The organism is Pseudomonas sp. GGS8 (assembly GCF_024168645.1).
GTDB lineage: Bacteria > Pseudomonadota > Gammaproteobacteria > Pseudomonadales > Pseudomonadaceae > Aquipseudomonas.
In genome coordinates, this window is sequence record NZ_JALJWF010000001.1 from 5,952,778 (window position 1) to 6,009,058 (window position 56,281).

Sequence of the window (56,281 nt, forward strand, 5' to 3'; positions counted from 1 at the left end):
CCGAGGATTTCTACCAACGCGTGGCCTATCCGGAGTCAGGTGATGGCGAGTCGCTGGAACTGCCCTTCGATCATGACTTTGCCGAACGGCTATTCTTCAACGAACCGCGTTCGGATGTGCAGCACGGGGTCTGGTTTTTCGACGATCAGCCCCACCGGGTGATTGTGGTGGACAAGCTGCGCCGGGCTCCCTTGATTGGTCAACTCACCGGAGAAACCCGCAAGGGTGACGCAGTGAATGCCCTGTTCGACCAGTTACCCGAAGGCACGGTGATGAGTCTGACCTTGGTGGTCAAACCGCAGGATGTACTTGAAGATCAGTTGAACCGCCTGGCGCGCAAAGCCATCGGTGAAAACCTGGCCTCGACCCAAACCCGCCAAGATGTTGAAGAGGCTCGTGCAATCATCGGTCGCCAGCACAAGCTGTACCGAGGAACCCTGGCGTTCTACGTGCGCGGTCACGATGAACAGCAATTGCACCAACACTCGGTCAGCCTGGCCAACGCGCTGCTGGGTGCGGGGCTGCAACCGATACGCGAAGGCGATGAGGTCGCCGCCTGCAACAGCTACCTGCGTTGGTTGCCGATGGCTTACAACCCGGCCCGCGACACGCGCAACTGGTACACCCGCCTGATGTTTGCCCAGCACCTGGCGAATCTGGTTCCGGTCTGGGGCCGCAGCACCGGCACCGGCCACCTGGGCATCACCCTGTTCAATCGTGGTGGCTCGCCGTTAAGTTTTGATCCGTTGTCACGCCTAGACCGGGCCATGAACGGCCATCTGCTGTTGTTCGGCCCCACCGGCGCCGGTAAGTCGGCCACCCTGGTCACCCTACTGATGCAGATTATGGCGGTGTACCGTCCGCGGCTGTTTATCGTCGAGGCGGGCAACTCATTCGGTTTGCAAGGCGATTACTTCGCGACACAAGGCCTATCGGTCAACAAGGTCCAATTGAAACCTGGCGCCTCGGTCAGTCTTGCGCCCTTCGCCGATGCCTACCGCCTAGTCGAGCAACCGGATCAGGTGGCGAGTCTGTCGATCGATGAGTGGGACGATGAGACGGTAGCAAGTCGCGAAGACCAACGCGATGTTCTTGGCGAATTGGAAATCACCGCTCGACTGATGATCACCGGTGGCGAGGCCAAGGAAGAAGCACGCCTGAGCCGAGCCGATCGCAGTCTGATTCGCGAGTGCATCCTGGATGCGGCACAGACCTGTGTCGCGTCGGGTCGTCAGGTGCTGACCCGCGACGTGCGCAACGCCTTGCTGCACGTTGCCGCCGACCCGCACTTACCGGAAAAGCGCCGCGAGCGCGCCCAGGAAATGGGCGAGTCCATCGACCTGTTTTGCCAAGGTTTCGAGGGCGAACTGTTCGATCGCGAGGGCACGTCTTGGCCCGAGAGCGATGTGACCATTGTCGACCTGGCCACTTACGCTCGCGAAGGCTACGAGGCACAGATGTCCATCAGCTACATCAGCCTGATGAACACCGTGAACAACCTCGCCGAGCGCGATCAGTATTTGGGTCGGCCGATCATCATGGTCACCGACGAGGGCCATATCATCACCAAGAACCCGCTGCTGGCGCCATTCGTGGTCAAGGGGACCAAGATGTGGCGCAAGCTCGGCGCTTGGTTCTGGCTCGCCACGCAAAACCTTGCCGATTTTCCCACGGCTGCGCAGACCATGCTCAACATGATCGAATGGTGGATTTGTTTGAACATGCCGCCCGCGGAAATCGAAGAGATCGCTCGCTTCAAGAAGCTCACACCGGCGCAAAAAGCCCTGTTGCTCTCAGCCAATAAAGAACCGGGCAAATACACTGAAGGAGTGGTGCTGTCGAAGAAACTCGAAACATTGTTTCGAGCCGTGCCGCCCAGTCTTTACCTCGCCCTGGCCATGACGGAGCCCGAGGAAAAAGCCGAGCGCTGGGCACTGATGCAAGAGGACGGCTGTTCAGAGTTGGAAGCGGCTTACCGGGTAGCTGAACAGATCGATAGAACACGAGGAATAGAACCCGCTTAGGAAAGTCAATTCAGTCCCCCTACCGTCCTCGCATCTTGACTGGACAATGAAACGTAGCGCATCGTGCAACCAGGAGTGGCACTTGGCCACTCACTTAGCGCGACAATGAGCCGCGTTACAACCGTATCCCCCCACAATCCATGATGATATTTTTGGTTTTAGCAATCCTTCTGCGCGCCCCGGTGATCGTTGGCCTGTAGGAGATAGGCACTCTCGTCTAAATAGGCTGTGCGAATTTCAGTAGCCTTGGTCCGGCAGAGAGTCTTAAATTGAAATTCATGCTAGGCGGGATTCCAAGCACTCCGCATCAACTCTACCGTTAGGCACCGCCATCCACTATGTCCTCAACCATCACACCTGACCTAATCAAATCAGTCGCACAAATTGCAGCACCGGCAGGAATAGCTATTGGAGCGTCTCTCTGCATTGGCCGTGACATCATTGCTAAGATCATCTTTCCGAACCTTACAAAGAAACAAAACTTTCGGATCATCATGTTCATGGCGTTCACTTTTTGGACCGTTGCGCTTTCAGGCATGGCAATCTGGGCATACGTCTCAATTGCAAACTCTAGCGCCCAGCCACCAGTCCCAATCGCCTACCCTCCATTATCAATGGAGGTGCTGAAGAATCTCACCTACAGAATCGACGACGATTTCATTACGTTGCAGGATGGAAAGCGTGAGTTTGCTCCTGACACCGGACGTGAACTGCCCGACAAGGACATAGCAGTCTATTTAGTAGACCATGCGTTTGGCGACTTTGATGGCGATGGTAACAGTGACGCAATCGCTGTACTGCAGGCATCAGATGGAGGGAGCGGGATTTACTACTATCTTGCTACTGTTTTTAACGACAGAGGAACCGCAAAATCGTATGGGAAAGCGTATGTCTTGGGAGACCGGCTAGAAATTCGTAGCGTGTCTATTCAGGGTGAGAAGATCATCGTGCAACTCATGATGCACACCGATAATGACGGCTTATGTTGTCCAACGCAGTTCCGAACTCTCGAGTTTGTGCTGAAAGAACGCAAACTCCAATGCACAACAGAGCCGTGTTCCGAAATATGAAAATAGCTCCCATTGATGATGAGCACCTGAGATCAAAAATTGAAGTAAACACCATCACTTTCAGCGACAGCATCAGGAAGGTGTGCTGCCCGGATAGTTACTGAACGGCCGCCATGGATCCATTTTCAATGACAGCATGGCTCGATTGCTGTCTTACAAAGACAGGGCAAATGCTCTGCGCGGTAATCCCCCTGCAACTCAAACTGCTATCAGCGTGTCTGTGCCAATGACACTAATCACATCGATGTACTTGCCAGTGAGCAACGGATTACTTTGATACGCCTCCAAGCCGCTGCTGAATCCTCAACAAGAATCCGGCTTCGAAGGCATCCTGGTAATCACCGACAGGAAAGGTCTTGCGGGTTTGCGCCAGCTCCCACCACAGTGGAATCTCGCCGGGCGTATCAAGCCAAGCCTGGGCACATTGCACGCCACGTTCGATCATCGGGGCAAACTCGCTGCCCCAAGGTGTCAGAAGACTTGAGCAACCATCCGCCGCGGGAATTGAAATGTAGTTTTCGTCCATACACACCCTAGATGTCTGATTTATTGTTAGACGCGGAATCCAGCCTTGAAAATCTTAACGACACCAAATGAACGCTCGATAACAGGCATGAGCATCAAATGGCCTAGATCAATGCCAATGTAGACTATATCCCGTGGATTGAGAGTCCCTCAAGGCGCAATTTGCGCGCATGACTCAAGACTACGAACAGCTTCGTCTGCAGCTGGCGGAAAACATCCGCTTGATGAGACGCGTGAAAAACCTGACCCAAGAGCAGCTCGCGCTCATGGCCGAGGTAGATCGCACCTACGTCAGTCAAATCGAACGATGCACGGGCAATCCGTCGCTGTTGGTCCTGTGCAAGCTGGCCAATATTCTCGAAATCACCACAGATCAGCTACTTGCAGAACCCGATACCCTGCGCAGCGCCCTTCACGTCAAATAATAGTCTCACGGTTCACAAATCCGATAGATCCGCCTTCATAATTTCCACTGACAGTCTTCAGGCTGTAAGCGAACCTGCCCAGGCCATACACCGAGAGCCTGGATCATGCCTGTTGCCTGCTCATCAATCTCGCCCACAAAGCTACGGCCCCTGGCGTTAAGCATCCTGCTGGCGTGCGGCCCAAGCGTGGCGCTGGATACCGGCAGCATCACCGCCTCTGTGCTTTCGCCAAATTGCCTCGCATACAGGGTCGTCGGCATTTGTTTCTGGCTGCTCTGCACGCCCTTCGGCTGCACAGTCAAAACCTCAACCAAGGTTCGTCATTTCCTTCCTGAACTCGTGGTCTCGAGCTACGCCACCACCGGCAACAACCCCTGGACCGAGATGGCTGCCCTCTCCTCTCCCATCAGCGGCGCGGAGGGTGGCGGCAACCTGATCACGCCGAACACCCGTCGCGACAACCTGCCTCGTTTCAAAAACGTTGATGGCATCGGTCATTCAGGTGGCTGGACCGCAACACAACTGGCCTCTCAATCCGGCTATGCCTGCGCCAGCGGTGCAACTGCGTTCATGCCCTACTACCTGAGTACCCTGGACTCACTGGCCTGGCGCCATGGCATTCCGGAAAGTCTTTACCCCGAGTCGCTAATGCCGGGAATCCGTGAAATTGGTCGTCAGGCTTTGGGAAATATGTGGGGCAACGTCTATCCCCGGCAGGGCTTTATCGTACAACCCGACGACTTCAAGGCGGCCGCCGTCATGGCGCAGCGGGCCGGCGATGTGATGACCCGTAACGGGCAGCCGCATGTGTACTTACCACTCACGCCGGCCAAACGCGACGGCTACTGGCCGCCTGGCCCGATCGTTGAAAACGACGCTTCTACCCACAAATGGCAATTGCTTTACCCTAAGGTTCAGCCCACGTGCGCCATCTTCCCCAGCGATCCGGTACAGAGTTCGGATGGCGGCTACGCCTGGTCGTTGTGGCGCCCTTATAGCTGCTGCAAACGTGAGGGGCAGACCTTCCTGTTCAGCATCGACTTCGAAGGCGGTGCGTCATGAGTCGGCTTCGTGCGCAATCATGGTTTGGTCTGGTAAGTCTATTGCTCTACGGGCTGCTCGCCATTGCCACGCATTCCCACGCCGCCGAGGGCGATTACCGCCTGGGCACACAAGGCGAAGTGCTCGACGACCGGGTGATGTACACCATCGGAGGCGGTTCGGCAGTGGGCTCACCGAGTTCACTCTACCGACCCAGTGGTCTCGGTGTCGGCGGGTCATGGCGAGCGAACATGATGTGCGGAAACATGAGCCTCACTAACACTCTGCAAAACCAACTTAACGGCGTCACCGAAGGTTTCCAGCAGATCATGGGCAGCATCGTGCAGAACGCGACCCAAGCGGTGATGTCGCTGCCGGCGTTGATCATCCAGCGCGCCAACCCCGGTCTCTATGAGTTGCTCAGTAACGGGGTGATGCAAGGTCGTATCGACTTCGATCGCTCCAAGCTGACCTGCCAGGCCATGGCCGAAAAGATGGCGGACAAGGTAGGTCAAGCAGGCTGGGGCGCGCTGGCCAAGAACCAGGAGATGCAGGGCAATCTGGAGCAAACCGGCGGCGATGCGGTGGCCGCGGTGAAAAACACCGAGGCCCTTAACGGGAACAATGGGGTGTCCTGGGTCGGCGGTTCGAAGGCTGGTGGTGATGGGCAGACGCCCATTCGGGTGACCTCCGACGTGGTGCGTGCGGGCTACAACTTGCTGCATAACCGGACGGTGGATGACGGTGCCTCGATCAGTAGCAGCGATTGCCTAGGTGGGGCTATTTGCCAGATCTGGGCCTCTCCCCAGGAGGAATCCGAATGGGCTGTTCGGGTGTTGGGCGAGACCGAAGTCTCGACCTGCGACACCTGCGAAACCCTTCGTGCTACCGCTGGCAGTGGATTGACGCCGTTGATTCAGGAGGCCTATAGCGAACGCCTGAAGGCCCTGCAGGGGTTGCTGTCTGGCTCTCTCCCGCCTACCCCTGACAACCTGGCTAAAGCCTCCAGCCCGATGTTACCGGTGACCCGAGGCGTGGTCGAAGCCCTGCGTGACGATCCCGACCAGGATCTGCTGGCACGGCGTTTGGCCAGTGAGACTGCCCTGTCCAGCGTACTCGACAAGGCGTTGCTGCTACTGCGTACGCTACTGGCGGGCAGTCACGAACCGTACATCGCCTCCGCCGAGCCGGCCCAGATCGCCTTGACGAAAAACATCGACGCCTTGGAGCGCGAAATTCGCCTGCTGCAGACCGAGCTGCAGGTCAGGCAGATGCTGACGACCAATACCGCCAGCCTGGTGCTCGACCGGCATGCCGGTGGCGCTGATGCTTCGCGCACCGTCGAGCAAGGCGACCCTGAGCCCGGTCGACTTAATGATGCTGACGCCAGGCGCAAGTGAGCCATGAAACGCTCACCGCTATTCACTCTGCTTTCAGGTCTAGGGATTGCCGCGGTGATGATCCTCACCGCCGCACTGGTCGCCTGGATCGGCCGCACTGCGCTGGGTAGCCTCGAGGCCTGGCAGCAGGCATTCGAATCCGCACGACCTTATCTGCGGTGGTGGCGCGCCCTGCTCTACGCCGCCCTCTTTGCGCTCTGGTGGGATCTGCTTCGGCGTTACCGACAGCGCCCCCAGGATCGACTGCGCGTGAAACGCATCGGAGCATTAGGGCTCGTGCTCTTTACCTGCGTCGAACTCACCCGACTGTGAGGTCACCGTCATGCTCATGAGCACCAACAGCTACCTGGAGTTTTACCTCTCCCTGCTGGCCTGGATCATCAACAACGGCCTCTGGAGCGTCCTGTCCGACACCGGGCTATTCGCCGCACCCTTTGGCGCAATCATTTTGCAAGAATGGTTGTCGGCCCGTCAGCAAGGCGCGGATGAAGGCAACAAGGGACTGCTCTCGGTGCCTCGGATCGAGAACCGGTTGTGGCTGGCCTACATCGTCGTGTTGTTCGGTTGCGCGCCTGTGTTTCCGTTGAGCCTCTCGTCAATGACGTTCGATGATGCGGCGAGTCAGCGCTGCGGCGTGAGCGTGGCCCAACCGACGGAAACCGCCTGGGGGACGACCTTCAATATTATCGGCGAACGCTCCGCCAACGTACCTATCTGGTGGTTTCTGGTGCATGCCTTGAGCAAAGGTGTGACCGCGGCGGCCACGGCTACCATCCCCTGCGCACCGGATATCCGGCAGATGCGCATGGAGATCGACAGCTCGCGCATCGACAGTCAGGTCCTGCTGCAGGAAGTCGCCGACTTCACTCGCGACTGTTATGGTTATTCTCGTTCTCGGCTATTCACCAACCGTCCGCAGTTGGGCAAAGCACAAAGTCACGACGCAGCGTGGATCGGTTCAAGCTATTTTCTCGATACCCCTGGCTACTACGATACGGATCGCTCACGAACGCCGCGAGTCAGTTGGCCGTATGACGACAACCGCGATGTCTCCTTACCGCGGCTAGAGAATGCCGCGGGCTACCCCACCTGCAAGCAGTGGTGGAGTGATAGCGGTGTAGGGTTACGCGAACGTTTGATCGAGCAGGTTGATCCCTCGCTGCTGACTCAGCTGAAAGGTTGGTTGGCTGGCCGTTCGAGCAACGAGATCGAGGATGCCACCCTGCGCGAACTGGTCAGTCCGCGCCAGCAATCGATGTCCATGTCGCCCGGACAGGTGTACCAGGACTATGGCTCCAGCGCTCGTGGCGGCTCGATCAATCAGGGGCTCAATAATCTGGCCACCAATACCGGGTTAGCACTGGGCTCCTTCAGCAACTTCCCGGCAATGAATGCACTACGCGCCGCTCTGCCAATGGTGCAGGCCTTCCTCATCATGGGCGTCATCATCAGCTTGCCGTTGATCCTGCTGGTCAGTACCTATCAGTTGAAGACCGTCATGACGGTGACGTTCGCGCTGTTCACCTTACACATGCTGACCTTCTGGTGGGAACTGGCGCGCTGGGTCGACTCCAGCATGCTCGATACCCTGTACAACCAGGTTTCGGCTTCCAATCAGGTGCTGTTGTCGCTGCCCACATCCGGGTTTATGGATGGGACTGTCACCGCGCAGGTGATCGAGTACGTGATGGGGGCGATGTTCGTCGTGCTTCCAATATTATTTTTGGCTGCGATGAGCTGGGCAGGATATAGCGTAGGTTCAGGCGTAGAAGGAATGCTCAGCAGGGGAACCCACGCAGCACAGACAGCGAGCTCTAATGGAACCTCTCAGTTGATGAGCGGTGCAAGAATTGTTTCGGGTAAATCGAGCTCAAAATAACCAAGAGGCTACTTCAGAGAACCCCATTTATCGTACCGCTCAGGCCAAGACGTTCTATGCATTGGATCATCGAGATCGTCAAGACCTGGAGTGTCTGAATCTTGAATTGGGATAGCTACTAATACGAAGATTGTGCACATCAGTACAAACAACCAGAAGCTAACAAAAAGAAATGCTCCGAGCAGAGCCAACTTGGCAGTCAGAAAACTCCCGAGAACAAGAAATTTATCTGCGGGCATACCCGCCGTCTCCGCCCGCTCAACCACGCGGGATTCAAACGTTTTCAACCCAAGGTAACCACGCTTCACCGACATACCACAGACGTACGCCCAGCGGTGGGTACGTGAACTCTGAACAGGTTGCTGAATCGGCATGGTCTCGCCCTCTTCTGAGCGTTTTCATGGTTGAGACAAGAGTAATAGCGTACTACTGAAGTCGGCCCGTGCCTGACCGTTTATCAGTTTGCCCCAGCCGAAAAATCTTCACTGGAAGACAGAAGACAAGCTCCGTGAAACAGCGTCTCTACAGTCATTGACCCATACAAATCGTCCGGTTAAATACAAGGTACGGATCGCTGTTATCGACAGCACTTTCCCAGGTAGCCAGAACCTTCAAGGCTACGTCACTTCGATGATGGCTCTCCCCAAGTGCGATCAGCGTTCGGTAGCTCGCACGGTCACCGCTTGTACGGTGATGAACGCCTACTGCTCTCCTGAGCGCCTTTCGAGCTCTGCTCGTGAGGAAAACCCTCTTGATTTTCTTCAACCCACTGCGGGGAAATCTTTCCCCGCACGGGACAGGTTTCTTCGCGTTTTCAACGGAGACATACCATGCCCGACTCACTTACACCGGAAACACTGAACCCCCTTCGGTTGCCCATCGTGTTCACATCTGGCGCGTGGCAACGCGCAGTACAGCTCGAGCGTTCCGATCACGCTGGGAAGCTGCAGATCGATCGGTTGAGCCACGTATTGCGCGCAGCTTTCGAAGCCCACCTGGCCTATCCACACAAGCCCTATGTGCTGTTCGAGGTAGTCCACATTGAACCAACCGATCACTTAGACCACGACCCGTTGCTCCAATTGAGTCTGAGCCTACTCCAAGAACCGGGTCAGCCTGGCGCCTTGCTGATAGCGCTTCCAGGAGAGGCCAACGCTAAACGCACATAACCGTACTCGGCGCTCAAATCCACATTCGGACGGCATGCAAGACCTGCATCAATCCAGCCCATCACCCACCGGGGAACCCTCCCCCGACGGGCAAGGCGTTCCTCCGTTTTTCTCTCGAGGAAATTGCCATGCGCGATATCTACCAAGACGTAACGGACAAGATCGTTACCGCGTTAGACCAAGGCGTTACCCCCTGGATCAAACCCTGGTCCTCAAGTGGCTCAGCTGACGTCACTCATCATCAACCCTTCCCCATCAATGCCATCACGCGACGTCCCTATTCGGGGATCAATTTACCGTTGCTCTGGGCCGAGGCCAGGTTGCAGGGGTTCACTCAAGATCGTTGGCTGACCTTCAACCAAGCCAAAAAGGCCGGTGGGCATATCCGTAAGGGTGAGCACAGCACCCTGGCGGTGCTCTACAAGCCGATGGAGCGGAAGGAACAGACTGAGTCAGGCCAACCCGTACTCGATGAAAACGGTCAGCCCAAAGTCGCTCACTTCGGCATTCTCAGGACGCATTTTCTGTTCAATATCGAGCAAACGGAGGGGCTCGAATCGCTCAATGAAACACTGCTCGAAACGGAATCGACCGATGCCTTCCAGGCCAACAGCGCTGCGGAAAATCTGCTGTTAAGTTCAGGTGCACGCATCGTTCATCGGCCTGCCGACGAAGCTTTTTACCACCGGATCAGGGATCTCATCCAACTGCCGACAAAAGCACAATTTCACGATGAAGGCGGGTACTACGCCACCGCACTGCACGAGCTGACACACTGGACCGGGCATCACTCTCGGTTGCAGCGCGAGGGTGTGACGTCATCCTGTCCTTTCGGCTCGCCAGGCTACGCGTTTGAGGAGTTGATCGCCGAAATGGGCGCTGCGTTTTTATGTGCCTACACCGGTATACAGGGAGAGTTGCGACACGAGGCCTACATTGACTCCTGGCTCAGCCTACTCAAGGCTGACAAACGCGCGATCTTCCGCGCCAGTGGTCACGCCCGAAGCGCCTCGGAGTATGTACTCAACCTAGAGCAGCAACTGAAGCAAGCCGTCTTGGATGACTCACTATGCATGAACGATGGAGCTTAATGATTGCCTCACCACTGCAAACGTTTCACAGGGCCCAACGCGAGTTGAGCCCTTTTTTTGTTTCCAGAAGCATTACGCCGCGGGGCCCTCACGCAAGACAAGAGAGCCCCCCGCAGCTTGTCGTTACGTATCCAAGTTCTGCGCCAGAAAATCCACCAACTCGAGTGGGCTTCGGCTGTCGATCACCTTGTAGATCAGATCGCGTTTACTGCGCGGCAACTTCTTGACCACGCTCTTCGCCGAGGCCCTGACGGCTTCGTCTGTCCCATGGATGCGTGCCGCAAGCAGCAGCACGAGCGTGGCGTCAGTGAGGGTCATGATAGGACTCACGAAAATTTGCACCGCAGTGTACCGAGTTCTCCTTACCCAACACTAACTAGATCATCGATGTACTCGCCGCATAGCCAGAGAATGAGCAATATTTCAGTCTTTTAATAGTTGGATCCCTCACCAAAAGACATGATCCAGCGCATCGATGGCGGCCTGGATCAACCCCGTACTCTTCACCGATCTGCGTACTTTGAAGTACGCGGCAAAGCCTCAAGCAGCACTTTGCCGGGAGTTGTTGCTCACCTCGAACAGCCCCACCAATTTTTGCAACTTGTTGGCGTCGAGCCTTACCGTTTCCGCACTGGTCTGCAGCACGATCACCGTCTGGCGCATCTCTGCGGACGACTGGTCGACCTGCTTGATCGTTTTGCCATAGTCGAGGCTGCGTTCATTGAGTTGCTGGATGATGCTGAACATGCTTTCCACTGCCTGATGCAGTTGCACATTTTCCGAGGATGCCTCTTCGGCCAGGCGCAGGCTGTTGTCAACATCCTTGACTCCGTTTTCCATAAAACCCACGGCTTTTTGCGTTTCGTTTTGCAGGCCTTCGACCATCTGCCGGATGTCGTCGGCGGCGCGGGATGTGCGCGCGGCCAAGGTTCGGACTTCATCGGCTACCACCGCAAAACCACGACCATGTTCGCCGGCGCGGGCGGCCTCAATGGCGGCGTTCAGCGCCAGCAGGTTGGTCTGATTGGTGATGTCGCTGATCAGGCCGGTGATATTGCCGATTTGTGCCATCCGGCTGTCAAGCAACTGCACGCTCGAAGAAGACCGCTCCACGACATCGCGAATTGACTGAGTCCCCACTTGTACCGCGAGAAATTGCTCGCGGGCTCGGCTGACCACTTCGTCCATCGCTTGCTTCATTTGTTCGGCACTGGCCGAGGCTTGTTGGATCTCGCCCAGTTGCTCTTCGACAATGATCATCATGCGATGCACCGCATCCGCGACCTCACCGGAAGTGAGTGTGGCTTCCTGGCTGCGACTGAGCATCAGCTGGTTGGTCTTGCCGACGCTATGGCTGGCCTTGACCACCTGTCCGACGACTGCATCCAGATGGTCGATAAAACTGTTGATCCAACGGCCCATATCTCCGGTCTCGTCGTTGGCCATACGCGTGGTGTCGAGGCGCTGACGCAGATTGCCCTCGCCTTCAGCGATGGTCCTGATCACACCGGTCATTTCGTTTAGACGCGCAGCCAACCGCTTCGGGCCAAAAGTGCTGAACAGGGCCGCAGCCGTCAACATGCTCAAAGTCTCGCAAGCATCGATCAGGCTCTGCTCCAGACCACTGTAGTGCTGGACCAGGAAATTGCAGACGAACAGGCCAACCATTGTTGCCAGGTAAGGTTTCATCAACCCATAACTCAGCGAGCGCCGTCGATAGACTTCCTCCAGATCGGCTTCGCACATCATCCCCCAGCGGTCAGGTGAACCCGGCAGTTGGAAAGTAACGCCCTTGCCGACGACCGGAATGTGCCGGTAGTCCGAGTAACCTGGGTAGGTGACGAACAGATTGGAACCGCTACGAATGGTTTCTCGCACACCGGGGTGCAACTGCTGGGTCGCCGGATCGGTGAAGCGCAGCTCCAGTTCGGTGTGGCGCTGTATCTGTACGGTCTTCCAGGGGGTGCGTACGCCACTTTTGAGGTTCTCGCCGCGGGTGAACGTACCGTCCTCAAAGCGTGAACGTGACAGGGCAATACCCGGCTGAATCGTTGAATCGAAACGCGACTGGACCATGAACAGATAGTTATCTCCCGACTCGGCAAAAATATGCCCGGCCTCACGCTGGATCAAGTCGCCCAGGACATCGTTCGGTACACGGCCGCAGAGGCAGCCAAGGACTTTGCCATCAGCCTTCAGGGGCTGGTAGAACATCAGCGTGACCTCGTCGTGAAAGCGCGAGGATGAAGGGCCGATCTGCAAGGTCAGAGGGTCACTGTAGGGGCCGTGGAGAAACGGTGCTTTCAAACCTTCGGCCAGTGCTTTGGGGTTGCAGGGGCTGCTTTTGCCATGGCCACTCCAGGTCGAGGCGATGACTGCGCCACCTGTATCGACAACAAAGAGTTCGGAAAAGTCCTCGGCCTGGCCGAGCTTGTCCAGCAGCGGATGATTGTCGAGATGGGAGAATTCGCGGCTAAGGGTCACGGCCAGTTCGGCCAAGTGTTCCCACTGCTCCCGAGTCCAGTTGTGCAGCAATTTGACTCGGGTTTCGGCAATAGCCTCGAATGTCTGCTCAATCACCGGGTAGGCAGACCGATTGAGTCGGCAGGACCAGCTCATCGCCAGTTTTCCGGTCTTGCCAAACCAAGGTAACCAGCGCTTTTCGGCGGAGGATAACTGCATAGAATTGCTTGATAGCGACATTCACTTCCCCAAGTACGACATATGAGTGCCAAACTTGCAGGCAATTACCACGCCAATACGAAAGCTTGCTATCCATCGCCGATGCTTAAGAACTTAGACTCAGAGTTGGCTTGCGCAGGATCTACCCAAGCTGAAGGTTGTCAGCACTATGTAGGAGCTCAGAGCAACAGAAGGTTATTGAGCGGGCTATCCGATTGGAACATTCGTGTTTCAAAGAAGTGCACGATGCGATACACGCTCACTAACAGGGCCATATACGACTACCCGATACAGCTGCTAGCGCGATTGGGGTACTGCTTCCAGTCTCCATTAGATCGTTGATTTGACCGCCCCGCTGCTGGGAACCGGTGCCCTCGCTGATTACTCTTAGTCGGTGATATGACGCTGGATCATTGCCTACCCCTGATCAGCGAAATCATGGCTCAGCACCTACCGGCTCCCTCCAAGCTCCGCTGCAAAATGGTACTTGGAGAAAATCGGCATTCCCATTGCCACACAAAGGGACACGGGCCAAAAGGACGGGTAAGGGTTGGAAGGGAATGGGACTCAAGGGTAAGAGCTCTATCCGAAAAGGCTAAAAGGCCACTGACCCAGCCACTTCCCGGAGGTCACGATGCTCAGCCTGTTTCGCCACAAAGGGCAGAAGCCCCCTCCGCCGCCGACCGTGAGCGTCGCCGCAGGCTACCTGCCCATCGAGTCGGCCCACAGTTTGTTAGCAGCGGAGCACCGCCGCCAGTTGCTCGATCGCATCTGGCAATACACCGCCCTCTCCCACGCCCAATTCACCCAGCTCTACTTAAATCCGATCCATCGCTACGCCGAACAGGTCCAGCAACTCCCGGCCAGCGAGACGCACCATCATGCGTATCTCGGAGGCATGCTCGACCATGGCCTGGAGCTGGTCGCCTGTAGCTTGAAACTGCGCCAGTCGTATCTGCTCCCCTCCGGGGCCGCGCCCGAAGACCAGGCCGCCCAGACCGATGCCTGGTCGGCGGGTATTGCTTATGGCGCCCTGCTGCATGACATCGGCAAGATCGCCGTGGACCTGCAGGTCGAACGCCAGGATGGCCGTCTTTGGCATCCTTGGCAGGGGCCATTGGATCAGCCCTACCGTTTTCGCTACCTCAAAGGTCGCGACTACCACCTGCACGGCGCCGCCGCAGGTTTGCTCTACACACAGATTCTCGACCGACCGATCCTCGATTGGCTCAGTGGGTTTCCGCCACTGTGGGCCAGTCTGCTGTATGTCCTGGCGGGCCAATACGAACGTGCCGGCGTGCTCGGTGAGTTGGTGATGCAGGCCGACCGTGCTTCCACCGCACAGAACATCGGTGGTAACCCGAGCAAGGCGCTGCAAGCGCCGATTCATTCGTTGCAACATCACTTGATCAGCGGACTGCGTCATCTGGTTCAGCACGAACTGAAACTCAACCAGCCGGGTGCCGCGGGATGGCTGACTCAAGACGCACTGTGGCTGGTCAGCAAGACGGTCACGGACAAGCTGCGAGCCTATCTGCTGTCGCAATCGATTGAGGGCATTCCCTCCTCCAACATTGCTGTGTTCGACGAACTGCAATCGCATGGGCTGGTCGAGTCGACTCCAGAAGGTAAAGCCATCTGGACCGCTCTCGTGACACAGGGAAACTGGGGGCAGAGCTTTACCTTTCTGCGCCTTCAGCCGGCGTTGATCTGGGGAAACGAAGACCGCCCCGAAGCTTTCAGCGGAACGGTGAGCATGGCAGCCGATGACCACTCGACTGACGCTCCGGCATCACCACCAGTGCCTAAGACTGTTAGTACAGGATCGCGTCAAAGCTCCTTGTTGCCAGATCCCATAGCAATGGAAGATGCCGACTATCTCGGAACGATACTGGATATGTTCGACTCAGCAGAACCTGAGGTTCGTGAAGAACCGTCAGAAAGCGCTCTCGGAATTTCAACGCCCCCTTCGGATAACCCTGGCCAGGCATTTCTGAATTGGGTCAAGGAAGGCATCCTGAGCCACAAGCTGATCATCAACGACAGCAAGGCCAAGGTGCATACGGTGAGCGGTTCGGTGTTTCTGGTAACACCCGGCCTTTTCCAACGCTACGCTCAGGAGTTTCCTGGTATCTCACAAGGTGCCGATCAAGAGATTGAAGATTGGCGCTGGGTGCAGAAGCAGTTCGAGAAACTGAAGATCCACAGGAAGCGAGGCAACGGTTTGAATATCTGGGCATGCCAAGTGCAAGGCCCAAGGAAGAAAACCACCTTGAAGGGATATTTGATCGAGGAACCGAAGTTACTTTTTGAATCGATACCACCAGATAATCCTTTTCTGAAAATCGAAAAAAATTAAATTTCCGTAGTGCCCCATTGGTGGGGATCGAAGCGCAGAGTTGACTCTGGAGTGACCCGCAACTTCACTGCTCTGTTACCCTTCCCCGGCGGTGAATCGCGCCCAATGATGGATTGGGCGCAGTAGTCCCCCAGCCTCCCGGCCAGGCTGGCTGATCCGCCGAAAGCTCGTCGCTTTGTAGCAATTTCTAAGCAATCTGCAATTACTGCCTGTCAGGGGCACTACCGGTACTATGCTTACCCCGATTCATTAGCGCGCTTGAGCATGTTGGCAAGCATCATGGCGACGTGGGCAGCTGCAGAGCTTGCGGGGCAGTGCAGGAATTGAACGTTAGCGCTGGTTGAAGGAACAGGACCTATCACGAATACAGGGACCGGGCCGAAGTTAACTGACATTAATATGCGAATGCGGACCTAGACAACTGGTTTAAAATTTAGTGGGTAATTTATGAGTTCAACGATGCAAAGCTCGACGTGACAGGAACTTCTTTTTTTAGAGAGTCACGACTCTGTGATAGCTTGGCACCAACAGGTATTTTCTCGGACCTTGAACGCCCGTCGTGCAAAAGAAATAACATCAGCCGCAAGACAAGCGCGGGAGTTTTTTTAGGAACTCTGCAGAATCAAATGTTTCAGTCAAACCACTGTTAACATTTTACGGAGCTGCTAGCCTTAGCAGGTCTGTCGCACTGCTCCTCAATCCGCAAGGCGGTGAATCCGGCCTAACTCAAGGACACGGCATTACGACTAGAATGGCCGAAGACATTATCGGGTGAGATTTCCGCAGGACTTGCCGCACTTGGTGAGCTAAAGATAAAAACTTGCAAAGGCTTATTTTCAGATATCATCAGACAGACAACACCATATGCATACACATAAATTCCTCTGCGGTTGAATGGCGTATACCATATGCCCCCGAACTTGGAGACGAACTAACCTTTGATGACTTAATGCTACGCCTGCCAGACATTAAATCAGAACACAAACGTTCTTCACAGACAGTTCTATATGCTTCAGCCGGATCATTAAGCTATGATCTTGATAACGGATTCAAGACACAGGTAACGTCTGATAATTTTCTCGAATTTATTGATATCTACCGATCACATGGCTACCAAGTCACGCAAGACACCTCCTCTTATAGCTTAAGTTGCAACGCCAAAAACTTTCAGAAAAACCCTCCTCAGTTTTTTTCATTCATACGTTAATAAAATGTTTGGAACCATACCGGCTCTACATATTGCAAAACCATTAAAAAGTGGCTCTCGACATTCTCAAATCGCCATTACATACATGCCTTCCTATTTTCTTGGCATGCTTAGTCGTTACTACCCCACCCACTGGACGTCACTATTTAGCGGAGAAAAGGGTGATGGGCGGTGGCCAGAAATATACCTAACCCAAAAATATATTGACCTTTGCTTTCCTGAGTTAATTTTAGAATTTCTAGATGACAGTTTAGCTTTAAATAAGAAAACGAAGTCTGCGCCTAACTCGAGAGGACAATGATACTTAAGTCCGCGCAAGGGATACTGCTACTTTGGTTCATGCCAGTAGTTGAACTGCGCCACAGTCAAATGAGGCCGCCGGGTATCTATATTAAAGATAGGGATTCGAACCCGACCGTGTTATACCCCAACTCGCTCCAGACCGTGATTTTGAGGCATTGAGCGAGTGACCGCTGGCCTGCACGGGCCTATGACGGCCTCATCTTTGCCCTAAAATCGCCCTAAACATCAGGTTCATAGCCAGGTCCATCCGGCGCCTCGAGAATGGCTTGGATGGTATTGACTGGACGCTGACAGTGAAACAGGACTCGTAAAAAGATCCCATCCAGAATTTGCAGTTCTCGCTCCCCGTTCCCCACGAAGTAACCTTTGCCATTGTGACGTACCAAGGGGAAGCCCTGCTGCTCTGCCTGGCTAAATTCTTTATTTGTCGCCTCACGGATTTGCAAACCAACTTTCTGAAGCTTCTCTAGAAGCATAGACACATTAAGGCCCACGCAGACGTTCTTCCTACCGAACAGGATGTCAAATTTGTTTTTTTCCGAAATATTTCAGTTGAATATCGGCAAAGCCAGAGGGTGTCTCAATGTATCTATAAGGCTTGCTCGCGGACAATCGGGAGTGCCTCCAAAATTGTCAAACCACAAATTAAAGGCTCCATGCCCGTGGCCTAGCATCGCCTCTTTGGTGTACGAGGCTACAAAAAGGCAGTCCTCTACGACATCCAGGGCCCAACCCTTGGAATCTGAACCGTCCAATACTCCATTGAGCTCTTCTTCCCAGCTGCCAATGATGACAATTTCCTCGGGAATATGGATGTTATGGTTTGTGTCCGGATCCCGCGAATGCCCTTTTGACAGAATCTCACCTACATGCCCCATCCGCTTAGTTTGTCGCAGCATTCGTTGGAGTTGTTTGACTCCAGACTCTCCGTGCTTTTCAGCAAAAAACTGAAACGCCCGTGGACAACCTGACTTTGAAAAAAAATCCATAAATTGCATTAACTCATAATTTTTTTGCCCCTCCTTCACCTCCGCAATACTCAACCCACCTCTCGACCCCATCGTCAGTAAATCACCCACTTGGACAAATGATGTAAGATCCGAAATCAGAGAGAAACTACCCGGATCACGCTGGCTTCTTTCGCTAGCAGCTAAAACAACCGACTCAAAATTAGACTGTTTTAAATCTACCGGTTTATGACTTTTGTAAAATCTACGAGCGTAACAAAGCTGATTACCAATCATCTGCCAGGCCATTGCATCCGCAATACCGTGCATCAGTATTTTTTGCGATCCACTGAGCAGTTCTTTTGAATTAACTAGCTCAATAATTTCTTGCTGAGCAGCGTTCATCCCAGCATGAGAGAGAGTAAGGAACCGCCTTCTGAATTCGACATCAGTTTTCACATCATTATGGGGTAACTCTTCCCATATAGACTTAGAGCCCTTGGTCGCAAAATCGTAAAGCGTTAGGGCAAACTCCTCCAGCTTGGGGTCCAGCCCTGTCGGCCGCAGTGTTTCAAAAGGATGATATTTGGCTTTTCTTTTCTTCTTTTTCATACAGCGGCCGCCGTGATATTAACTTGCCCCCACTAACCACATCTTGAGCCTCTCATCTCGCCACGCTGAAGTCTAGCCCTCGGCTTCCCAAGCTGATAACGAGGGTTCGATTCCCTTCACCCGCTCCACTATTTTCAAGGCCTCCAGCCTACCCCGCCTCACTTAGGTGTCTGTTAAGGTGTCTGTTTCTGCTTTTGCAGACTCCGAACAGTTGAACAGTCACCAACGCCAAGCACGCCGTTTTTTTCAAATCATGCCCGCCTCCTGCCGGCCGATCAGCGCATCGACACCCGCACGCCACCTCGATACTGTTTCGCCGTGATCCGTCCGTGATGACCTATCGTCGTCGTCTCCTTCATGCTTTACTGTATATAAAAACAGTATTAAGGGGGTTGCGCTATGCCGGGAAAAATCATCAACCTGGAGCAGATCAGAGCGCTAAAGGAGGCGGGAATTGAATGGGGGCCTGATCCTTTTCTAGATACTTTACCGCTGTCCTTCTCGACCACTCACTGCGCTGCTGCCCGCGCCATGCTGAATTGGTCAGTAGAGGCACTCTCATTCCGGTCCGGGGTTTCAGTCAAGGCAATCAGAGAGCTTGAAGAAGGCCGGCGAACATTGCGATCGGTCACGATGCAAGCTTTGTCGTTCGCCTTAGAAACGGAGGGTCTGGTCTTTCTTCCAGGACTGAAGCCCATGCGCGGCCAAAACTGCCGAGGTGGAACCACCGACCCCAGGAAACGTGACGATTTCCATCTGCTTGAGTAGGCCACTAGACTGGGCCACCATCCTCAATGTCTGCTTTCACGCAGACTAGCATCTGACTCGAAAAGGAATACCGCATGACTCAATCGTTACTTCCGATGGCTTTCAGCGAGTACGGCGAACCGGTCCCCACTGCAGACCAAGTCCGTACCATTTTGGCAGTGTTACCGGTAGAAGTTGGGAATGGCTTACGCGAAAAACTCAACGATGTACTTAAGGCCCATGCGCCCGGTCCATTCTGTGATGCCCTCGGTGATTTGGAAGCATATCTGAGCGCGCTGGACGACACTCGTCTAATGCCTTTCGAAAACCAGATTGCGCTCAAGACATATGTCATGCTCGGCTGGAGAGAGTGGCGAGCGAGCTTTAACACGTTCGAAGCAATGTAATTTCGCCCATACACTCGCCGATTGTGTTGGAGTACTAACGCAAAAAGCTCTACAGCCCCGTGATTAAGGGGCTGTAGAGCTTTTTGACATGTCGTAGTCATTCGTTCATTTGGCATTAAATGGTATTGGTTGGCATCCACTATACTTCCTCGTAGACCACACGAATATTATTCCAATTTAATAATGCTGCCAAACCAGTTATTCAAACTATAACCAGACGCCCAGCGAAACCAAAAAAAGAAGCCCGACTGGTTTTACTGTCGGGCCCAGCCCTGCTAAGCACAGACCTCGATCCGCTCGGGCACAGACCTTCAATCGTCCAGCTTTTTGGATGCAGCCCATAAGTAGGCAGATCTCATCGTCCTAAACGTTGGAACCAGAAAGGGATGTTGGCCGGACGCTTAATGTTATCCGCTGAAACAACACTCTGAACAATTGAAAACTCGGATGAGTTTTAGGCCGTTTCTCGGATCAATTCTGTTGCCGTCTTGTTAGCCTACTCGGCAATACACGCTTTACGCAGGCCAAGCATGCCTGACACGTGTGTGGGGGGGGCCTCTCCGAGCGCTCACTGTTTTGACCAAGGAGCAGTTATATGCGCCAAAGGGATTTGAGGTTCACTTTTTCTGTGCTGTCAACGCAGGAGGAAGCCCTCGGTAAGCCTTATCGGCTGATGCCTGAGCTGGTCAGCTCCTCTCTTAACGCCCGGCGGAGGTATGTTCCAGTCGGACACCGAACATTGACTGATTCATGGAAGACCCGTTATGTCCGATAGGCAACATCGTACCGATACCATTTGCACCTATAAGGCTGTTCAGGGAGACAAGCAGATCCGGCACTGGCTGGAGTTTCAATTGCTCGATGAGCGCAACGATCCTTTGCCTCATCAGCCTTTTCGGGCGATCAATGAGGCGACCCGCTGCCAGCTCGTTCCCGAATTCAGCGGTCAGAGCGATGCTCAAGGGGTGATCCGCCTGGAGGGCCTGCACCCGCTGGCGGTGACCCTGCTGTTGACGGCCAATCCGCTGGCAGAGGTGTTGCAAACCCGACGTCTGAGTGCGCTACGTGCTGAACTGCCGGTTTCGCCCCCCCTGGAAATCCCTTATCGCTATGACCCGCCTCCAGCGAACTTCTCCTCCATTGAGAAACAGGCCCGGTCCGATGGGCACGGTTATCACTATCTGCGCATCGGTCAATTGTGCGATCGCTTCCCGGACCTGGATCCTTGGTCAGAGCAAGACAAACTGCCGGCGTTCCATTTCCCCGACCCGAACTTCGGCGGTTTCACGGTGGCCGACGACGAACTGAACCGCCGCCATGTACTGGAGATCTGCCCCTTCCGTGCCTGGTCGCTGGTGCTGCATCACCTACCTGAATACAGCATGGCCAATGCCTATAACCTTGGACTGATGGCCAACTTGTCCTACAGCGTCGTCGCCCAGAACATGTTGAAACAGCGACCGGACACCGATCCCAGTACCGTGTCGGGTTCGGTGGACGAGTTCTTTTTCCGCCAGTGCCTGGACTTGTCGCGCACGCCCATGATGATCGACAACAAAGGGGACCGCCTACCGGCGCTGGTGGTGGACGTCCCCTTCGACCAGCGCTACACCACGGCTGTCATGCTTGATTCGCTGACGGCCGAGCGCCCACCGGGTGGGTCGGACATCCCACAGCGCATCATCGAAAACACCCAGCTTTTCTATTGTATCAACCAGACTCAGGTGGTCGTGGCCTGGCGCGGGACCCAGGAGCCCAAGGACTGGCTGACCGATGTGATGTACCGCCCGATGCCGGCCGATGGCAGTGGCTGTGACTTGAAGTCACCGGGCACGCACCTGATTGATGTCGGCAGTGTGCATTACGGTTTTTTGCAGGCGTTCGAGGTGGCCAAGAAGCTGTTTCCCACAGATTTCAATGACATTCAGACAGCGTTAGACGATAGAAAGTTATTTATTTGCGGCCATAGCCTGGGCGGCGCCCTGGCACTGATCCACTCCGCAGAGCTGAAAGATAGCAATCCCCTGCTCTATACCTACGGCATGCCCCGCACCTTCACCGGCAAGGCGCTGGAGAGTCTGAAGTCCGTGACGCACTTTCGCCACGTCAACGACGCGGACACCGTCACCAGCGTGCCACCCGAGGCGGCGCTGGATAACTGGCTGTACGAAGCCTTCGGCCCGCTGGGCGCTGACCTGGGCTACATCTGGTCCGTGGGTGAGCTGCTGGCCGGAAAACTGATCCGCTTTGGCGACCCCTACTGGCATCACGGGCAGATTGCCATGTTCTACCGGGCCGACCAGCATTTGGAGTCACGTGCCTCCAACAACCCTTTCGAGCGCAGTAAAGAAGGCCTGGGCGCGCCCTACTACAGCACCATTACTACCCGTTTGCTGCACCGCACACGCATCTACCTGGTACCGAGCCTGAACGATGAATCCAACCGCTTCGCCCGTGACGAGCAGAAGACACTGATCCGCTCGCTGAACCGGGAAAGCCTGGCGCATTTCTTTCCACCACACACCAACCCCGAGCGCAGTACCGCACGCTCCAGCCCGTCGGATCACTCGATGATCAAGGCTTACCTACCCTTCCTGCACAACCAACTGCTGGAGTTGAGCGACCCCGAGCGGCCGCTGCAGCGCAAGGAGGAGCGGGCGAAGTTCGAGGAACAGATGAAAACGATGGGTATCCCCGAGGTGGAAAAGCATCGCAACGAACAGTTCCTTACCCTGCAGAAGTTGTTACCCATGACGTTGCGCATGACCGAAGACCTGGAAGGTGGCCGTGAGGCCCTGCAGCGTTTCTGCCGCAAGCGTGAATTCGGCGTGATGATCGAGATCACCCAAGCCTGAACCACCGCTCCGGGATGCCACAGCCCGCCAAACACATCGGCCATAGGGGAAGACGTGAAACCATGAACATTCTGATCCACCCCGCGCAGTTTCCAATGCAACACGTGAGCTATCGGACTGTCGAGGAAAGCGGGGGCGCCCTCCCCTTCGTCCGCTACCGTGTCACCACCCGAGAACGGACGGTGTACGAGGGCACGACCAATTGTGAGGGGCACACCCAATCCATCACTACCCGTTACCCGGACGCGGTGACCATCGACTTTCCCGACGCGCTGCCAACCATTACGGAGGAACACAGAACATGAAGGCTCCCCTAAGCCGCACGAGCGGCGCTCTGTTGCTACTGTTCAGCCTCAGCGGTTGCGCCCAGAACCAGGCCTTGTCGCCGCCACCGGGTGGTGAGCAGGTCAGCATGACGGTGAAGGTCCCGCAGAATCTCGCCGCGGAACCCATGCGGGTGATGTACCGCTCGGAGAAATGCCCAATCAAGCGCTCCGGGCCGGACTGGACCAGTTATGAAGAGGACGGCTACCTGGCCACCACGGTCCAGCCGCAACGGCAGGGGCAGAGCGATCTGTATGAGGCGAAGCTGCCCATCAATGGCGGGAGCAGCTGCCAGTGGCAGTTGAGCAATGTCACCTTTGGCGTCACCTACGCCAACACGACGCACTTCGGGGAGAACGTTAAAGCCGGCCCTGGCGGGGGGGTTATCGTGATGTTCGATCAGCACCTGCCACAACGACGTTCTGCTTTTGAGCCGACGATAAAGGTCAGCGGTGACGTGCTGATCAGGCAGGACTACTACCCTTGGGTTAGCGAGCATTTCATTGGCGGGCATAAAAAGCTCGCTTGGCTAATCGGTGAGGGTGAAATGTATTCGTATTATCGCGCCCCAACTGCCCGAAAGGTGGCGTTCGAGCCCCTGCTGCATGCCGACTACGTGGTTTACTCGGTGGCGCCGAAGGTGCAGAAAGAGGGCAATCACACCCAAGTCACCTACCCCGATGGCAGTGTTACAGCGACTGGTAGTAAGCCAAGCTTCAAGAAGCTGCAAGCCATTCGCCTGGGGCAATCACGATGAGTACCCGCACGCGATGACCATCGAGTGTCCAGACTCACTGCCCGCCACCACGGTGGAAGTATGAACGCGTTCATCAGCGGCACTACCGCTGGCCTGCTGCTGTTCAGTCTCGGCGGTTGTGCCCTCAATCGGGGCTTTTCGCCGCCGCCGGGTGGCGAGCAGGTCAGCATGACGGTGAAAGTCCCCCAGAATCTCGCCGCGGAACCCATGCAGGTGATATACCGCTCGGAGAAATGCCCAATCAAGCGCTCCGGGCCGGACTGGTCCAGTTATGAAGAGGACGGCTACCTGGCCACCACGGTCCAGCCGCAACGGCAGGGGCAGAGCGACGTGTATGAGGCGAAGCTACCGATCAATGGCGGTAGCAGTTGCCAGTGGCAGCTGAGTAATGTGACCTTTGGCGTCACCTACGCCAACACGACGCACTTCGGGGAGAACGTTAAAGCCGGCCCTGGCGGGGGGGTTATCGTGATGTTCGATCAGCATCTGCCACAACAACGTTCTGCTTTTGAGCCGACGATAAAGGTCAGCGGTGACGTGCTGATCAGGCAGGACTACTACCCTTGGGTTAGCGAGCATTTCATTGGCGGACATGAAAAGCTCGCTTGGCTAGTCGGTGAGGGTGAAATCTATTCGTATTATCGCGTCAAAAATGCCCGAAAGGTGGCGTTCGAGCCCCTGCTGCATGCCGACTACGTGGTTTACTCGGTGGGGCCGAAGGTGAAGAAAGAAGGCAATCACAACCAGTTCACCTACTCCGATGGCAGTGTTGTGGTGGGTGGCAGTGACCCAAGCTTCGAGAAGCTGCAAGCCATTCGCCTGGGGCAATCACGATGAGTACCCGCACGCGATGACCATCGAGTGTCCAGACTCACTGCCCGCCACCACGGTGGAAGTATGAACGCACTCATCGACAGGGCGACCCGGTGAACTGTCCGATTCCCGGTCACGGTCGGACGGTGATTGTCGAGGGGCACCCAACGTTTCGCGACAATGGTGTGCCGGTCGCCTTTCACGGGCACCGCTGCGCATGCGGTTGCACGTTGATTTCGTCACTGCCAGAAGCAGGCGCAAGCTAGCCATGCCGGTCCGACTGGATCAACTCCGGCCCTTGGCGTTAGGCATACCGCTGGCGCCAAGGCGTGATTCAGCGTGCGCTTGAGGTCGCTTTATAACCAAAACCAACTTTACCCTTAAAGGTAAAATCTATTGTCTAATATATCTGGTGGATATTTGTGGTTAAGGCAATTCTGAGGCTAGTTCCGGGCAACGTCGATCCTCGCCATTTCGAGCTTCTGTTGAGCGGTACGACTATCCGCACTCCCGCATTGATCGAGGCGTTGCGCGACCATCTTGTAAATGGCTTGACGGCGAGCAGTGCGTTGATAAAGCACGACGTGAAAATGAATCAGTTTTGGCGACGGCTGGAGGTGATTCGTGAGGAAGACAAACGGGCTCAAGAACTGAGTTCATTTTACCGTAAAGGATAAAGCTGTTCGCCAATCTCCGGTCATGAATGTCCACCATACCGCCCTCACTGTCGGCGGTGATGATCACGAAGCCGACATGTTCGTCCGATCTGGTTCGTACCTTGGACGAAGCCTGCCCCGTATAGGCAGGGCAAATCGTCTCTTCGATCAAAGCGGTCGAGGCAAGCCGGGGATATTCCTGGCGATGTGTTGTCCGTGGCTATTCAATGGGTGATCAAAACAACCCGCCCAACGCGGACGGTTCCCAGTTCATGATCACCAGTTCACCACTCACCTCGGCCCTCCCCTGCCGCTGATTGGTGTTGGTGTAACGGATGTCCAAGGTCTCGAAATGAAAGCCCTCGAACACCCGCCGGATGTCCGGGTGATCATTGATGCTGACCATGACCATGACCTTGCCTTTGCAGCGGCGCATGAAGTCGGCCATCCGCTCATAGTTCTCAAACGGAAAGTCCACCCCATAGCCAGCGGTTTGCCAGTAAGGCGGGTCCATGTAGTGGAAGGTCTGGGCACGGTCGTAGCGTTCGGCACACTCCAACCAGGGCAGGTTTTCGACGTAGGTGCCGGACAGGCGCTGCCAGGCAGCCGAGAGGTTCTCTTCGATCCGCAGCAGGTTGATGGCCGGGCCAGTGGTGGCGGTACCGAATGTCTGCCCGGTGACCTTACCAGCGAAGGCATGGTGCTGCAGGTAGAAGAATCGGGCGGCGCGCTGGATGTCGGTGAGGGTTTCGGGGCGGGTCATCTTCTGCCACTCGAACACCTGGCGCGAACTGAGTGCCCATTTGAACTGGCGCACGAACTCTTCGAGGTGGTTCTGCACGACGCGATAAAGCGTCACCAGGTCGCCGTTGATGTCGTCGAGGACTTCAATAGGTCAGTAAACAAGCTGAACCTAAACTGGTAGCCTCCCTACTGTCCTGTGCTTCCTGCATGCCACACACATATCGTGACCATTGATCCATTAACATTTGACGCTTCCCGAACAGATCTCCACGGCGATAAGCAGCCTCAACCGCATTCGCTACTGTATGTGCAAGCGCCTGTTCGCAGACCTCTCGAGGATAGTGGGTGACCTCACTCGCCCAATCCCTAAAAGTCGAGCGGAATCCATGCGTCGTGAGATCGTTGCGCTTCATTCGACGCAACACCATCAACATCGCCATATTGCTCAGCGGCCTCCCTTTTCGAGCACCAGGAAACAGATGATTGTTCCCTTCTACGCGAGGAAGACCAATCAGTAGATCCAATGCTGGTTTCGACAGCGGAACCCGGTGCTCTTTCCCTGCTTTCATCCGCGACGCTGGAATGGTCCATATCCCTGCAACGAGATCAATCTCTGCCCACGTAGATAAGAGTACTTCGCTGGTTCGGCAGGCAGTCAGGATAGTGAAGCACAGGGCCTTAGAACTCAGATCTTCTGCTTTCTCAAGAGTCGCCACGAACGTAGGGAGCTCAGTCCATGGGATTGCTACGTGATGTTTTACAGCACGCACTTTTTGGCGAGGAGGCAAAAGCTTGTCCAAGTGTCCTCGCCATCGAGCGGGATTTTCGCCTGCGCGTAGGTCTCGAGCCCTTGCTGCGTCGAGGACAAGTTCGATACGGTTTCGCAAACGGCTAGCGGTTTCGGGCTTTTCTGTCCAAATCGGCTTGAGGATTTTCAGCACATGTTCAATGCCTATCTCCTGGGTGGGAAGATCGCCTATGATCTTGAACGCATAAGTAGTCAGTGTGTTCTTCCACTGTTGGGCGTGCTTGGCATTTTTCCAGCCCGCCTTATGGGCAGCGATGTAATCAAGAGCAACCTCCTTAAAGGTTATTGGTTTGGTCGGGGTTTCGCGCTCCGATAGAAACGTGGCTTCTTTTTCCAGCCTTTTCCTCTCCAACACCTCATCTCGACTCGCAATTGGATCGACTCCAAATCTACTCAGCCTTCTAGCATCAGATGCTTTTTCCCGAGCTGCCGCGAGACTTGTCTCTGGATGCTTTCCCAAGCCCATATATCGACTCTTTCCTGATAGCTTATAGCGGAAAAGCCAACTTGCACCGCCGGTAGGGCCAACTCTCAGATACAACCCATCTCCGTCATTGGTCATGCCAGGCAAGCCAGTTCTGACTATTTTCTCCACCGCCTTTGTCGTAAGTGATGCCATGCGTCACCTCATCTTTTTAAGGACGATGACCTAATCTAAATCAGCTCCAGCCCACACTCCAGCCCACACCTTGGACGATGGCTTTCGGTAGTATCCATTGGAACACAAAAGACAAAAAATCAAATATCTACATGTTTAATAAGGACTTTTTAGTAAACAGCCAGACGGCAATAGAACTAAAAATACGTCAAAATAGCGGACATCGCCTCCGCCATCTTATGTACGACAAAGCCCTGATTATTTAGGGCTTTGTCGTTTCTGGGGTTTGGCTTCTGATCAGCCGACCTCAACGAGTTACAAAACTTTTTGGTAACCGTTACAAAACTTTCCTGATTTCCCCTACCCCTGGCGCCCAGCCGGCCGTAAAAAATCCTTCATCGAACCTGGCGCTACGCTGACCTCGTAACCGAGGACTCGCTATGCCAAATTCAGTACTCCCTTCCCTACTTTTCAAAATCAACGAAAACCAGCTTTCCCTCGAGGCGGCCGTCATGGAGCTTTCCAACTGGGTCGAACAACGCGGCTCGGTCGACGTCGCCGACAAGGTGCGGGGTGCCCTAGATACGATCGACAAGAACGAGGAGGTCCTGATGACACCGGAGTGTCCTGCTCACGTTTATCAAAGGCAGTCTTTACATCCTCCAGTGCCGCTCATGGTTGGACGTTTGCACCGAACATCGTGCACGTTGGGGAATGGAAATTGCTTTGATCCATCTACCTCTTGCTGTATCCCGCCGCAGCGCTTACACCACACGGAGCCATTCAAAATGGACCAGCTCTGATGCAAAGCAAGGATCTTATCTAGAGTTGTCACTCTGCTGACACCTGTACAAAACATGTACAAAATATACTAGACCATGGGTTCCTGCGTTCAAGACCAGCCGGAGGAAATAGCGAGTGGGGCCTATACAACCAACAAGCTCGGTTGCTCATAAGCGCATCGCACCGCTCATATCCGCTACACGTTGCTTGACTTTTGAAGATCGCCGTCTAGCCTCTATTAGGATTAAACAAAACCATAGTAAATGTGGTTAATTTAGCTTTAATGGATAGATTCAGTCGTCACTCCTAATGGAATAAGGAGTTCATCAAATTGCCCACCGACTCCAAAAATTCAACCATATATTCATCGAAAACGTACGATGACTTTCTAACTGCGCGCGATCAACCGATCATGCATAAGTACACTTTTAATCAGCACAAGCTAAAACCAAGAACAAGCTCCTCAACGAAAAACAAGATACCAAACTCCTTCCTGGTAACAAATTACAGTCAACCAAGACCATTAAGGAATTCGATACACTTACTGGCGAACACTTAAAAAACATACCTGAAAGGGCATCAACAATAATTAACAGAATCTATCAAAAAGGAGTAATCGCAGACAACATATAAAACAGACGGAGCAAAACCCAAACTAACTATTGCAGGCGCAATGTTAACTCAATAAAAGGAATTATACCGATGGCTCAAAGAAGCGTTGATGTTTATTTTGAGAATTATCTCGACTCCACCTTGAGTCTAACTCAGAATTCTCTGAAGTTAGATCATGGGGAATGGGATTCCTATCCTCCGCAGAAAATATTGAAGCCGAACGCTAATGTGCCCGGCAAAGGTTATTGGAAGACAGAGTCGGACGGGTTCGCTACGGGCACGGAGGCACTTTGCTCCTACGCTTTTTATGATTTTGTCACTGAGGAAGTTTGCAATATAAATATCCACTGGGACGACCCATACGCGGGATCTAATTCGTATGTAATCACGACCGATAGCGATAACGTTAAAGTTTCATATAGTGGTGGAGACGGCGATAACGCTACTGTGACCTTCAGGGCAGAAAAAAAATAACATAACGGAGCGGGCCTTAGTTGATCAGATAGCCGCCGAGAAAATCTCGAGCGGCTATTTCAAAACCAAATTTTAGAAAGTCGATCTCGTGATACTGCTCTCTGTAACTCATGGACCTGAAGCCGCCACCTCCCGCACGTACGCCTGGCACTCCGCCAGTTTGATCAGCCCCGGTCACCGTCGTCGGTGATGCCGACAATTCGTTGAGCATTGCGCTGGGTCAAGGTGACCCCGAAATCAGCAGTTGATATTTAAAGAAAAACAGGTCATTTAAAGGAGGTACAAAACCGCCACATTTAGCGTTGGATATTCCTACAGTAGTTCACCCTTTCTCCGGCGTTCTGCCGACCGAACACAATCCCTATTTTGAAATACCGTCATACGCCTGCTCGCACGTCACGCCCCTGGCTCTGGCTTGGTCAGCAACTTCAGCCAGTTCGCCCGCTCGCTGGTCAGCGCGCTTGAGCACGTCGGCAAGCACCATTGCGGCGCGGGTAGCTGCCTGGCTTGCGGCGGCAGTACAGGAATTGCCGCTGGTTTGACTGGCTGCGAGTCGAGCGGCAAGGGTGTCGGCCGCCCCACGCAGGCTGTCAGCAGAAGCGCGAGCAGCGGCAGCATCAGCAGTTGCTTGGTCAATGATCTGTTGGCCATCTTGCATCGCCTTATTGATGGAGAGTTGACGGGCTTGCTCTTTGGTGCGCTCGGCGGCCTCATTCAGCGCTTTAGCCTCGGCGTCCCGGGTATCGCGGTCATTCCAGGCCGATTGCCACTCGGCATCCTTCACCGATAGCCCATGGTGGTAGGCGCCAAACAGCGCGCCGGCCGCCAGCAGCACCGCAGCTATATAAGGAAGGATCCGCAGCCAGATGGAAGTCATGCCAGCACCTTCAGCGCAGTCTCGTAGAAGGCCTTACGCTCTTCAAGGCCATTCAGCCCGAGCTTCGGCCACCGCCTCACTGAACGTCACGGCTTAGTCAATGACGCCGACCAAATGGACGAGACCTTGGGAATCGAGATGAGCCAGCGAAGGAATACTCCCGATCAGGAACGCCGTAAACCCGCCGGTCAAGATCGCGCACGCCTGATTCCGCGAAGCGAACAAGTAGTAGCCAATGGCCCGATCAGTGCGACGAATACAACCCATCAGAACAAAGAATTGGCGCCGCCAAAACGATCATCGTAAAACTTCAAAAAAAACGGAAAGCACATTCCATGACCTTACTAATGTTTGTCCTGCTCAGTTTATTCGCCGGCTTCGCAGTTCCCTTGCAAGCCGGGACTAACGCAAAACTAGGCAGTCTCCTGGGCCACCCTTTGTGGGCAACCGCAGTTTCCTTATTGGTCAGCCTGGTCGTTCTCATCGTTGTCATCATTGTTGCAAAAGCACCCCGCCCGAACTTATCGGCGGGACAAGAAGGCCCATGGTGGATTTGGATGGGCGGCGTGGCCGGCGTGTTTTATATAACCGTCGCCTTATTGATGGCCCCCCGACTCGGCGCACTCAACTTCATCATGGCGGTATTGGTCGGCCAACTTATCGTTTCAATCGCGATTGACTACTTCGGCCTGATCGGCTTTCCGAAGCAGTCTCTTAATATTAATAAACTGGTCGGCGTGATTGTCGTCATAGGAGGTTTTCTTATTACTACACGTACTTGAAAACAAACGACGGGGGTCACCGAAACAGAAGATTTCTTCATGTTCCCGAGTCAGGGATTGACGACAGCTATTATTTGTTAAAAGGTGAGGCAATGACTAATCAATCTGCAAACGCGACTTATGACGCTATTGGCGAACGCTTCGAGGCTTTCACGGACACGGCCTCCCAACGTTCAGTAGAAACCGCGACGTTTTTCCATATGGTCGGCGACGTCAAAGGCAAGTCCGTATTGGACCTGGCCTGCGGCTTCGGCTTCTTTGGTCGTGAGTTATATCGTCAGGGCGCGAGCAAAGTGGTCGGGGTGGATATCTCCGCCTCGATGATTGACCTGGCCCGCAAGGAATCGGCGCGTAACCATGAAGCGATCGAGTATCACGTCAGCGATATCTGCGACCTGGGTATCCTCGGAAAATTCAACCTGATCACGGCGGCGTGGCTGTTCAACTATGCCGACTCGCCGGCAAAACTGGACAAGATGTTCCAAGTGGTCGCCGAGAACCTCGCCCCCGGCGGCCGCGTCGTGGCCTACACCGTGGAGCCGACATTCCAACTGCAACGCGGCAATTTCACCAAGTACGGCGTGCATGTGCTGACCGAAGAAGTCCACGAGGGCGGCTTTCGTCACCACGCCGAATTCGTCACCCAGCCACCCAGCGCCTTCACCTTTCATCGCTGGAGCCGTGAGCGCTATGAGCTGGCGATCATGAAGGCCGGCTTCTCGCGCCTGCAATGGCAGAAACCAATCATCTCCGAGGCCGAACGGGCCAAGCATCCTAAAGGCTATTGGGATGACTTTGAGCGCAACTGCCTGCAAACCGGGCTGATCTGCTCCCTATGAAAGCCTGGCACGTCGCACCTGAGTGCGCGTGCCTTTTCTTTTCCGCAGCAGGAAACCAAGCGTTATGACTTCCAAGGGTTTCAACCACTGGCCGGTATTCGACGGCCCTCTGACCGCCGAGATGACCGACCGATTCTTGATGGGCCTGCCCGAACACTTCCAGGACGCGCTAAACCTAAAGCTGCCCCTGGCCGCTTGGCGACAGGTTTCGGAAGAGTCCAGCGAACAGTTGGCCGACCGCGTGGAAAACCCGGCCTCGCCACTGGCCTGGCGCTACGCCGCCGCCCAACTGCTGGCCTTGACCGTGGACCCACGGATCAATGTGCTCAGCCCGGCAATGATTCACATCAGTGGCGGCCGAGTCGAAATCGGCCTGGCAGAGTCGGCGGTGGATCAAGTCATGCACGACATGCAGGGCCTGGGTCTGGATCGTGACTGGATCGCCAAGGAGGTGCCGCGCCACCCGGTGCATCTGCAACCCTATGCGATCGGCAAATACCCGGTGACCAACCTCGAATACCGCGCCTTCCTCGAAGCCTCGGGCCATGCGCGGATTCCTGAAAGCTGGGTCTTCGGCCAATACCCCAACGAGCGCGCCAACCATCCGGTATACGGCATCACTGCAGAAGACGCCGACGCCTACGTCGCCTGGCTCAGTGCGGCCAGTGGCCAAGCTTATCGTCTACCAACCGAAGCCGAATGGGAATACGCCGCGGCCGGCCCGGAAAACCTCGATTTTCCCTGGGGCCCGACCTTCCTACCCCAGCATGCCAATACCGCAGAAATGGGCCTGTTCGACACCACGCCCGTGGGCCTGCTGATCGAAGGTGCCTCGCCCTTTGGCTGCCTGGACATGGCCGGCAACGTCGAAGAATACGTCAGCGATGACTATGCTCCCTACCCCGGCGGCACGGCCGTCACCGACGACCTGGTAACCGTGGTCGGTACCCATCGTATCGCCCGCGGCGGCAGTTTCACCCGCTTTCGCGACCTGACACGCAATTGCCGACGCCACGGCAAATACCCGCGACAGATTTATGTAATGGGTTTTCGCCTCGCCAAAACCCTGTAGACCCCTCCCTGTCTTACAACGAATAACCTCAAACAAAAACGCGTTAATAATTCAGCACGGAAGGAACCGCAAATGAACTGCCTAAGCGTACGCAATCACGTTGATATCCCCTTGGATGACACTTCAAATCCTGGGACTTTTTATACATTCAGTGGGTTGGGAACCGACCACGAACATATCGTCATTAAACTGGGGCCGGCTAACCCGGTCAGTCCATTAGTGCGGATTCATTCCGAATGCCTCACGGGCGACGTATTCAGTTCACAACGCTGTGATTGTGGCCCGCAATTAAATGAGTCCATCGAGCGCATGCAGGAAGTCGGTGGCTATTTGGTTTATCTTCGCCAAGAAGGTCGGGGCATTGGCCTATATGCCAAGTTGGATGCTTATCGCCTGCAGGACTCCGGCATGGATACATTCGAGGCCAATGCACACCTTAACTTCCCCGAAGATGGCCGCGACTTTTCCATGGCCGCCGGTATGTTGAAAGCTTTGAATGTCAAACATTGCCAATTGATAACTAACAACCCCGAAAAAGTTCAGGCCTTGGTCGACAACGGCATTGTCGTCGATAAAGTGATTCCCACCGGTGTATTTGTCACACGCCATAACACCAACTACCTGCAAGCCAAAGTCGATAAGAAAAATCACGTGATCAAACTGGTGAAGTAACTCGCTTGCGCGGCTGAATCATTCAGGTCGCCCGCAATAAGCCAACCTCAACATTAAGGATAATGACGCATGAGACATTTTGGCCCTATCAGCGGTATTGCAACGTTCAACGATACCTACGTCGCCACCGCCGGTTATGACAACCAAGTCGTCCTCTGGGACGCAAAAACCAAAACGCCGATCCAGCGCGTGCTCCACGATCACCTGGCCAACCAATGCGCGTTCAACGCCAGCGGCACTCTGCTGGTCAGTGCCAGCAGCGACTACACCGCCCGTGTCTGGGAAGTCCCTTCGCTGCGCCTCAAGAGCGTGCTGGGCGGCCACGATGACGACATCGAAATGGCCGCCTTCTCGCCGGATGGCCAGACCATCGCCACCTGCTCGCGCGACCATACCATCCGCCTGTTCAACCTCAGCGGGCAAACCCAGAAGATCCTGACCGGCCATGAGGCCGATGTGATCTCGGTGTGCTGGTCAGCCGACGGCCAGACCCTGGTGTCGAGCAGCGATGACGGTTCGATCCGCCGCTGGGATGCCGCCACGGGCGAGCAACTGGACATCATCGACCTCGGTGGCGTCGAGACCGACACCGTGGCCTTGTCCCGCGAAGGCATCATCTTTGCCGGTGACGACGAGGGCAAGATTTCGGTGATCAGCAGCGCCGGCACCTACCTGCAACCGGCCCACGCCGCCGGGATCAAGCGCATCGTGTGGAACGAGGCACAGCGCCTGCTAGTCAGCCTGAGCTACGACCGCTGCGTGATGCTATGGAAACTGACAGCCGACAACCGCCTGGAAACAACCGCGCAGACCTCACTGCCAAGCATCATCTGGCCGCGCAGTTGCGCATTGCTCGGCGATCAGCGCATCGCCTTCGTGACCTTTGGCTCCACCTACGCCACCTGGGATTTCACTACCCAGCAATGGGACGTCAGCGGCATCGAGCCGGCCATCAGCCTGAACGCGGTGACGGTGGTCGGCGACGACATCTACAGCATTGGCGACGCCGGCATCCTGCAGATCAATGGCCAGCCCAGCACCAAGGCCGGCAGCCTGTGCAATTTCCTGCTGCCATTCGGCGACAGCGTGTTGACCGGCGGGCAAATGGGCACGGTGTTCGACGCCAAGACCGGCGACGTTATCTACCAGCACCGCTCACCGCTCAACTGCGGCACTACCTTTGAAAAGGATGGTGAGCTGCACGCCGCGATTGGTACCTACACCGGCGAAGCCTTGATCTTCAACCTGGCAGATCAGCAGCCGCAGTTCCTGCGCGAAGTGCACATGCATGAAAATGCGATCAAAGGCATCGCGGCGGATGAGCAGTACTTATTCAGCGTCTGCGCGACGGCGGCAGCGGCGTTTTTCCGCATTGCCGACTTCGAGCTGGAGACCTACCTAGACAAAGCCCACGACCGCATTTCCAACGGTTGCACACAGATCCAGGGCGGCTTTGCCAGCATCGGTCGGGACCTCAAGCTGCGGCTGTGGCAGGCCGGCAACAGCGAAGTCTATGAAACCCCTCACAGCCACTCGATCAAGTGCATTGCCATCTCCAAGGACCGCAAGATGATCGCCACCGGCAGCTACGGCGGCACCGTGGCCGTGTTCGACCTGGCCAAGCGCAGTTGGGCAAAGGTGGAGAAGATCACCGCCAGCGGTATCTCCTGTCTGACCCACGACGCCGAAGGCAGCGGCTTCCTCGCCAGCGCCTATGATGGCCGCATCTACCCGATCACCGCCCAGTCTTCGGCACGGCAAACGCGCCCATGACCCACTTCAGCGAAATCGACTTTCAACATATGCACCGTGCATTATCGTTGGCCGAGCGCGGCAGTCACTCCACCTGGCCCAATCCTCGGGTCGGGTGTGTCATCGCCCACGGTACGCATATCGTGGGTGAAGGCTGGCATCGGCGTGCGGGTGGCCCGCACGCCGAAGTGTTTGCCCTGCGCCAGGCCGGCGCCCTGGCCAAGGGAGCCACCGCTTATGTGACGCTCGAACCGTGCAGCCATGTCGGCCGCACGGGGGCCTGCCATCAAGCGCTGATCGAGGCAGGCGTGGCTTGCGTGATCGTGGCCCATGAAGACCCGTTCAAGCAAGTCGACGGGCGCGGCATCGCCGAACTGCGCGCAGCCAGGATCGAGGTCAAGGTCGGCTTGCTCAACGTCGCGGCGCGGGAGCTGAACCGGGGATTCTTGTCCACGGTCAAGCGCCAGCGGCCTTGAGTGCAGTTGAAGATGGGCATGAGCCTGGACGGCCGCACCGCGCTGAACAATGGCAGTTCGCAGTGGATCACCAGCGCCCGGGCGCGCGCCGATGTGCAGTACTGGCGCGCGCGCAGTGCGGCGATCCTGACCGGCAGCGGCACCGTGCTGGCGGATAACCCCTCGCTGACCGTGCGGGAAATGGCGTCCGCCGAGGCCATCGCGCCATTACGGGTCATCCTCGACAGCCAGGCGCGCGTGCCGGAGACCGCCCGCGTGTTCGATGACCGCGCCCCCAGCCTGCATGTGATGCATGATCGCCACGTGCCACAAGGCGCGAACGGCGAACGCCTTCTCGGCCTGCCGGGCAATCAGCAGGGCCTGGATCTGCACGCCCTGATGACTCACCTGAGTGAGCGCGGCCTGCATGACGTCATGGTGGAAGCCGGCCCGACACTGGCCGGTAACCTGCTGCGCGCGGGCCTGGTCGACGAGTTGCTGCTATACGTGGCACCGCGTCTGTTAGGCGACCTGGCACGGCCACTGGTGCATTTACCGGAGCTGGAACAGCTGACGCACTCCCTGGACTTCACCCTGTACGACGTCACCCAACTGGGGCAGGACCTGCGTTTACGCCTGCGCCCCGATCAGTCGACCTGTACGGTATGAGCCACCACTTGCTTGACTTGGTCGCGCAGCCACGCATGTGCCGGATCGTCACAGAAACGCTGGTGCCAGATCTGCACAAAGGGAAAGCGCGGAATGCTGAACGGTGGCGGCAATTGCACCAGATCCGGGTTAAGCAAGATGTCCTCCAGGGCGCGCGTCGCCACGGTGAGGATCAGATCAGTGTTGTGCAACAAGCTTGGCGCAGTGCGCCAGTGCGGCACGCTCACGGCGATACGACGGCGCAGGCCCTCGGCGCGCAACAGGGTGTCGACTTCGCCATTGGCGCCACCGTCCATGGACACCTGGATATGCGGGCGCTCCAGGTAGCTCTCCAGATCCAGCATGCCGTTCTTGAACAAGGTCCGCCGGTCGAGCAGGCAGGAAAAACTTTCCTCGAACAACACTTCCATCGACACATCGGGCGTCAGGCTGGGGAACACCCCCAGGGCCAGGTCGATCTTGCCCTGCGCTACTTGCTCGAGCATCCCGTGCCGGCTGCCCTGGGTCACCACCAGGGTAGTGTTCGGCGCCTCGCGACGCAGTCGCACCAGCAATTTGGGCAAGATAATCGCCGCGCCATAATCCGACATTGCCAACTGGAAGGTGCGTTGGGAACTGGCCGCGTCGAAGTCGATGGACTTGCCGAACAGAGTTTCAATCTGACTGAGAATTTCGCGCAGCGGCTCCTGGAGGTTTTGCGCCATGGCGCTGAGCATCACCTCATTGCCCTCGCGGATCAGGATCGGATCGTCCAGCAGCACCCGCAACTTACTCAGGGAATGACTGATGGCCGGCTGGCTCAAATGCAGACGCGCCCCCGTGCGGGTGACGTGTTTTTCGGTCAGCAGTGCATCGAGCACCACCAACAGATTCAAATCGATATTGCGCAGTAAAACCGTGACCATGCGGTGAATTCCATTTCAGGGAGCAACCCTTCAACAAGGACCAAACCATGCCTCAAATCAAACGAATTATTGAGACCGCGCTGTATGTGGATGACCTTGAGCGCGCCAAAGCGTTTTATAGCCAGCACCTGCAACTGGAGGCGATGGTCGAGAGCAACGTGCTCGTCGCGTTCAACGTTGGCCAGCAGAATACTCTCTTGCTGTTCAAACGGGGCGCCTCTGTGCACACCAAATATTTGAGCGGGGGTGAGATCCCGCCCCATGACGCCAGCGGGCGCATCCACATCTGTTTTGCAATCGATGCCGAAGACCTGCCGACCTGGGAGCAGCGCCTGGACGCGGCCAATATCGCCATCGAAGGACGTACGCACTGGCCCAAGGGCGGATCGAGCGTTTACTTCCGCGACCCGGATGCGAACCTCGTCGAACTGCTGACACCGGGCTGCTGGCCCATTTACTGATTGCTCTTCAAGGAATGAAGCTTATGCCTCACGTAAGCACTCCGGGACGTGCCGTTTTCCGAACCACCGTGGCGTTGCTGATAGCCGTGCTCCTGTTGCTCGCCCTGGCCTGGGGCTTATGGCGCTGGAGCCACCCGGCCGTTGCCGCCTACGCCCCGGCGCCGATAAAAGTCGCGATTGCGCCGGTCAGCGATGCACCGTTCACCCGCTACCTGGAGGCAATTGGCGAACTGGAGGCGGTGCAACAGGTGAGCGTGCCCGCCGAAGTCGGCGGGCGCGTCGTGCAGTTGCCGGTGGAATCCGGCCAGCGTGTCGAGCGCGACCAAGTGCTGGTCAAGCTCAACGATGCGCCGCAGCGCGGCAGCCTGATGCGCCTGCAAAGCGAGCTGGAAAATGCCAAGGTCAAGCTGGAACGCTCGCGCAGCCTGGTCAAGGTCAACGCTATCTCCCACGAAGCCTTCGACAATGCCCAGACCGAGTACACCACGGCTCAGGGTGCCCTGCAGGAGCTCAAGGCGCAGATCGATCAACTGACCATCCGCGCCCCGTTCGCCGGTACCCTGGGGATTCGCAAGGTGCACCTGGGGCAGTACGTCAATCCGGGCGATAGCCTGATCAACCTGGTCGGCGACCAGGGCTTGTACGTCAACTTCAGCGTGCCGGAACAAGCCCTGGCGCAACTCAAGGTCGGCAACCGCCTGAACGTGCAGCTCGATGCCCTGCCGGGGCAACGCTACACAGCGCGCATCAGCAGCATCGACCCGTTCCTCGATCGCGCGCGCACCCTGAGTGTGCAGGCGCTACTGCAAGCGCCGACACCCGGCGCCTTGCCGCGCATGTTCGCCAAAGTACGCCTGCCCCAGCCGCTGCCGAGCAATACGCTGACCGTGCCGGAAACCGCGATCACCTATAACGCCTACGGCGAAGATGTGTTTGTGGTGCAACCCTCGCCAGACGCCAACACCCCGCCGATTGTACGCCGGGTGCTGGTCAAGACCGGCGAACGTCGGGATGGCCGGGTAGTGATCGACTCGGGTTTGAATCCGGGCGAACAGGTAGTGATTTCCGGGCAGATCAAGCTCAGCGACGGCGCCGCCATCGAACCCCTCGAACGCACGGTGTTGAACGACACCAACACGCCCGCGCGGCTGAGCATGGCCGGAGAGCACCCGTGAAATTCACCGACCTCTTCGTGCGCCGCCCGGTGCTGGCCCTGGTGGTCAGCCTGCTGATCGTACTGGCCGGCCTCAAGGCTTCCCTCGACCTGCCCGTGCGCCAGTACCCGTTGCTGGAAAGCTCGGTGATCAGCGTCACCACTGACTATCCCGGCGCCCCCGCCGAGCTGATGCAAGGCTTTGTGACCCAGCCGATCAACCAGTCCCTGGCCTCGGTGGAAGGCGTGGACTACGTCAGCTCGACCTCGGTGCAGGGCCGCAGCCAGATCACCTTGCGCATGGCCCTCAATCAGGACTCGGCCAAGGCCCTGAGCGATGTGATTGCCAAGGTCAACCAAGTCAAATATCGCCTGCCGGAACAGGCCTACGACCCAGTGATCGAACGCTCCGCCGGCGACGCAACGGCGGTGGCCTATGTGGGGTTTTCCAGTGATTCGCTCAGCGCTTCGGCCTTGAGCGATTACCTCAGCCGCGTGGTGCAGCCGTTGTTTTCCACCATCGAGGGTGTGGCCAAGGTCGAGACCTTTGGCGGCCAGCGCCTGGCCATGCGCCTGTGGCTCGATCCGCAACGCATGGCCGGCCACGGCATCGGCGCGGCCCAGGTCGAACAGGCGATCCGCGACAATAACTTCCAGGCCGCGCCGGGGCAGATCAAGGGCCAGTACGTGGTCTCCTCGATCCAGGTCAACACCGACCTGAGCAGTCTGGATGAATTTCGCAACATGGTCATCAGCAACAACGGCGACCACCTGCTGCGCCTGCGCGATATCGCCACCGTCGAGCTCGGCTCGGCCGCCTATGAAACCAGCGCTCTGATGGATGCCAAGCCGGCGGTGCACCTGGGCCTTTATGCGACGCCCAAGGGCAACCCGCTGCTGATCGTCGCCGATATCAAGCGCCTGCTGCCGGCCATCGAGAAAACCCTGCCGCCGGGGGTCAAGGTGGCGCTGGCGTTTGAGACCGCGCACTTTATCGAGGCGTCGATCATCGAAGTGATCGCGACCCTGATCGAAGCGATCCTGATCGTGGTGGTAATCATCTACTTGTGCCTGGGCTCGGTGCGCAGCGTGATCATCCCCATCGTCAGCATCCCGCTGTCGATGCTCGGCGCTTTGGGGCTGATGACGTTGTTCGGATTCAGCATCAACCTGCTGACGCTGCTGGCGATGGTGCTGGCCATCGGCCTGGTGGTGGATGACGCCATCGTGGTGATGGAAAACATCCACCGTCACCTCAAGGAAGGTCGCACGGCCCTGCAAGCCGCGCTGTTCGGCGCGCGGGAAATCGCCTCGCCGGTAATCGCCATGACTATCACCCTGGCCGCCGTCTATATGCCCATCGGCCTGATGAACGGCCTGACCGGTGCGCTGTTTAAGGAATTCGCCCTGACCCTGGCCGGCGCGGTGCTGGTCTCCGGGGTCATCGCCCTCACCCTGACCCCGGTGATGTGCGCCAAGCTGCTGCCCAGCCAGGAACACGAAGGGCGCATGAGCCGCCTGGCCGAGCGCTTCTTCCAGCGCCTAGCGCGCCTGTACCAGCGCGCGCTGCTCGGCTCGTTGCGCAGGCGCGGGCTGATCCTGCTGCTGGGCGCACTGGTGCTGATCAGCCTGCCCTGGCTGTACGGGCATGCCAGCAAGGAACTGGCGCCGAATGAGGATCAGGGCAACCTGCTGCTGGCGATCAAGTCACCGCAACACGCCAACCTGGATTACGTGGAGCGCTATGCCTATCAGTTGAGCGAGATCCTCGGCCAACTGCCGGAGGCCGTCAGTACCTGGATCATCAATGGCAACGACGGGGTGGCGGCCAGCTTTGCCGGGGTCAACTTCAGCGAGTGGTCGCAACGTTCACGCAGCGCCGCGAGTATCCAGGCCGAACTGCAACAGAGCGTGGATGCGGTGGAGGGCAACTCGATCTTTGTGTTCCAGTTGCCGCCACTGCCCGCCTCGACCGGCGGTTTGCCGGTACAACTGGTGATCCGCAGCACCGAGGACTACCGCTCGTTGTACCAGGCCATGGAAGAGCTGAAGACCCAGGCGCGGGCCAGCGGCCTGTTTGCGGTGGTCGACAGCGACCTGGCCTTCAACAACCCGGTGACCCAGGTGCGCATCGACCGCAGCAAGGCCAACAGCCTGGGGATCCGCATGCAAGACATCGGCAGCACCCTGGCGGTGTTGATCGGCGAAAACTACACCAACCGCTTCGCCCTGCAGGGCCGTTCCTATGATGTGATCCCCCAGAGCCAGGCGTCGCGGCGCCTCACGCCCCAGGACCTGAATGCCTTCTACCTCGACACCGACGCCGGCCAGCAGGTGCCGCTGTCGACCGTGGTCAGCCTGCACGGCGTGATCGAGCCGAACAAGCTCAAGCAGTTCAACCAGCAGAACAGCGCGACCTTCCAGGGCATTCCGGCGCCGGGGGTCAGCCTGGGCCAGGCGGTGTCATTCTTGCAGGAGCACAGCCAACAGCTGCCGGCCAGCTTCAGCCATGACTGGCAGGCCGATTCGCGCCAGTTCATTCACGAAGGCAATGCGTTGATGCTGACGTTCCTGTTTGCGCTGATCGTGATCTACATGGTGCTGGCCGCGCAGTATGAAAGCCTGACCGACCCGCTGATCATCCTGATCACGGTGCCGCTGTCGATCTGCGGCGCATTGCTCCCGCTGGCCCTGGGCTTGGCCACGATCAACATCTACACGCAGATTGGTCTGGTGACGCTGATCGGACTGATCAGTAAACACGGGATCCTGATGGTCGAGTTCGCCAACGAGTTACAGCTGCTGTACCGCTGCACGCCGGCCCAGGCGATCATTCGCGCGGCGAGGATTCGCCTGCGCCCGATCCTGATGACCACCGCCGCGATGGTGGTCGGCCTGGTGCCGATGCTGTTCTCGTCCGGCGCCGGCGCCAGCAGTCGCTTCGGCCTGGGTCTGGTGATCGTGATCGGGATGCTGGTGGGCACCCTGTTCACCTTGTTCGTGCTGCCGTCGGTGTATACGCTGCTGTCACGGGCGCATAAGCCGGTGATTGATTGGGCAGTGATAGAAAAAACAACCGCAAGCTTCAAGCCTCAAGTTTAAAAGCAAAACGGGCGTCCTAAGGGGCGCCCGTTTCAGTCAGTGCATCGGTTCAGAGATGGGAATCGGCGTACTCAGCCAGAATCGAACGCGGTATCCCTTGCAGCGCGATGTGCACGCCGTTCGGGAATTTTGCCCTGTCGAACATTTGGGGGATGCGAAAGCGGCTGCTGGCATAGGAGAGGTGCGCCTGTAATGCGGAAAAACGCCTTGGAAAGGCGCTGTTCGAAGGGAAATTGATGAGTTAAAGCGGAAAGTCTGATTATCTGATCGGGCGAGCTTTTTTTAACCTCATGCCATGAGTGGAGTGCTGTTACTGATGAGCGTAATCCATTCAGTAGCAAATTCGACTTTAAGGCGCTGGTAGGCTCTCGCGAGCCTTTTGAGAACTTTGACGTTATAGCGGCGTAAAGCTGCCAGCATGTTTGCGCTGCTGCGTTTCTGACCCAGTTGCCGGGTTTTTATTGATCCACGCGATCGCTCATCTAACGATGGCATTGCGCGGGATCCCAGTGGCAAGTTGCAGCGATTCATTCTGCGCAACCAGGAAATCGCGAAACAATAAATGCGCTGTTTGAAACAGACTGCCGACCGCAGCCTGGGGATCTTGACGTCTTTTTCAGCGCCTGGGACGCGGCGCACGATGCCGCGACCAGTCAATGTCCGGAGTTCCAGAATGCACTGCGCCGACATGTTCGGGCCCGGTATATCCCACGCTGCCACGTTAAATCTGGGCCCTGAACCTTCTGCTCAAAACACGGATTTCAATCTCAGACGCGTACTTTTCAGCCGTGGAATCCATGGCCGACTTTTTCAACAGAACTGGTCGAAAACTACCCTTCCCTATCGGCAACTCTCACCCAGGAACGGCCACCGAGCAAAAGGAGGGGCGTTCTGAAATTCGTAGGCCCCGAAAGGTATTCACGCCTAGTCGAAAATCAGCGACTGCGCCGATTGATCCTGATCAGATCAGGACCTGCCATCCACCGCGTTCGTCGAGCAGTCCACCCGAACCAAAGGCCACCCGCCCAAAGCCATCCTGACACCAGCCGGTGCCGAGACTGTTAGAGATAATCCAGTAGCCTTCAGCCCTGTTGTACCCCACCACTGCGACTGAGTGGAGTCGCTTATCAGGTGTATCCTGAAACCTGTAGATATCATCTGATTTGAGGGTTAAGAACGCTGGATCGATCCACATATCGCCGAGTACCAGACCTTGATTAGCAAGGATTGCCATTGCATCGTTCGGACCGGCGAGCCACACGCGGCGGCTGATTGCGTATAGGTTGACGGTAGTGCCGCACTGGGCGCTCGGAAACGGATAGTCACCTGCAAAGCCATACGCGATACCGTGCGTGGCGGCAGCTTCGAGTACTTCCTCGGCGGTCGCTCCTTCGATGCATCTGCGCCCCAGCAGGCACGTGTGAATAACCCCTGGAGCCAATTGGATGCGGCTGTGGTACTTCAGGAAGTGCAATGTTTCCACAACCGTGACCGTCGCAAACAACATACAGGTATTGCAGGTGCCTTGCTGCGCCGGTACGTACGGTGTCACTGCATTTTATCGGTGCGTCACTGAATGCTTTCCGCAGCTGTGTCAGCGAAAGCAAGTTGTCCTTTTGGGTTCTAGGCTTTTTCCCTGGAATGATTTCGGCCTCGTATCGATCGAAAACCTTTCCCAGCAGGGTGTTCTTTAGCGGAATTGGCTTGCAGTCGAGTTTTGCCCATTCCGCCTTGGCAACATCCAAGTCACCACCCAACGGAATTTCTTTCCTCTTCCCTTGGTCATCTCTCCCGTCGTAGTAGTACCCGAGCCAGGTGAACCGGTACTGGTTTGTGAGGGCTATGCCACCGGCTCCAGCCTGCACATGGCGACGTCACTCGCCGTGGCGGTGGCCTTCGATGCGGGCAATTTGTTGGCCGTGTGCAAGGCCACCAACAAGAGCATGCCCACCGAGAGTGCTGGATCACAGCCTGTGACGATAGGCAGAGTTGTCGGGTTACTGACTTGTAGTAAAGTCGCAGCGCCGAATTAGGACTCTTGTTAGTCGCTCTAATCCACCAGCGGATAAAGCCCATGGCTCATTTGGATCACCTTGTTAACTACGTCAGTGCCATCCTGGGAGTTTGGTCGCCTCGCACCGTGCATCTTGAAAACTCAAATCAAGAAACCTGGCTTGACCAGGGATGCACCGTCACCGCGGAGGAAAAAATCTATGCCTTTGATGACGGCGCACTCATCAAGCGGCTAGCGGAACAGGATAATTTTCCCAGTGACGCAGTCTGCGCCGAATGCTGGATTTGCTATGAGGTCGTCCGCCAGCCGCTCGATAAAACAATTAGTCCTTGCCACGTCAGCTTTAACAGTGAATGCCGGGAAGCCTATTGGTTGAAGTACTTCTCTGCTTAGCAGCCGAATCTCTATCAATACCCTGCAACGCCTAGCAAGGCGCGACACCGAGACTGGTGAGTAGATTTGGGCGCTTCGGGTGAGTCAGTCGGGAAGGGTAGGTGTGCCGCAGGTGGCCCAGGGTAAGACCTCAAAAAAGCTCCGCATCTTGCTCGATGCTGGCGAGATGATTAACGGCCTGGGCGAGTTGATAGAGAGGCTGCTCGCACAACGGAAGGCGCGTGCAGTCCGAACCCCATACTTGATCGTCACGGAGGACGGTCGCCGCGTGACCGCACCAATGCTTCGCCTCCGCCAGGCCACGGCGCGCATGGCGCTTGTACATCTTGCCTTTCAGCGTCGTGCCGGATGCCACGGTCGTCGAGTCCACCTTTGCCTCTCCATTGCGCCGCAAGATGATGATCTGCGAGGGATCAAATCGCTCAATCGCATATGGCGAATGCGACGTCACAAAGCACTGAGTCGTTTCTTCCAACAGGTACTTCGCAATTCGGCGCTGCGTATGCGTGGCAAGGCTATCTCAGGCTCTTCCATAGCGAAAATCACGTTGTCCTTTTTCACCTCAGCGATGAAAGACAGCAGTGCCTGTACAAGAGTGTTCAGCGTACCTGTCCCGACATGCTGGAACGGGACTGGCTTTTGGTCAGCAGTGATTCAAGCTCTCTAAGCCGCTTATGCCGAGCAGCTCGTCGGCGCTAAACATGCGCCGCGGTTGTGCGTAAGCCTGCAGGCCCAAACTCACGCAGAAGTGAAAGGTGGAACCCCTGCCGAGTACGCTTTGCACCCAGATGCGCCCACCCATCAATTCCGCCAGACGCTTGGAGATGGCCAGGCCGAGACCGGTCCCGCCGTATTTACGAGTAGTGGAACTATCGGCCTGGTTGAAGGACTGGAAAATCCTCTGGCACTGCTCTTCACTCATGCCAATGCCGGTGTCGCGCACCCAGAAATGCAGCTCCACCTCGCCATCATCGCCACCCTGGTGTTCCACCCCCACCACGATTTCACCCTGCTCGGTGAACTTGGCAGCGTTATTGCCCAGGTTCACCAGGATCTGGCCCAGGCGCATAGGGTCGCCAATCAATGCAGTGGGCAAGTCGGCTACTGTTTTGTAAAGCAGCTCCAGGCCTTTTTCCTCGGTCTTCAAGCCAACCATGCCGGCGAAGTTCTCCAGTACGTCCTCCAGATGAAAGGGGATGAGTTCCAGATCCATCCTGCCTGCCTCGATCTTGGAAAAGTCGAGGATGTCGTTGATGATCCCCAACAGATTCTCCGCCGAGCGATGTACCTTCTCGATGTAGTTGCGTTGCCGATTGTTCAATTCGGTGCGCAGTGCAAGGTGGCTCATGCCGATAATGGCATTCATTGGGGTGCGGATTTCATGACTCATATTGGCAAGGAATTCGCTCTTGGCCCGCGTCGCTTCTTCGGCCATTTCACGGGCACGCTGTACCTCTGCCTCGGCGGCCTCGCGGTCGGTGATGTCGTAATACCAACTGGCGCTGATGCGCCGCTCGCCAAGGGTCAGTGGTACCGCCGAGAGCAGCACATCGAAACGTTTTCCTCCCACCTGTTGCAGACTGGCCTCGAAATTCAGCACCTCCCCCTCAGTAGTCGCAGCAAGGAAGCTCCCACGCGCTTGTGCATCGCACCAAAAGCGGCTTTCGTCCGCCTCGCCGAGTTGCTCGCGGCCAATGCCGAACAGGTTTTCCAGCTCCGGGTTGCAGTAGCTGAGCCGGCCGTCATCGTCGCGGATCAGCATGGCCACGGGACTGCTGTCCAGCACGGCACGCAGTTGCGTCTCTCTGGACTTGAGTGCCGCCTGCAACTGGCGCCTCTCGCTGACGTCACGCACGGAAGCACAGATGCAGGTACCCCGCCCCTCCAGGGTCGGCAAGTGCGACAGGCCGATCTCCACCGAGAACAGGCTACCGTCCTTGCGCACACCCTGCAGGTCCTCCAGGTTCGCGCCCATCTGCCGAGTGCTGCCGTGAGCGATGAAGCCATCGCGCAACGCCACATGCCGCCCGCGAGCCGCGTCGGGAACCATGCGTTCGACGGTTTCGCCAATCAGCTCCCCTGAGGCGTAACCGAACAGATTGTCCAATTGCGGGTTGGTCATCAGGATTGCGCCGTCAGCACCGATCACTAGCATGCCGTCCGGCGCCGCTTCAATGATCCCGCGATACCAGGCCTCGGTAGAGCGCAATGCGCTTTGCTGAGCCTCCAGCTCCTGCGACTGCTGCTCCAGCCGCAACGCCTGCTCACCCATTTCGTCGGCCTGGCGCCGGGTCTCGATCAACAGAGATTGCACCGCTTGGTTGCGCTCCATGACAGCCATGGCACCGGCCAAACGTGGCAACGCCTCTTGCAGAAGCGACGACTCACGCTCTCCAAGCGTCTCGTAGCCAGCCAGTTCGAGCACGCCGAGCAAGCGCTCACCGCGCAGAATCGGTTGCAGCAATAGATTGCTGGCCGACACCTCGTCCAGCTGCGAATGCAAGCGGCCGAACAGCCCTTGCAGTTCACGCGGCACACGATCTATCGCGCACTGCCCAAGCAGACCGGCGCCCAAGGCCACAGTCGGCGCAGGTGGATGCTGCGGATCGGCGGCGTAACTGCCAACCAGCTGCAAGCTGTCAGCACTTTCCCGCAGGCTGTAAAGCACGCCCCGGCAAATGCCGAGCATACCCGCCATATGTTGCAGGAAGACCTGGGCCAGGCCGATTGCTGCCTGTCGCGAAGGGCTGCAATCGACTCTTGCGGACCTTGCAGCGTGCCGTTTTTGCCTGCTTCGTGACTATTCCAACTGGTTAAAACAGTCGAGTCATCAGCACATAAGGCACGCCAAACATGTCTGGCAGATTGCGTACCACCCCGAAGCCGGCTCGCTGGTATAAGTGCTGCGCAGCTTCCATTATCGGGGTTGTATGTAATGCGATTAACGTCGTGCTATCGCGCTTCGCGCGGTTGATGCATTCGTCGAGTAGAGCCTGGCCAACGCCATGGCCCCGTGCTTTTGGCACAACTGACATCAACCGTACCATCGGCCATTCGGGCGCAAAAAAGTCGGGCTTGGGCTGGTTTGGACCGACGTAGCCGGCCGCGCCGACTATTTCGCCGTCCAGCTCTGCGACAAGTACTTCGCTGAGAGCAGCATTGGCGGTAAGCGCCCCGAGTCGCGGAGCGAGCTCATTCCACCCCGGCATGGCGGTGGCCAGCTCTATCCAGGCATCACGCACTACCTGATCGACCAGCGGCTTGTCTTCTGGAAAGAAATTTCTAATGGAAACAATCATCGGTCTTGTTGGCTGTAAGCCTGCCTCATGTGATCAGAGAAAAGGGGGAGACATCGTCCGCTCTTGGCCGATTGCTGGCTGTCTCGTCCGGGGGCCGACGCTGGCTTGCGCCCTGTCCACCAGCCGTTGCACCCACTCGGCATCCTGGTTATTGATCACGGCGTAGCGGTCCGGGGGGAAAAAGGTCCAGTGATGGGCGACCTCGACAAGGCGCTTGAGTTCATCGGCAGACACCCAATACGGCGTGTCGACCAATGGCATCGGCGCGCCGCCGAAACGCCGGCCGAGAGGGAGGTTGGTGCCGGGGGCAAAGGCGATCGCCAGTTCCTGGCAGGGTTGCATTTGCTTGTCCGGCGTGGGCATTTTCCCAACCCGTCCATAGTTGAAGCTGCCCGGATATTCTTCCTTGAGCACCAGCCAGTGGCCCTCATTAGTCTTGGCCAGGACCCATTGCGACACACCGCTGTCTTGCACGCATTCAAGCTTGCCGTTTGTCCATTGCATGAGGGTGTTGCAGTCCGGATCATAACCGGAGGACCACAGGCTGGTGCCAGATACCAGGCTATGGTGCTCAAGCTCCGCCAACCCTTGGTCCGGCATGGACTGCCAGTAGCGTTTGGTCGGGTCGTGGGCATCGCGCAAGAAGTTGTGTAACCCCCAGGCAGCCATGAAGAGCAGCGTCGCGAGGGCAAGCCAGCCAAAGGAGGCTCCGACGATCCGGTCAATATCCAGGCCGGGGGCGAATAACGAGCGATAGAGCAACAGGCCCAGTAAAAACGCGATACCCGGCAGAACAGGGCCAAAGCACAACGGCGGCACTAACACCTCGATCCAGCTGAAGCGATGCCTGGACGCGTGCTCCCGCGCCCAGGCTTGCTCCTGGGCGAGCATCGGCGCCTGTTCGCGTGGGGCAATGTCAGAGGCGGGTGTCTGAAAGCGCATGGACAGTGTGTAGGGGTCATCTCTCATGGATCAAATCATGCTCTTGAAGTAATCGCTCTTCGGATACTTGAGTCATTCCTGCAACTCAGATCCAGTGACGTCCGACGCAGAATAAGGCGTAAGAATGAAATGCATACCTTCGAGTGACCGCTTTTGGCCGAGGCTGTGTAAAAACGTTTTAGAGCAAGTTTGACGGTCTGAATCGGAACGAAAATCGCGTTCCTGCGAAAATTTCAAGTCCACTGAACTGCCAATCACTGGCAGATTTTACGTAGCGACGCAGACTTCAACACAGGACCTGCGTTTTTACACAGCCTGGGCCGGTTGCTGCCCGTCACGAAGGGGCGCAGGCTCGCACCTATATCTGTCCAAGACGCCCCCTCTACCGCTCAGACAGCATATCGAGGTCGCAGCTGCCTTAAGGCTGCGTCTAACGGACCACGCGATTTTTCAGCACTGAGGCTGTGGCTCAAGTGTTCTCTCGAAGCGCTCCGCTATTGCGAAAGCTTCCGGGGGTAACCCCGACTACTTTTTTGAAGGCCCGTGTCATGTGGCTTTGATCGAAGAATCCACAAGCAAATGCAGCCTCCGTCAGGCTGGCGCCAGCGCGCAGAAGTTTTTGCACATGCGCGATGCGCTTCTGTATTTGATAGCTGTGGGGCGCAACACCAACGTGCTTCTTGAAAACTCGAATGAGGTACAGCGGATCAAGATCAACCAGCTGTGCCAAGGTCTCCAAGGGAATATCCTGGGCAAACTCGTCTTCCAACTTCTGTTTGATCTGTTTTACCGCCTGCTGTTCTGATGGCAGGGCTGACAAGGCGGGAGCACCGCTGCGCTCGAATACCTGACACACCAGTTCCAGCAAGATGGACTCGCGCTGTAGCCCAGGCGGCGTCTGTTCAATTAGTTGATGCTGCTGAAGAAAGTCCCGGGCAAAGGCTGGGTTTGAGCTGAGTGCTTCTTGAAAAAGATGTACGTGATCGCTGGCCACGCGCCCTTGAAACACCGAGCGATTAACCCAGTCTGGGTCCAGGTAGAGCATGCTGTACATCCAGCCATTGTCGTGTCCAGGTAGGCCGTCATGTATCTCACCAGGCGTGATAGTGACAACGCTGCCTACCCCGCCCAAGGCATAGCCGCCGCGGTAGAACAGTTTTTCAACCCCTGCGCTTATCACCCCCACTGCATAACGGTCGTGCGAGTGCCGACCAAAAGATTGGGTGGTGTACCGCGCCGACAATAGCTCGCAGTCGCCTTCAGGGATACGCCAGAAACGCACGAAATCCTTTTCATAAAGAGGGTCTTTCAGGCCTTCTGTCTTTTCCATGACTTGTCCAGTTTTGTGCAATACGACTGAAAGATACGACCGTAAAGTTAGCACCTGTTTCATAACATGCGCTAGGGAAGAATATGACGGCAAAACTGGTTATAGGGGACTTCAAAAAGTCTTCCTGGTCACTACGTGCGTGGTTGGTAATGGTGACCGCTGATGCTGCATTCGATACGGTACAGATCAAGCTGGAACAGCCTGACACCCATCGCCAAATCAGCGAATACTCACCTTCAGGGAAAGTCCCGACGCTGTTGTTAGACAATGTTGTGATCAACGATAGCCTGGCCATCAGTGAGTACATTGCCGAGGCCTACCCCGATGGCAACCTGTGGCCCCGAGATACGCGTCTAAGGGCATTGGCGCGTTCCGCCGCTGCTGAAATGCATTCCGGCTTTACCCATCTGCGCACACAAATGGCGTTTGGCCTGGGCGCTGGCGACGATGCTGGTGCGTTGACGGTAGAAACCAAGGAAGAGATCGACAGGATTTTTTCCATCTGGGAAGGGCTGCTGGCGGCGAGCCAATCCAGCGCATTCCTGTGCGGCCAGTTCGGCATCGTGGACGCGATGTTCGCGCCCGTAGTGTTCCGCTTCCGCCGTTATGGAATTTGCGTGCCGCCAGCACTGCAAAAGTATGTGGATCAGGTTGTGGCTTACGGGCCGGTTCAACAGTGGCTGAAAAAAGCGGCTGAAGAAGTGTAAGGCTCAGCCTGAGCACGGATGTTTCTGACCTAATAAATGTAGAGATCGCGGCAACAGAAAAGCCCGTGGAGCTTTTCTGTTTGTCGGGCGTTGCTTTATCTGTCCAACAGGAAAGGGAGAAATGAGTGTGGGTCGTGTAAGGGGATGCACATGTCGCTGAGTAATAGCCGTGCCATTATCGAATTGACGGTCGGTGGGCTGATGCTCAGCCTCTCGGCGTTAGCGGCGGCTTTCGCTCATATCGGTGCCGGAGGAGCTGGATTCTATCGAATGCTGTTCGCGTCGATATTGTGTTTCCTGCTGCTCAAAGTCCGCCGGATTCCAGTACTGCTAAAAAGCTATCGCGCCCTACTCTACACCGGTTTGGCAGGGGTGTTTTTGGCAATTGACTTGGTGCTTTGGCATCAGAGTATCTATGTGGTGGGTCCCGGCATCGGCTCTATCCTCACCAATTGCCAAGTATTTTTCATGACCGTGTTGGGAATGTACTTGCTCAAGGAGCGACCTTCGATCTACTTCCTGATCTCCATTATCCTCGCGTTCGTTGGGCTTTACTTGCTGCTGGTGCCCGAGATGACGAGTTCACTGGGTATCAAGGGGGTCGTGTTTGGCGTCTTGTCGGGCCTTGCCTACGCTATTTGCGTTTACTTCCTGAAAGTCAACACGCAGTTGCCTGATGGTGGCGGTGACAAGACAGCCCAGATGCTTAACCTAGGCATTTGGGCAGCGCTGGTGTTGCTCGGTTACGCGATGGTCAATGGCGAAAGCTTGGCTATCGTCGACGCCCAGACGTTAGTAATGCTGATCATCTACGGCGTGTTGGTGCAGTTTGTCGGATGGCTACTGGTCAACCGTTCGATCGGCTCGATCAGCCTGGGGGTCGCTGGCCTTATCTTGCTGCTGGAACCGGTGATTACTTATTTCATCGACGTGACTTTTCTGGGCAAGGCCAGCTCAACATTCCAAGTGTGCGGAGCGCTATTGACGATCATCGCGGTTTACATCGGCTCGATCAAGCCGCCCGAGAAAGTGCAACCGCTGTCACAAGCAAATGAGCAAAAGCGCGCGGGGCCATTGCGGAGCTGAGGCCTTCTGATGAACGACACCGAATGTACGTTGGGCATCAGCCTCGCCGGAGACTTTAAGCGCGCCTGAGGCCCAGCGTAGCCTGCTGGCAGCAGCTATGGCTTTGCCGTAACGAAGTTGGAAAGAGCCGTTTCTGGCTGTTTTCTGCCCGTCGCCACCTGCAGCTATGGGTTGATTGCAGCCTTTGTTCTCTATTGGTGGCGTTGCTGACAAAGAGTAGATATTTTGATGAGCCCGGTCAGCGGGGTTATCACTCAAACTTCAAAACAAGGAAGTTCAATGGGCGTCCCTCTCCCCCTCTGGCTCATTCTCACGGTCGTGACCGCTTACGTTGCGAGTACACGCGGGCGATCAGGGCCAAGATGGTTTGCAATCGGGCTTTTCCTTCCCGGCGTAGCCCTGATCGCCGTGTTGTTAATGCCACGGTTGGCAAAAACCGGTGTTGACGCTCTAGTGCACGAAGATCTGCGCCCCTGCCCTGCCTGCACCCAAGCCATCAAAGCTGCAGCCTCACGATGTAAACGCTGCGGAGCCGAAGTGGAGCCTATCGCCCTGAGAAATCGCAGCGGCTGGGTAGCACGCATTACTGCCCATACCGATGAGGAATTTGAACGGATGGCTGCACAGATGACGCTAATCGACATACCAACAATTCTCGATGAAGCGCCCCACGTTTTCGCAGGCCCGTTTGAAGAAAAGGCCGAGGCGCAAAACATGCTCAAATACCTGAAGTCCGACCATGGCCTGGATGGACTGGTGACGTGGCGGTCAGTGACTAGGTAACAAGACACTCCCATCATCGCGCCTGGCCTGTCTGCATACGTTGCTTACATGGAAACCGCAATACGCATAGCTAAGCAGGAAAAGCAGACTTGGGTCCAACCGTTACGACAGGCAATTATCGGCCCAAAGCAGTTAGTCGACTGTCTTGATTGAGGTGGTTAAGCTGGCGTGTTTTCACGTGTAGGGTTGGGCGCATGACAGAGGTATACCAAGGAAGCTGCCTATGCGCAGCGGTCAGTTACGAGCTACTCACTCCACCAAAAGCAGTGAGTCATTGTCATTGCAGCCAGTGTCGCAAAGGTCACGGGGCGGCATTCGCTTCGTACGGCAGCGTTCCCCGCAACGCGCTACGGATACTTGGCGGCGCCACCAGCATCAAAACCTATGCGTCCTCAGGGACGGTGCTACGCGAGTTCTGCGCGCACTGTGGCTCGACGCTGTTCTGGTCACGATCTCAAGGCGAATTTGCCGACTGGGTTTCGATAGCACTGGGCACGCTCGACACGCCCTTCATGCCTCAAAAGCAAAAACACGTTCATGTCGACTCCGCAGTCCACTGGTACACACCATCCAAATTATGTCCCCAGGTTGACTGACCGCTTCGAGTCCAGAGTGTGTAAAAACGCTTCGCCAAAATTGAAGTGTGCGTGTCTACGTTAAATCTGAAATTTATTGGCCCGTCAGCAGATGTGGATTTCGCATAGAAACGCGATTTCCAGTCTGGTTTTGAGTACCTGCCGCGCCGAAAAACGTTTTCACATAGCCTCGGTCGGTTGCTGTCGGTAGGCGAGGAACGCTTTCAATCCAATTACCGTCTGGGAAACCGAGCACCACTTAACTCGTTGTCCCGTTCGTTCCTGTAACATGCCAGCCCCCACCACCACGAGCTTTGAAAATGGATTCTCACTCGATTCTGACGTTTACATTGGTCGCCGCGATTGCCATTGCCAGCCCAGGGCCTGCGACCTTGATGGCGATCAACAATAGCCTGGCCCATGGGCAGCGCAGCGCCATATGGTCATCGCTCGGCAACGCCAGTGGCCTGTTCTGCCTGTCGTCCGCTGCCATGCTAGGGCTGGGGGCGCTGCTTGCCAGTTCCGAATGGCTGTTCAATGCAGTGAAGTTCATCGGTGCCGGTTATTTGTTCTACCTGGGCATCAGACAATTGTTCAAAAAGGGCCCGATGCTCCCGGACGGGATTCAAGACGACTTGAAGGAAAGCCGGCCGACTCGTTCCAAACTGTACAAAGCGGCCTTCCTGACGGCGGTGACCAACCCCAAGGCGACGATGTTCTTCACCGCGTTGTTCCCGCAGTTCATCGATCAGAGTGCGGCATTGCTGCCGCAATTTCTGATCCTCACCTCAATCTTCATGGCATTGTCGGTGTCGTCCCTGAGCCTCTATGCCGCGCTCGCCTCGCGGGCCAAGGGTGTGCTAACCCGGCCTGCGCTGTCCCGTTGGGTCAGCCGGGTGGTGGGGTCGACATTCATCGGTTTCGGTGCTGCTATCCTGACCATGCGGCGGCAGGCGGCGTAGGGGAGTCGGGCTTGCAATCACCCAATGAAAAAAAGGTAGTCAGCTACTCGCAGCCTATCTCGCTCCGTGCCACCTCTTCGTTAGTGAGATTTTTGCCAGTCTGCACGGAAATGCGTTTTTGAATTCCCGATAAGGTGGCGGAACTGAAGCGTTCGCAGCTTTCGGTTTCCCACACATCACCGGTTAAGATGTTAACCGCGAAATGGCCCAGTACATTGGACGCCGCGCCTTTTGGGTTATTGAACACCAAACCGAAGTCATAGTATCCCGCACGAAACAGAGTCCCTTTCTCTTCGCCCTGCCATGGACCGTCAATCCACATATCCGGGTTTGACATCTTGTAGCGCTGGTGTTTCAGAACGACAAGCAGAACCTGTTTGGCTTGATCCGCTGTCAAGCCGGAAGGCCGAATGTTCTTTGCGTTGAGTGATTCCGCAAGCACGGACGAACAGGCCAACAGGGCAGCAGCAACCACCAATGCTTGCAGCCGACTTATGTATCGCATTGCATTCTCGCTTTCACCATACCAATTGCGTCTTCCACAAGTTTCGCATACCCAAAGCGCCCGCCCGTCTTCGCATCGCCTGTGTTGAAGTGGCTTGTAACAAGGGCTCTGCTAAACTCGCCCGGATCTTTTTTACCGCGTACTGCACTCCCAAATCGCGCCAAAAAAGACTGCCCTGACTGTAAAAAAGAGGCGAAAGCAGCAACTTTCATTTTTGGATCGCCCAATGCCGTTATCGTGCCGGTCTGTAAAGGCGCTGGCGCGTGCATCGAGAAAAAATTGTTGCCCTCGGTAGCGAACCGACCTTTACCGTATTGACTCTCATGTGCGGCAAGGCCAAGAATGTTTTCGGTCGGGACGTCAATCTGTCTGGCTAGAGTTTCCGCAGCGATACGGTGTTTAACTACGAACATTACAGCCGATCCAGCATTACACGGATTGCCCAAAACTCTCTCCCTAAGTGAGGCTTATTCAATATGCCATTATGCTCCTACAGCATCTACGGCGCTATCAACTCGCGCCTTCATGGCATAACGCCCCCATTCGGTCGTGCTTAAAAGTTTTCGCTAGGGAGGAGGTGTTGCCGCTGACCGCTTCGGAAAAAGCAGTGAATTGCCCCGGATTCTCTAGACACCTTGAAAGCTCATTGCGTAACGCTTTTCAAACTCTACCGGTGACAGCTGATTGTTGAAATCATGGCGGCGTTTTGCGTTGTAGAACATCTCGATGTAATCGAATACATCGCTACGAGCATCTTGCCGCGTGGTGTAGATTTTCCGCTTGATCCGTTCCCGCTTTAGAAGCTGGAAAAAGCTCTCGGCCACGGCGTTGTCATGACAGTTGCCTCGGCGACTCATGCTGGCAACCAAATTGTTCCTCCGCCGCTCTCCAGCCACGAATGCTTAATCAAACCCAGCAATCGCTGATCGTCTTTAGCGCGTGCAGATTGCGGCTCAGACAACCAGGAGTAATAACCACTGGGATGGACTTTCAGCGCCAGGCAAAGCCGTCGAATGGAATAGTCGCCCGCGCGCTGCTTGATAAAGGCGTACTTCAGCGTGCTGATCATCGTCTTGCTGCCGTTCTTCTTGAGGTTTGCTTTAGCGCTTTATCCACGCATAGAGGCTATGCGTCGACACGCCAAGACGGGCCGCCACATCAGCGACAGGGAGCTTCTTTTCGGTCACTTGATTGACCGCTTGGATTTTGAATTCTTCGGGGTAACGCGGGTTGCTCATGGCACCTCCTGATTGGCCTCATTTTAAGGCATGGAGGTGTCTACGAAACCCAGGGCGATTCAGTTCTATACCAATGCGGGTGCAGTTGCCATTCAGGTTAGGTAGCCACTCAGCCCTAAACACGGATGCACCAATACACGAAAGTGTAAGAATTCTCTGAAAATCATTCCGGAACTCCCGTTAAAGGTCCTAAGTCAAAACTTGGTGCGGCATCCTGTGCCCCTGAGAAATTAAAAATGAATAAGAAAGAACCCACAGGCAAGCCTTCGGTTGTTGCCCATCGCTCGTGGATAAAAAAACTGGGGCCTGGCCTTATCACGGGCGCGGCGGATGATGATCCAAGCGGTATAGCGACCTATTCGCAAGCTGGCGCGCAGTTTGGCTTGAATACACTCT

51 protein-coding genes and 8 pseudogenes (2 of these 59 running past the window's edge) are annotated in these 56,281 nt (G+C 56.2%); 37 read left to right on the top strand and 22 right to left on the bottom strand.

Going from position 1 to position 56,281, the window contains the following annotated elements:
• Nucleotides 1-2,024 carry the 3' portion of a conjugative transfer ATPase gene (locus J3D54_RS26425; protein WP_253424790.1) on the top strand. It extends 730 nt beyond the left edge of the window, so only the last 2,024 of its 2,754 coding nucleotides appear in the window; the start codon falls outside the window, past its left edge; the stop codon is at nt 2,022-2,024.
• A gap of 338 nt (nt 2,025-2,362) precedes the next feature.
• Nucleotides 2,363-3,094 (top strand): hypothetical protein, encoded by a 732-nt coding sequence (locus J3D54_RS26430; RefSeq protein ID WP_253424792.1) that lies wholly within the window; start codon nt 2,363-2,365, stop codon nt 3,092-3,094.
• Between the two features lie 268 nt (nt 3,095-3,362).
• On the opposite strand, the gene J3D54_RS26435 is transcribed toward J3D54_RS26430, so the two are convergent.
• Nucleotides 3,363-3,620 carry a LasR-specific antiactivator QslA gene (locus tag J3D54_RS26435; RefSeq protein ID WP_253424795.1) on the bottom strand — a complete coding sequence of 86 codons (258 nt, stop codon included), beginning with the start codon at nt 3,618-3,620 and terminating at the stop codon, nt 3,363-3,365.
• A 169-nt stretch (nt 3,621-3,789) separates the two neighbouring features.
• Here J3D54_RS26435 and J3D54_RS26440 point away from each other — a divergent pair, with 169 nt between their 5' ends.
• The 5 genes from J3D54_RS26440 to J3D54_RS26460 all read left to right on the top strand — a co-directional run bounded on the left by J3D54_RS26440 (nt 3,790) and on the right by J3D54_RS26460 (nt 8,364).
• Nucleotides 3,790-4,044, top strand: a complete 255-nt coding sequence (locus J3D54_RS26440; RefSeq protein ID WP_069551348.1) for a helix-turn-helix domain-containing protein — start codon at nt 3,790-3,792, stop codon at nt 4,042-4,044.
• A gap of 105 nt (nt 4,045-4,149) precedes the next feature.
• Nucleotides 4,150-5,106 carry a TIGR03756 family integrating conjugative element protein gene (locus tag J3D54_RS26445; protein WP_253424797.1) on the top strand — a complete coding sequence of 319 codons (957 nt, stop codon included), beginning with the start codon at nt 4,150-4,152 and terminating at the stop codon, nt 5,104-5,106.
• Nucleotides 5,103-6,485, top strand: coding sequence for an integrating conjugative element protein (locus tag J3D54_RS26450; RefSeq protein WP_253424799.1), 1,383 nt, complete (start codon nt 5,103-5,105; stop codon nt 6,483-6,485). The genes J3D54_RS26445 and J3D54_RS26450 overlap by 4 nt, the downstream gene beginning before the upstream one ends.
• A 3-nt stretch (nt 6,486-6,488) precedes the next feature.
• The gene (locus J3D54_RS26455) at nt 6,489-6,797 is read left to right on the top strand and encodes a hypothetical protein (RefSeq protein WP_253424802.1); all 309 of its coding nucleotides are present in this window, start codon (nt 6,489-6,491) and stop codon (nt 6,795-6,797) included.
• 10 nt (nt 6,798-6,807) lie between these two features.
• Nucleotides 6,808-8,364: a conjugal transfer protein TraG N-terminal domain-containing protein gene (locus J3D54_RS26460; protein WP_253424805.1), complete on the top strand. Its 1,557-nt coding sequence runs from the start codon at nt 6,808-6,810 to the stop codon at nt 8,362-8,364.
• A gap of 8 nt (nt 8,365-8,372) precedes the next feature.
• On the opposite strand, the gene J3D54_RS26465 is transcribed toward J3D54_RS26460, so the two are convergent.
• The gene (locus J3D54_RS26465; RefSeq protein ID WP_253424807.1) at nt 8,373-8,738 is read right to left on the bottom strand and encodes a DUF3742 family protein; all 366 of its coding nucleotides are present in this window, start codon (nt 8,736-8,738) and stop codon (nt 8,373-8,375) included.
• A gap of 456 nt (nt 8,739-9,194) precedes the next feature.
• On the opposite strand from J3D54_RS26465, the gene J3D54_RS26470 reads away from it, so the two are divergent.
• Nucleotides 9,195-9,533 (top strand): hypothetical protein, encoded by a 339-nt coding sequence (locus J3D54_RS26470; RefSeq protein ID WP_253424809.1) that lies wholly within the window; start codon nt 9,195-9,197, stop codon nt 9,531-9,533.
• 128 nt (nt 9,534-9,661) lie between these two features.
• Entirely contained in the window at nt 9,662-10,624 is a 963-nt protein-coding gene (locus J3D54_RS26475; RefSeq protein WP_253424812.1) for an ArdC family protein, read from the top strand.
• Nucleotides 10,625-10,747: 123 nt separating this feature from the next.
• Here J3D54_RS26475 and J3D54_RS26480 read toward each other — a convergent pair whose 3' ends face one another.
• Nucleotides 10,748-10,942 (bottom strand): hypothetical protein, encoded by a 195-nt coding sequence (locus J3D54_RS26480; protein ID WP_093432593.1) that lies wholly within the window; start codon nt 10,940-10,942, stop codon nt 10,748-10,750.
• 222 nt (nt 10,943-11,164) lie between these two features.
• On the bottom strand, nt 11,165-13,327 hold the full coding sequence (locus J3D54_RS26485) for a methyl-accepting chemotaxis protein (protein WP_253424815.1): 2,163 nt from the start codon (nt 13,325-13,327) through the stop codon (nt 11,165-11,167).
• A gap of 613 nt (nt 13,328-13,940) precedes the next feature.
• Between J3D54_RS26485 and mobH the strand changes: the two genes are divergently transcribed.
• Complete coding sequence (gene mobH / locus J3D54_RS26490; RefSeq protein WP_253424818.1) at nt 13,941-15,665, top strand: MobH family relaxase; 1,725 nt, start codon at nt 13,941-13,943, stop codon at nt 15,663-15,665.
• Nucleotides 15,666-16,275: 610 nt separating this feature from the next.
• Nucleotides 16,276-16,440 (top strand): annotated as a pseudogene (locus tag J3D54_RS30485) (hypothetical protein); the annotation flags it as partial.
• A 953-nt stretch (nt 16,441-17,393) separates the two neighbouring features.
• On the opposite strand, the gene J3D54_RS26495 reads toward J3D54_RS30485, so the two are convergent.
• Both J3D54_RS26495 and J3D54_RS26500 read right to left on the bottom strand, forming a co-directional pair.
• Nucleotides 17,394-17,669: a hypothetical protein gene (locus J3D54_RS26495; protein ID WP_253424821.1), complete on the bottom strand. Its 276-nt coding sequence runs from the start codon at nt 17,667-17,669 to the stop codon at nt 17,394-17,396.
• Between the two features lie 54 nt (nt 17,670-17,723).
• The gene (locus J3D54_RS26500; RefSeq protein WP_253424824.1) at nt 17,724-18,734 is read right to left on the bottom strand and encodes a hypothetical protein; all 1,011 of its coding nucleotides are present in this window, start codon (nt 18,732-18,734) and stop codon (nt 17,724-17,726) included.
• A 399-nt stretch (nt 18,735-19,133) separates the two neighbouring features.
• Here J3D54_RS26500 and J3D54_RS26505 point away from each other — a divergent pair, with 399 nt between their 5' ends.
• From J3D54_RS26505 to J3D54_RS26540, 8 genes and pseudogenes are all read left to right on the top strand, one after another.
• Nucleotides 19,134-19,502, top strand: coding sequence for a helix-turn-helix transcriptional regulator (locus J3D54_RS26505; protein ID WP_253424826.1), 369 nt, complete (start codon nt 19,134-19,136; stop codon nt 19,500-19,502).
• 74 nt (nt 19,503-19,576) lie between these two features.
• A complete protein-coding gene (locus J3D54_RS26510) occupies nt 19,577-19,888 on the top strand; it encodes a hypothetical protein (RefSeq protein WP_253424828.1) in 312 nt (103 codons plus the stop codon).
• 764 nt (nt 19,889-20,652) lie between these two features.
• A complete protein-coding gene (locus tag J3D54_RS26515) occupies nt 20,653-22,743 on the top strand; it encodes a lipase family protein (RefSeq protein ID WP_253424831.1) in 2,091 nt (696 codons plus the stop codon).
• A gap of 62 nt (nt 22,744-22,805) precedes the next feature.
• A complete protein-coding gene (locus J3D54_RS26520) occupies nt 22,806-23,048 on the top strand; it encodes a hypothetical protein (RefSeq protein ID WP_253424833.1) in 243 nt (80 codons plus the stop codon).
• Nucleotides 23,045-23,824 carry a hypothetical protein gene (locus J3D54_RS26525; RefSeq protein WP_253424835.1) on the top strand — a complete coding sequence of 260 codons (780 nt, stop codon included), beginning with the start codon at nt 23,045-23,047 and terminating at the stop codon, nt 23,822-23,824. Before J3D54_RS26520 ends, J3D54_RS26525 begins: the two co-directional genes overlap by 4 nt.
• Nucleotides 23,825-23,884: 60 nt before the next feature.
• On the top strand, nt 23,885-24,661 hold the full coding sequence (locus J3D54_RS26530) for a hypothetical protein (RefSeq protein ID WP_253424838.1): 777 nt from the start codon (nt 23,885-23,887) through the stop codon (nt 24,659-24,661).
• Between the two features lie 80 nt (nt 24,662-24,741).
• Nucleotides 24,742-24,903: pseudogene (locus tag J3D54_RS26535) on the top strand (PAAR domain-containing protein); the annotation flags it as partial.
• A 156-nt stretch (nt 24,904-25,059) separates the two neighbouring features.
• A complete protein-coding gene (locus J3D54_RS26540; protein ID WP_253424842.1) occupies nt 25,060-25,314 on the top strand; it encodes an adhesin biosynthesis transcription regulatory family protein in 255 nt (84 codons plus the stop codon).
• A gap of 13 nt (nt 25,315-25,327) precedes the next feature.
• Here J3D54_RS26540 and J3D54_RS26545 read toward each other — a convergent pair.
• From J3D54_RS26545 to J3D54_RS26555, 3 genes and pseudogenes are all read right to left on the bottom strand, one after another.
• Nucleotides 25,328-25,402, bottom strand: a pseudogene (locus tag J3D54_RS26545) (DUF159 family protein); the annotation flags it as partial.
• Between the two features lie 126 nt (nt 25,403-25,528).
• Nucleotides 25,529-26,188, bottom strand: a pseudogene (locus tag J3D54_RS26550) (DNA adenine methylase); the annotation flags it as partial.
• Nucleotides 26,181-27,464 (bottom strand): site-specific integrase, encoded by a 1,284-nt coding sequence (locus J3D54_RS26555; protein WP_253424845.1) that lies wholly within the window; start codon nt 27,462-27,464, stop codon nt 26,181-26,183. The gene J3D54_RS26555 and the pseudogene J3D54_RS26550, both read right to left, overlap by 8 nt.
• Before the next feature lie 1,464 nt (nt 27,465-28,928).
• On the opposite strand from J3D54_RS26555, the gene J3D54_RS26560 reads away from it, so the two are divergent.
• Nucleotides 28,929-29,312, top strand: coding sequence for an aegerolysin family protein (locus J3D54_RS26560; RefSeq protein WP_253424848.1), 384 nt, complete (start codon nt 28,929-28,931; stop codon nt 29,310-29,312).
• Between the two features lie 16 nt (nt 29,313-29,328).
• Here the strand turns inward: J3D54_RS26560 and J3D54_RS26565 are convergent, their stop codons facing one another.
• Complete coding sequence (locus J3D54_RS26565; RefSeq protein WP_253424851.1) at nt 29,329-29,523, bottom strand: hypothetical protein; 195 nt, start codon at nt 29,521-29,523, stop codon at nt 29,329-29,331.
• 150 nt (nt 29,524-29,673) lie between these two features.
• Entirely contained in the window at nt 29,674-30,189 is a 516-nt protein-coding gene (locus J3D54_RS26570) for a DUF2514 family protein (RefSeq protein WP_253424854.1), read from the bottom strand.
• Between the two features lie 114 nt (nt 30,190-30,303).
• Here J3D54_RS26570 and J3D54_RS26575 point away from each other — a divergent pair, with 114 nt between their 5' ends.
• From J3D54_RS26575 to ribD, 7 genes and pseudogenes are all read left to right on the top strand, one after another.
• Entirely contained in the window at nt 30,304-30,495 is a 192-nt protein-coding gene (locus J3D54_RS26575) for a hypothetical protein (RefSeq protein WP_253424858.1), read from the top strand.
• A gap of 29 nt (nt 30,496-30,524) precedes the next feature.
• Nucleotides 30,525-30,971, top strand: coding sequence for a DMT family transporter (locus J3D54_RS26580; protein ID WP_253424861.1), 447 nt, complete (start codon nt 30,525-30,527; stop codon nt 30,969-30,971).
• 92 nt (nt 30,972-31,063) lie between these two features.
• A complete protein-coding gene (locus J3D54_RS26585; RefSeq protein WP_253424864.1) occupies nt 31,064-31,810 on the top strand; it encodes a class I SAM-dependent methyltransferase in 747 nt (248 codons plus the stop codon).
• A 64-nt stretch (nt 31,811-31,874) separates the two neighbouring features.
• A complete protein-coding gene (locus J3D54_RS26590; RefSeq protein ID WP_253424867.1) occupies nt 31,875-32,882 on the top strand; it encodes an SUMF1/EgtB/PvdO family nonheme iron enzyme in 1,008 nt (335 codons plus the stop codon).
• Between the two features lie 72 nt (nt 32,883-32,954).
• Nucleotides 32,955-33,554, top strand: coding sequence for a GTP cyclohydrolase II (gene ribA, locus J3D54_RS26595; protein ID WP_253424870.1), 600 nt, complete (start codon nt 32,955-32,957; stop codon nt 33,552-33,554).
• A gap of 69 nt (nt 33,555-33,623) precedes the next feature.
• A complete protein-coding gene (locus J3D54_RS26600; RefSeq protein ID WP_253424874.1) occupies nt 33,624-35,327 on the top strand; it encodes a WD40 repeat domain-containing protein in 1,704 nt (567 codons plus the stop codon).
• Nucleotides 35,324-36,430 (top strand): annotated as a pseudogene (ribD, locus tag J3D54_RS26605) (bifunctional diaminohydroxyphosphoribosylaminopyrimidine deaminase/5-amino-6-(5-phosphoribosylamino)uracil reductase RibD). Before J3D54_RS26600 ends, ribD begins: the two are co-directional and overlap by 4 nt.
• Here the strand turns inward: ribD and J3D54_RS26610 are convergent.
• Nucleotides 36,409-37,335, bottom strand: coding sequence for a LysR family transcriptional regulator (locus J3D54_RS26610; RefSeq protein WP_253424877.1), 927 nt, complete (start codon nt 37,333-37,335; stop codon nt 36,409-36,411). The pseudogene ribD and the gene J3D54_RS26610 sit on opposite strands and share 22 nt — an antisense overlap.
• Before the next feature lie 47 nt (nt 37,336-37,382).
• Between J3D54_RS26610 and J3D54_RS26615 the strand changes: the two genes are divergently transcribed.
• Genes J3D54_RS26615 through J3D54_RS26625 form a run of 3 tightly spaced genes read left to right on the top strand, consistent with a single transcriptional unit; the run spans nt 37,383 to nt 42,051 of the window.
• Nucleotides 37,383-37,796 (top strand): VOC family protein, encoded by a 414-nt coding sequence (locus J3D54_RS26615; protein WP_253424880.1) that lies wholly within the window; start codon nt 37,383-37,385, stop codon nt 37,794-37,796.
• A gap of 23 nt (nt 37,797-37,819) precedes the next feature.
• Nucleotides 37,820-38,971 carry an efflux RND transporter periplasmic adaptor subunit gene (locus J3D54_RS26620; protein ID WP_253424884.1) on the top strand — a complete coding sequence of 384 codons (1,152 nt, stop codon included), beginning with the start codon at nt 37,820-37,822 and terminating at the stop codon, nt 38,969-38,971.
• The gene (locus tag J3D54_RS26625; protein ID WP_253424887.1) at nt 38,968-42,051 is read left to right on the top strand and encodes a MexW/MexI family multidrug efflux RND transporter permease subunit; all 3,084 of its coding nucleotides are present in this window, start codon (nt 38,968-38,970) and stop codon (nt 42,049-42,051) included. Before J3D54_RS26620 ends, J3D54_RS26625 begins: the two co-directional genes overlap by 4 nt.
• A gap of 961 nt (nt 42,052-43,012) precedes the next feature.
• Here the strand turns inward: J3D54_RS26625 and J3D54_RS26630 are convergent.
• Nucleotides 43,013-43,558, bottom strand: coding sequence for a C1 family peptidase (locus tag J3D54_RS26630; protein ID WP_253426786.1), 546 nt, complete (start codon nt 43,556-43,558; stop codon nt 43,013-43,015).
• 21 nt (nt 43,559-43,579) lie between these two features.
• Nucleotides 43,580-43,865, bottom strand: a pseudogene (locus J3D54_RS26635) (integrase); the annotation flags it as partial.
• A gap of 260 nt (nt 43,866-44,125) precedes the next feature.
• On the opposite strand from J3D54_RS26635, the gene J3D54_RS26640 reads away from it, so the two are divergent.
• On the top strand, nt 44,126-44,458 hold the full coding sequence (locus J3D54_RS26640; RefSeq protein ID WP_253424890.1) for a hypothetical protein: 333 nt from the start codon (nt 44,126-44,128) through the stop codon (nt 44,456-44,458).
• 130 nt (nt 44,459-44,588) lie between these two features.
• Here the strand turns inward: J3D54_RS26640 and J3D54_RS26645 are convergent, their stop codons facing one another.
• From J3D54_RS26645 to J3D54_RS26665, 5 genes and pseudogenes are all read right to left on the bottom strand, one after another.
• Nucleotides 44,589-44,933, bottom strand: coding sequence for a hypothetical protein (locus tag J3D54_RS26645; protein WP_253424893.1), 345 nt, complete (start codon nt 44,931-44,933; stop codon nt 44,589-44,591).
• 168 nt (nt 44,934-45,101) lie between these two features.
• Nucleotides 45,102-47,180 (bottom strand): annotated as a pseudogene (locus J3D54_RS26650) (PAS domain S-box protein); the annotation flags it as partial.
• A gap of 91 nt (nt 47,181-47,271) precedes the next feature.
• Nucleotides 47,272-47,757 (bottom strand): GNAT family N-acetyltransferase, encoded by a 486-nt coding sequence (locus tag J3D54_RS26655; protein WP_253424894.1) that lies wholly within the window; start codon nt 47,755-47,757, stop codon nt 47,272-47,274.
• Nucleotides 47,758-47,790: 33 nt separating this feature from the next.
• Nucleotides 47,791-48,726 (bottom strand): hypothetical protein, encoded by a 936-nt coding sequence (locus J3D54_RS26660; protein WP_253424897.1) that lies wholly within the window; start codon nt 48,724-48,726, stop codon nt 47,791-47,793.
• Nucleotides 48,727-49,168: 442 nt separating this feature from the next.
• Nucleotides 49,169-50,029, bottom strand: coding sequence for an AraC family transcriptional regulator (locus tag J3D54_RS26665; RefSeq protein WP_253424899.1), 861 nt, complete (start codon nt 50,027-50,029; stop codon nt 49,169-49,171).
• Nucleotides 50,030-50,112: 83 nt separating this feature from the next.
• Here J3D54_RS26665 and J3D54_RS26670 point away from each other — a divergent pair, with 83 nt between their 5' ends.
• The 5 genes from J3D54_RS26670 to J3D54_RS26690 all read left to right on the top strand — a co-directional run bounded on the left by J3D54_RS26670 (nt 50,113) and on the right by J3D54_RS26690 (nt 54,142).
• The gene (locus J3D54_RS26670; protein WP_253424902.1) at nt 50,113-50,736 is read left to right on the top strand and encodes a glutathione S-transferase family protein; all 624 of its coding nucleotides are present in this window, start codon (nt 50,113-50,115) and stop codon (nt 50,734-50,736) included.
• A gap of 150 nt (nt 50,737-50,886) precedes the next feature.
• Nucleotides 50,887-51,822, top strand: coding sequence for a DMT family transporter (locus J3D54_RS26675; RefSeq protein ID WP_253424905.1), 936 nt, complete (start codon nt 50,887-50,889; stop codon nt 51,820-51,822).
• A 228-nt stretch (nt 51,823-52,050) separates the two neighbouring features.
• Entirely contained in the window at nt 52,051-52,605 is a 555-nt protein-coding gene (locus J3D54_RS26680) for an SPOR domain-containing protein (RefSeq protein ID WP_253424907.1), read from the top strand.
• 194 nt (nt 52,606-52,799) lie between these two features.
• Nucleotides 52,800-53,201: a GFA family protein gene (locus J3D54_RS26685; protein ID WP_253424910.1), complete on the top strand. Its 402-nt coding sequence runs from the start codon at nt 52,800-52,802 to the stop codon at nt 53,199-53,201.
• Nucleotides 53,202-53,500: 299 nt separating this feature from the next.
• On the top strand, nt 53,501-54,142 hold the full coding sequence (locus J3D54_RS26690) for a LysE family translocator (protein WP_052964729.1): 642 nt from the start codon (nt 53,501-53,503) through the stop codon (nt 54,140-54,142).
• Nucleotides 54,143-54,185: 43 nt separating this feature from the next.
• Here J3D54_RS26690 and J3D54_RS26695 read toward each other — a convergent pair whose 3' ends face one another.
• From J3D54_RS26695 to J3D54_RS26705, 3 genes and pseudogenes are all read right to left on the bottom strand, one after another.
• Nucleotides 54,186-54,647, bottom strand: a complete 462-nt coding sequence (locus tag J3D54_RS26695; RefSeq protein WP_253424913.1) for a hypothetical protein — start codon at nt 54,645-54,647, stop codon at nt 54,186-54,188.
• Nucleotides 54,635-55,060 carry a glucosaminidase domain-containing protein gene (locus J3D54_RS26700; protein WP_253424916.1) on the bottom strand — a complete coding sequence of 142 codons (426 nt, stop codon included), beginning with the start codon at nt 55,058-55,060 and terminating at the stop codon, nt 54,635-54,637. The genes J3D54_RS26695 and J3D54_RS26700 overlap by 13 nt, the downstream gene beginning before the upstream one ends.
• Before the next feature lie 213 nt (nt 55,061-55,273).
• Nucleotides 55,274-55,885, bottom strand: a pseudogene (locus J3D54_RS26705) (transposase).
• A gap of 236 nt (nt 55,886-56,121) precedes the next feature.
• On the opposite strand from J3D54_RS26705, the gene J3D54_RS26710 reads away from it, so the two are divergent.
• On the top strand, nt 56,122-56,281 hold the 5' portion of the coding sequence (locus tag J3D54_RS26710; protein ID WP_253424919.1) for an NRAMP family divalent metal transporter. It continues 1,136 nt past the right edge of the window; 160 of the gene's 1,296 nt are visible here — the first part of the coding sequence; the start codon lies at nt 56,122-56,124; its stop codon lies beyond the right edge, outside the window.

What these genes read in the sequence shown, in the direction of transcription:
- J3D54_RS26580 (WP_253424861.1), top strand. Translation starts at nt 30,525, where the DNA reads ATGACCTTACTAATGTTTGTCCTGCTCAGTTTATTCGCCGGCTTCGCA.
- J3D54_RS26670 (WP_253424902.1), top strand. Translation starts at nt 50,113, where the DNA reads ATGACGGCAAAACTGGTTATAGGGGACTTCAAAAAGTCTTCCTGGTCA.
- J3D54_RS26615 (WP_253424880.1), top strand. Translation starts at nt 37,383, where the DNA reads ATGCCTCAAATCAAACGAATTATTGAGACCGCGCTGTATGTGGATGAC.
- J3D54_RS26480 (WP_093432593.1), bottom strand. Translation starts at nt 10,942, where the DNA reads ATGACCCTCACTGACGCCACGCTCGTGCTGCTGCTTGCGGCACGCATC.
- J3D54_RS26560 (WP_253424848.1), top strand. Translation starts at nt 28,929, where the DNA reads ATGGCTCAAAGAAGCGTTGATGTTTATTTTGAGAATTATCTCGACTCC.
- J3D54_RS26570 (WP_253424854.1), bottom strand. Translation starts at nt 30,189, where the DNA reads ATGACTTCCATCTGGCTGCGGATCCTTCCTTATATAGCTGCGGTGCTG.
- J3D54_RS26460 (WP_253424805.1), top strand. Translation starts at nt 6,808, where the DNA reads ATGCTCATGAGCACCAACAGCTACCTGGAGTTTTACCTCTCCCTGCTG.
- J3D54_RS26435 (WP_253424795.1), bottom strand. Translation starts at nt 3,620, where the DNA reads ATGGACGAAAACTACATTTCAATTCCCGCGGCGGATGGTTGCTCAAGT.
- J3D54_RS26655 (WP_253424894.1), bottom strand. Translation starts at nt 47,757, where the DNA reads ATGATTGTTTCCATTAGAAATTTCTTTCCAGAAGACAAGCCGCTGGTC.
- J3D54_RS26695 (WP_253424913.1), bottom strand. Translation starts at nt 54,647, where the DNA reads ATGCGATACATAAGTCGGCTGCAAGCATTGGTGGTTGCTGCTGCCCTG.
- J3D54_RS26610 (WP_253424877.1), bottom strand. Translation starts at nt 37,335, where the DNA reads ATGGTCACGGTTTTACTGCGCAATATCGATTTGAATCTGTTGGTGGTG.
- J3D54_RS26445 (WP_253424797.1), top strand. Translation starts at nt 4,150, where the DNA reads ATGCCTGTTGCCTGCTCATCAATCTCGCCCACAAAGCTACGGCCCCTG.
- ribA (WP_253424870.1), top strand. Translation starts at nt 32,955, where the DNA reads ATGAACTGCCTAAGCGTACGCAATCACGTTGATATCCCCTTGGATGAC.
- J3D54_RS26675 (WP_253424905.1), top strand. Translation starts at nt 50,887, where the DNA reads ATGTCGCTGAGTAATAGCCGTGCCATTATCGAATTGACGGTCGGTGGG.
- J3D54_RS26475 (WP_253424812.1), top strand. Translation starts at nt 9,662, where the DNA reads ATGCGCGATATCTACCAAGACGTAACGGACAAGATCGTTACCGCGTTA.
- J3D54_RS26685 (WP_253424910.1), top strand. Translation starts at nt 52,800, where the DNA reads ATGACAGAGGTATACCAAGGAAGCTGCCTATGCGCAGCGGTCAGTTAC.
- J3D54_RS26565 (WP_253424851.1), bottom strand. Translation starts at nt 29,523, where the DNA reads ATGCTCAACGAATTGTCGGCATCACCGACGACGGTGACCGGGGCTGAT.
- J3D54_RS26510 (WP_253424828.1), top strand. Translation starts at nt 19,577, where the DNA reads ATGACTCAATCGTTACTTCCGATGGCTTTCAGCGAGTACGGCGAACCG.
- J3D54_RS26455 (WP_253424802.1), top strand. Translation starts at nt 6,489, where the DNA reads ATGAAACGCTCACCGCTATTCACTCTGCTTTCAGGTCTAGGGATTGCC.
- J3D54_RS26450 (WP_253424799.1), top strand. Translation starts at nt 5,103, where the DNA reads ATGAGTCGGCTTCGTGCGCAATCATGGTTTGGTCTGGTAAGTCTATTG.
- J3D54_RS26530 (WP_253424838.1), top strand. Translation starts at nt 23,885, where the DNA reads ATGAACGCGTTCATCAGCGGCACTACCGCTGGCCTGCTGCTGTTCAGT.
- J3D54_RS26585 (WP_253424864.1), top strand. Translation starts at nt 31,064, where the DNA reads ATGACTAATCAATCTGCAAACGCGACTTATGACGCTATTGGCGAACGC.
- J3D54_RS26515 (WP_253424831.1), top strand. Translation starts at nt 20,653, where the DNA reads ATGTCCGATAGGCAACATCGTACCGATACCATTTGCACCTATAAGGCT.
- J3D54_RS26620 (WP_253424884.1), top strand. Translation starts at nt 37,820, where the DNA reads ATGCCTCACGTAAGCACTCCGGGACGTGCCGTTTTCCGAACCACCGTG.
- J3D54_RS26430 (WP_253424792.1), top strand. Translation starts at nt 2,363, where the DNA reads ATGTCCTCAACCATCACACCTGACCTAATCAAATCAGTCGCACAAATT.
- J3D54_RS26470 (WP_253424809.1), top strand. Translation starts at nt 9,195, where the DNA reads ATGCCCGACTCACTTACACCGGAAACACTGAACCCCCTTCGGTTGCCC.
- J3D54_RS26665 (WP_253424899.1), bottom strand. Translation starts at nt 50,029, where the DNA reads ATGGAAAAGACAGAAGGCCTGAAAGACCCTCTTTATGAAAAGGATTTC.
- J3D54_RS26520 (WP_253424833.1), top strand. Translation starts at nt 22,806, where the DNA reads ATGAACATTCTGATCCACCCCGCGCAGTTTCCAATGCAACACGTGAGC.
- J3D54_RS26500 (WP_253424824.1), bottom strand. Translation starts at nt 18,734, where the DNA reads ATGAAAAAGAAGAAAAGAAAAGCCAAATATCATCCTTTTGAAACACTG.
- J3D54_RS26440 (WP_069551348.1), top strand. Translation starts at nt 3,790, where the DNA reads ATGACTCAAGACTACGAACAGCTTCGTCTGCAGCTGGCGGAAAACATC.
- J3D54_RS26630 (WP_253426786.1), bottom strand. Translation starts at nt 43,558, where the DNA reads ATGTTGTTTGCGACGGTCACGGTTGTGGAAACATTGCACTTCCTGAAG.
- J3D54_RS26700 (WP_253424916.1), bottom strand. Translation starts at nt 55,060, where the DNA reads ATGTTCGTAGTTAAACACCGTATCGCTGCGGAAACTCTAGCCAGACAG.
- J3D54_RS26600 (WP_253424874.1), top strand. Translation starts at nt 33,624, where the DNA reads ATGAGACATTTTGGCCCTATCAGCGGTATTGCAACGTTCAACGATACC.
- J3D54_RS26680 (WP_253424907.1), top strand. Translation starts at nt 52,051, where the DNA reads ATGAGCCCGGTCAGCGGGGTTATCACTCAAACTTCAAAACAAGGAAGT.
- J3D54_RS26485 (WP_253424815.1), bottom strand. Translation starts at nt 13,327, where the DNA reads ATGTCGCTATCAAGCAATTCTATGCAGTTATCCTCCGCCGAAAAGCGC.
- J3D54_RS26555 (WP_253424845.1), bottom strand. Translation starts at nt 27,464, where the DNA reads ATGGCATCACTTACGACAAAGGCGGTGGAGAAAATAGTCAGAACTGGC.
- J3D54_RS26590 (WP_253424867.1), top strand. Translation starts at nt 31,875, where the DNA reads ATGACTTCCAAGGGTTTCAACCACTGGCCGGTATTCGACGGCCCTCTG.
- J3D54_RS26505 (WP_253424826.1), top strand. Translation starts at nt 19,134, where the DNA reads ATGCCGGGAAAAATCATCAACCTGGAGCAGATCAGAGCGCTAAAGGAG.
- mobH (WP_253424818.1), top strand. Translation starts at nt 13,941, where the DNA reads ATGCTCAGCCTGTTTCGCCACAAAGGGCAGAAGCCCCCTCCGCCGCCG.
- J3D54_RS26575 (WP_253424858.1), top strand. Translation starts at nt 30,304, where the DNA reads ATGGACGAGACCTTGGGAATCGAGATGAGCCAGCGAAGGAATACTCCC.
- J3D54_RS26690 (WP_052964729.1), top strand. Translation starts at nt 53,501, where the DNA reads ATGGATTCTCACTCGATTCTGACGTTTACATTGGTCGCCGCGATTGCC.
- J3D54_RS26660 (WP_253424897.1), bottom strand. Translation starts at nt 48,726, where the DNA reads ATGAGAGATGACCCCTACACACTGTCCATGCGCTTTCAGACACCCGCC.
- J3D54_RS26465 (WP_253424807.1), bottom strand. Translation starts at nt 8,738, where the DNA reads ATGCCGATTCAGCAACCTGTTCAGAGTTCACGTACCCACCGCTGGGCG.
- J3D54_RS26525 (WP_253424835.1), top strand. Translation starts at nt 23,045, where the DNA reads ATGAAGGCTCCCCTAAGCCGCACGAGCGGCGCTCTGTTGCTACTGTTC.
- J3D54_RS26640 (WP_253424890.1), top strand. Translation starts at nt 44,126, where the DNA reads ATGGCTCATTTGGATCACCTTGTTAACTACGTCAGTGCCATCCTGGGA.